This window comes from Lentibacillus salicampi, from assembly GCF_004565465.1.
Taxonomy (GTDB): Bacteria; Bacillota; Bacilli; order Bacillales; family Amphibacillaceae; genus Lentibacillus; species Lentibacillus salicampi.
The window spans coordinates 1-57671 of record NZ_SRHY01000011.1 but is presented as its reverse complement, the minus strand read 5'-3'; the positions used below and the strand labels follow the sequence as shown (position 1 = coordinate 57671).

Sequence of the window (57671 nt, the reverse complement as noted above, 5' to 3'; positions counted from 1 at the left end):
AACTCGAGCGAGAGTGTCGCCAACTCGTGCAGGAAGTGGTCGAACTCGAGCGAGAGTGTCGCCAACTCGTGCAGGAAGGGGTCGAACTCGAGCGAGAAAGCCGTTAACTCGTGCAGGAAGTGGGTCGAACTCGAGCGAGAGTGTCGCTAACTCGTGCGGGAAGTGATCGAACTCGAGCGAGAAAGCCGTTAACTCGTGCAGGAAGTGGGTCGAACTCGAGCGAGAGTGTCGCTAACTCGTGCGGGAAGTGGTCGAACTCGAGCGAGAAAGCCGCTGACTCGTGCAGGAAGTGGTCGAACTCGTGCAGGAGTCACCGCAACTCGTGCAAGGACGCTCTATACTTGTGCGAGCTCATCGCCCACTCATGAGAGCAGTAGCCAAACTTAGTACATCCAACAGACGAACAAAGTCCGAACTGATACAAACGACATAAACCCAAATTAAAAATGAGAGGAGCAATTTCAATGAAGAAAGTTTTAAAATCCGGTGTTTTCGCAATCATGTCAGCTGTCTTATTACTCTTAATAGCGGCTTGCGGACAGGACGCTTCTAATGAGAGTGACGACGGAGAAGCATCATCGGATGGTGAAATAACGATTGGTCTTTCGGTAGCGGATTTAACGTTGGAAAGGTGGCAGCATGACCGTGATATTTTTATGGGTAAGGCGGAGGAATTAGGGGCGGAAGTTCTGGTTCAGTCGGCTGACGGTGAGGATGAAAAGCAGCTGTCTCAGATTCAAAATATGCTCTCGCAAGATATTGATGTACTCGTTATCATTGCGAACAATTCAGATGCCTTAACCCCTGCTGTCAATCAGGCGAAAGAGGAAAATATTCCGGTTGTCGCCTATGATCGTTTGATCAATAATGCAGAAGTTGATGCTTATGTTTCGTTTGATAATGAACGTGTCGGCGAGATGCAGGCTGAGTTTTTAGTTGACCAGGTACCTGAGGGAAAATATTTTCTGTTAGGCGGCGCACCGACTGATAATAACGCCCAAATGTTCAGGGACGGTCAGATGAATGTGCTGGACCCATTAATTGAAAACGGTGACATTGAAGTGGCTGGCGACCAATGGGTGGAAGGCTGGTCTGCTGAAACGGCTATGAGCATTGTCGAAAACGGGTTGACTGCGAATGAAAATGATATTGATGCCATCGTGGCCACAAATGACAGTACAGCCGGCGGGGCAGTGCAAGCACTGGCTGCACAAAATCTGGCAGGTGATGTCGCTATTTCCGGTCAGGATGCTGATTTGGCGGCAGTGCAAAGAATCGCTGAAGGCACGCAATCGATGACCGTTTATAAGCCGATTCAGGATATTGCAGCGAAGAACGCTGAAGTGGCAGTGCAGCTTGCTAAGGGTGAAGACATCGAAGCGGAAGATACCGTCAATAATGGGGCGACCGATGTTCCGTTTATTAAACTTGACCCGATTAAAGTGAGTCAGGACAACTTAGTCGATACGGTGATTGCCGATGATTTTCATTCATTCGAGGAAGTGTATGAAAACATACCCGAAGACGAGCGGCCGGAGAAACCGGAATAATGATGTAATACTTTAGGGGGAGGGAAGGTCTCCCCCTTAAAAGAGGTGATTTTGATGAGCGGCTATGCACTGCAAATGAAGCGTATCACAAAAGCGTTCCCCGGGGTCAAAGCATTGGATGATGTGACTTTATCCGTTAAAAAAGGGGAGATCCATGCACTATGTGGTGAAAATGGCGCTGGCAAATCAACACTTATGAAAATTTTAAGCGGCGTATATCCTGCCGGCAGCTTTGACGGGGAAATTTTGATTGACGGAAAAGAAGTCAGTTTTCGTGATATTAGAGGGTCTCAGGATGCCGGGGTAGCCATCATTTACCAGGAGCTGGCTCTGGTGCCTGAAATGACCGTTGGCGAGAACATTTTTCTCAGCAGCGATTTGATGCGGGAGAAAGTGCTGAATTGGAATAAACTTTATGTGGAAGCAAAGAGATGGCTGGATCAAATCGGATTAGATATAGATCCGCAAAGAAAATTAGGCGAACTGACAGTTGGCAAACAACAACTCATCGAAATTGTTAAGGCGCTGACTAAAAATGCCGAGATTTTAATTTTGGATGAACCGACAGCAGCTTTGACCGAAAGTGAAGTCAAGATATTAATGGGTATTTTAAAAGATCTTCAATCAAAAGGTGTCACATGTATTTACATATCCCACAAGCTTGGTGAGGTGATGGCGCTTGCTGATTCAGTAACGGTCTTAAGAGATGGGCGGACAATCGATACACTTAATGCTTCTGAAATAACAGAGGATACAATTGTTTCCAAAATGGTAGGCAGATCATTAACCGACTATTTCCCTTATGAAGCGCACGAGATCGGTGAAGAGACATTAAACGTCCACAATTATTCTTTCTATCATACATCAGCGGATGAAAAAGTGGCACACAATGTTTCTTTCACATTGCGTAAAGGTGAAATCCTGGGTGTGTCTGGCCTGATGGGTGCCGGCAGATCTGAGCTTTTTATAAGTCTCTTTGGCGGATACCCGGGTAAAAAATCCGGCGAAGTAACAATCGATGGCAAACCAGCCAATATAAAAAAACCATCTGACGCCATCAGGGCAGGCTTGGCCTATGTATCTGAAGATCGCAAAAGGTATGGATTGATATTGGGGATGGAAATTACGAAAAATGCAACACTCGCCGCGTTGCAACATGTGATGCCGAAAGGGCTGATTGATTCCTCTTTAGAGTTGAAAAGCGCCGAAGCCATCACGAGTAAATTAAACTTAAAAGCCCACAGTCTGGAAGCAAAAGTTGATCAATTAAGCGGCGGGAACCAGCAAAAGGTTGTTTTGAGTAAGTGGCTGTTCACTGATCCGAAAATCCTCATTTTGGATGAACCGACACGAGGTATTGATGTCGGCGCCAAAACTGAAATCTATAAAATTATCAATGAATTATCGCAGCAGGGTGTAGGCATTATTATGATCTCTTCCGAACTTCCGGAAGTGCTTGGGATGTCGGACCGCATCCTTGTCATGGCGGATGGCACTATCTCAGGGGAACTTTCAAGGGAGGAAGCAACAGAGGAAAGCGTCATGAAACTGGCGACAAGAAGGAGGGATAATCATGAGCCGGCCTTTAAATGATCAACCACTTCAAAAGAAATTAAAATTTAAATTTAATGCGCAGTCTTACGCCTTGATCATTGCGTTAATTTTGATCGTACTCATCTTTGGAATTTTGACCGGCGGTGAATTCTTATCATCGCGAAACTTATCAAACCTGTTTGCACAAATGACGGTCATCGCTGTGTTGGCAATCGGCATGACCCTCGTCATAGTCGCGGGACATATTGATCTGTCAGTTGGATCATTGGCGGGTTTAACCGGTGGCATTGCGGCGATTTTACAAGTCTGGTTCGGATGGGGGACCATTTGGGTCGTATTGGCTGCAGTCGCTGCAGGGGCGTTGCTTGGTTTATGGCAGGGCTGGTGGGTCGCCTATCGTGCGGTACCTGCTTTTATCGTAACGTTAGGCGGCATGTTAATCTTCAGAGGCATTTTAATCGGAATAAGTCAGGGACAAACTGTAGCGCCGCTCAATGACGGCTTTAAAGCAATTGCGAATAGCCATATGCCGTATAGCATCGGATATATTTTGGCAATTGCAGGTGCCGGTCTGTTATTCTTTTCAGCCTGGAGAAACCAGCATAAACGCCAGCAATTAGGTTTAGTGACAGACAATCCAGTCAAAATTTATGGAAAATTATTGGTATATTCGCTATTAATCCTTCTGTTGACTTATATGCTGAACCGTTACAACGGCATTCCTGTTCCGCTGCTTATCGTGATTTTCTCCGGGGGTTTATTTATTTTCATTTCAAATAAAACCTCTTTTGGCCGCTATATTTATGCGATTGGTGGCAACGAAGAAGCTGCTGCTCTGTCAGGCATCAATATTAAGCGGCATACATTATCGGTTTTTGTATTAATGGGCGCCCTTGCCGGCGTTGCTGGTGTTATTTTAACGAGCCGGCTTAATGCAGCGAGTGTCAGCGCTGGTGAAATGTATGAACTCGATGCCATTGCGGCGTGTGTTATCGGCGGAACCAGCTTGATGGGCGGCCGCGGCAACGTTGTAGGCGCTATTATCGGGGCACTCATTATGGCCAGTATTGACAACGGCATGAGCATGATGAACATCGAGACGTTCTGGCAGTCGATTGTAAAAGGATTAATTTTAATCGTCGCGGTTTGGATTGACATCTCCAGCAAAAAACAGTCATCAGCAGCATAGCTGACAAGGCTTCATGACATAAGGAGATGTGTTCAAATATATTAAAATATAAAGGAGGACTATCGGTGAAGGAAACGTTTCGAAAATCGACTATTGGCGGATTATCGTTGGTGCTGCTGTCAACAGCCGGGACTCATGCCGCTTACGCAGCGCCGGACACGAAATCGATCAGTGCATTGGAGGTACCGGCCATGAAAGATCGGTATGAAGATTCCTTTCCGATTGGTGCCGCTGTTGAACCTTATCAGCTGGAAGGGACGCATGGCGAGATTTTAAAGCGTCACTATAACAGCATCGTTGCCGAGAACGTCATGAAACCGGTCAATATCCAGCCAGAAGAGGGCGAATTCAATTTTGAAGAGGCGGATAAAATTGTCGCATTTGCTGAAGAACATGACATGGACTTGCGCTTTCACACGCTCATTTGGCATAGTCAGGTGCCGAACTGGTTTTTCCTTGATAAGGAAGGCAACGAAATGATTGATGAAACAGATCCGGCCAAACGTGCGGACAATAAGGAATTGCTGCTTAACCGATTGGAGACACATATTAAGACAATCGTTGAACGTTATGCTGACGAAGTGGATGCGTGGGATGTTGTGAATGAAACCATCGACCCCAATGCTTCCAATGATCGGGGTTTGCGCGAATCAAAATGGTACCAGATCACAGGCACAGATTATATTAAAACGGCCTTCGAAACAACAAGGAAATATGCCGGTGAGGATGCCAAATTATTTATCAATGATTTTAATACTGAAGTCGAGCCAAAACGGACGCATCTGTATAACTTGGTGAAAGACCTGCTCGAACAGGGCGTTCCGATCGATGGCGTCGGGCACCAGGCACATATTCAACTGGACTGGCCGACGATTGAAGAAACAAAAGAATCCATCAACATGTTTGCGGGTCTGGGGCTGGAAAATCAAATAACCGAGCTGGACGTCAGTCTGTACGGCTGGCCGCCGACACCGGCATTCGCAAACTATGAGGAGATCGTCGAGAGCGGCCGGCTTTATGACCAGGCAGAACGCTATGATCAGCTGTTCGAACTATACAGGGAACTGGATGATAAAATTACCAACGTGACCTTCTGGGGAATTGCAGATGACCATACCTGGCTCGATGATCGAGCGGAAGATTATAATGATGGCGTTGGAAAAGATGCCCCATTTGTCTTCGATCCGGATTTTAACGTCAAACCCGCCTATTGGGAAATGATGGGGTACGACATAGACGGCATGAAAGGGCTGATTGACGATTTTGAAAAAGACGGCGCATTCGCCAATCATGGCGTCGCGCAATCGATGAAAGCAAAATTAGGAACAGCAGCCCACTTTGAAGAAAAAGGAGAACCGGAAAAAGTCATTAAACATATGGAAAAATTCATAGAAAAGCTGGACCATTGGAAAAACAAAGGATTTATCACAGAAGAAGCCTATGATATGTTGAATAACAACGCAGCGTATTTGATAACCAAGCGAGAATAGCTTAGTTGGACGGCGGTTTTCGGCGCACGCCGAAAACCTCTATGTTTAAAGGGTTGATTTTTGGCGTCTGCCAAAAATCTTCTGTTGTGGGGTGGGGTTGGTACTCGTGCGGGAGCGTCGTTAACTCGTGCGAGAGTGTCGCCAACTCGTGCGGGAATGGCTTGAACTCGAGCGAGAGTGTCGCCAACTCGTGCGGGAAGGGATCGAACTCGAGCGAGAGTGTCGCCAACTCGAGCGAGAAAGCCGCCAACTCGTGCAGGAAGTGGTCGAACTCGTGCGAGCGCCGCCTCAACCCGAGCGAGAACGCCCCAAACCGTGTGATAAACACTCGAACGCGTACCGCAACATCACCAACTAATGCGTGGAAATGTTATGATGGTTTATAAATCCAACAAACTTTCATCAAAAATTGGAGGTGCAATCAATGACTATAGTGAAATGGGGCATTCTTAGCACTGCGAATATCGCACAAACCCAGCTGATCCCAGCGATTGAGCGGTCCCACAATGCTGAAGTGACTGCGATTGCGAGCGGCAGCGGCAAGGCGTCGGAAGTCGCTCGTGAATTAGGGATCCCCAAATCTTATGATGGTTATGAGAAGCTTCTTGATGATCCGGAAATAGAGGCGGTTTATATACCGCTGCCGAATCATTTACATAAAAAGTGGGTGGTATCAGCGGCTCAGAAGGGTAAGCATATTCTTTGTGAAAAACCCGCTGCATTAACTGTTGATGACGTGAATGAGATGAGGCATGCGTGTGAGGAAAACGGCGTACGCTTTATGGAAGGGTTTATGCATTATTTTCACCCGCAGCATAATCGGGTGAAAGAAATGATCGACAGTGGTGAAATCGGCGAGGTCAAGCTTGTCAAATCCGGTTTTTCCTTTCCACTGACAGACAAAGATGACAACATTCGGATGGATGCAGCAAAAGGCGGCGGAACGTTTTATGATATCGGCTGCTACAGCATCCACTCCATCCGGCATATGTTGGGTAGTGAGCCGGATTCGGTACATGTCCACGCAAAGCGAGACGCAACCTGTGATGTGGAAACAGAAGCGGTCACGTATATGACATTTCCTGACGGGAAAATAGCTGTCTTCGATAACAGCTTTGAAGCGGCATTCCGGCAAGAATACGAAGTCATTGGCGCAGAAGGCCGCGTAATGGTCCCACGTGCATACCGCCCTGATATAAATGGCGGTGATGGATTAGTGATCGTTGAAAAAGACGGCGTGCGACGCGAAGAAACGATCAATGCGGATCAATATAAAGTTGAAGTTGAGCATTTCTCGGAGGCCATTCTTCACGGTACAGAGATAGCGCACACGATGGAAAACACCATCAACAATCTTAAAGTGCTTGAAGCATGCCTGCAATCAGCTGAAACAGGTGAAAAAGTAATGATGAAATAGCCCGGGGCGTTGATCCCCCGGGTTATTTCGTTCCATACGTGAAGGACGTTTGTTTTGAATATAATGTATTGGAACTTTATCGTGGTGCAACGACGCAGGGGTGGTCCTTACATTTCAAAGCATCCCCCCAGGTTTTTCCGCGATGGTCCTTCCTTCAGTGCCAAGCCTTCCCCCAGGTTATTGCCGCTGTACATGATGGTTCCTGGCTGGTTTGTTTCAATCTGCATGACGCGGTCGCTGTTTTCTTCCTTTACAGTAATGTTTCCGTTTTCCTGGTCAAAAAGAAAATAATGATCAAACCCATCGCCGGCAAAGGTGTTTTGCTCAATGCCCGACTCTATCCCGACAGCAAGTTTTTTAACTTCCCGAAAATCAAAGGGCGATCCGGACACATCGAGCAGATTGCTTGTAGGAATGAGATTTTTATCCAGCTCAGCAAAGCGGCTGCTGTTCATCGTTACGTTGTGGTGTTTAATTGTCTCTCTCAAATTACCGCTTAAGTTGAAATATGTATGATTCGTCAGAGCTAAAGCAGTCGTTTTGTCACTGATTGCCTCGTAATCTATCATTAATTGGTTCCGGTTATTCAGGGTATAAGTGACAGTCACATCAACAGTCCCGGGAAACCCGCCCTCAGCATCCGGGCTGGTATGTGTCAGCTTAACACCGGCTTGTTCGTCAGTTTGGAAGGGCTCCGCATCCCAAATCACGCTATGGAAAGCAGCTGAACCACTATGCAGACAGTTTTCACCATCGTTCGCTTCAAGATTATAAGTGTTCCCGCCCAGGGTAAACGATGCATCCTGAATCCGGCCGGCAACACGTCCGATAATTGCCCCAAAAAAATTGGGATCATTCTTATAGTCTTCAAAATCCTTATAGCTCAGCACCACATTTTCCCGCCTCCCGCTTTTGTCAGGAACAAGGATTTCAGTAATGATGCCGCCATAATTTAAAACACTCACTTGCATATCATTGTCATTCGAAAATTTGAATTGTTCCCACCCAGTTTGCAATTGTTCCGAGGTAACATTCACATAATCAGCTCCTAATACGAGTTGAGGTTAACTACATTGTACCATACGGCTGTTTCCGTGAGGGAGGTTTTCAGCAACGGCTGAAACTTTCAATAAAATGGATTTGGATTTGGCGAGAGTTGCTTTAACTCGTGCGGGAGCCGCCCCAACTCGTGCAGGAAAGCTCCGAACTCGTGCGAGGACAGCTCTAACTCGTGCGAGAATCGCCCCAACTCGTGCGGGAGCCGCCTCAACTCGTGCAGGAAAGCTCCGAACTCGTGCGAGGACAGCCCCAACTCGTGCAGGAAAGCCTCAAACTCGTGCAGGAGCGTCTCAAACTCGTGCAGGACCGCCCCGAACTCGTGCGAGAACCGCCTCAACTCGTGCAGGAAAGCCCCAAACTCGAGCGACGCCGCCCACCAACCCCACCACACCCCCTCCCCACAACACTATTAAATCGTGTCACCATCTTCCATGACAAATTAGCATTAAGATTCGATTGAATACATTGCCAGAGCAGTTTACGCTAAAGATAGGATTTATACATGATAAAACCGGAAAGGGGTATACAAATTATGGCGGATAAAGGTTTCCGTACAAAGGTGCAGCGCTTTGGCGGATTTTTGAGTGGCATGATTATGCCGAATATCGGTGCATTTATCGCGTGGGGGATTATTACCGCACTATTTATGGCGGATGGCTGGTTGCCGAACGAGCAGCTGGCGACATTGATCGATCCGATGATCAAGTATCTCCTGCCGCTTCTTATTGGTTATACCGGAGGCCAGCTGGTATATGATAAGCGTGGAGGCGTCGTGGGTGCGATTTCCGCGATGGGTGTGATCGTCGGGGCAGATATACCGATGTTCTTAGGTGCCATGGTCATGGGGCCATTGGGCGGCTATTTGATGAAGAAAGTGGACGACTTGTTCCAGGATAAAATTCGTTCCGGATTTGAAATGCTTTATAACAACTTCTCAGCAGGTATCCTGGGTGCAATCATTGCAGGGATTGCGGTCACGTTGGTTGGTCCGCTTGTTGAGGGACTAAACAACACCTTGGCAGCTGGCGTTGAGGTAATCATTAATGCCGGTTTGTTGCCACTGGCCAGTATCATCATTGAACCGGCAAAAATTTTATTCCTGAATAATGCTATTAACCATGGTATTTTAAGTCCGATTGGGGTTGAACAGTCGACAGAGACCGGGAAGTCCATTCTGTTCCTGCTGGAGGCGAACCCTGGACCGGGGTTGGGTGTCCTATTGGCGTTCTCTATTTTTGGCAAAGGTACATCCAAAAGTTCTGCGCCCGGTGCGGCGATCATTCAATTCCTTGGTGGTATTCACGAAATTTACTTCCCGTATGTGCTGATGAAGCCTGCATTACTTCTGGCGGTTATCGGCGGCGGTATAAGTGGTGTATTCACGTTCACCATCTTTAATGCCGGACTTGTAGCAACGGCTTCACCGGGCAGTATTTTCGCCTTATTAGCGTTGACACCACAGGGCGGCTATCTCGGCGTATTGGCAGGTGTGATTGTAGCGGCTATCGTATCATTTGTGGTTGCAGCGTTCATATTAAAGACAAGCAAATCAGATGATGAGGACCTGACCGAAGCAACTGGTAAAATGGAAGAGATGAAAGGCAAGAAGAGTTCGGTAGCGGGTAACTTGAAAGAAGATGAGTCAACAGAAAAATCTGCCGGAAGCGACCAAACAGCGAAAGCTAGCGAGCAGTCTGACGTAAAACCTGCTGAAGACGTTGATAAAATCATTTTCGCCTGTGATGCCGGCATGGGCTCCAGTGCGATGGGCGCATCGTTAATGAAGAACAAACTTAAGAAAGCGGAAATTGAAAACATCGACGTGAGTAATACGGCTATCAAGGCGATTCCGGATGATGCGGACATCGTCATAACGCATAAAGATTTAACCGATCAGGCGCGGGAAAAATTGCCGAGTGCAGAGCACATTTCGGTGGATAACTTCCTGAACAGCCCGAAATACGATGAGCTGACCGAACGTCTTAAAAAATAACAAATCGATACCGCTGCTGGGGAGGTGAACCGTTTGTACCTGTCAGGCCGTGAGCGTAAGATGCTTGAATATTTACTTGAAGCGCAGGGAGCTGTCACGATCAAAACAATCGCTGATAGGCTTGATGTCAGTGAGCGCACCGTTCAGAGGGATTTAAGCAATGTTGAGCAGATGTTGTTCGATTACAACCTGGAACTCAACAAACAGTCAGGGGTCGGGCTACAGATTTCCGGCTTGGCGACTGACAAAAATCACCTGTTGGCAGAAATCACGGAAACATCGTGGTCTGAATTTACACCGGAAGAACGGCAGGCGATCCTGTTATCAACGCTTCTGGAAACGGATGAACCGGTCAAACTGTTCGCCCTTGCAGCAAATTTGCATGTCACAACAGCAACGGTCAGTCATGATTTAGATCAGCTGGAGAACAAACTAACCAATCACAAGCTCCACCTGATCAGAAGAAGGGGCTATGGTATCCGGATTGAAGGCAGAGAGGCGGATAAACGTGCGGCGATCAGCAGTCTGATTGCCGAGCACGTGAACACGTCCGACATGGTGTCATTTTTAAAACAGCGGACTCAAGCGCCGAAAATGAATGCCATATCCGACCGACTGCTGGGGCTGGTTAATCCCGAGAAATTAAGCATCATTGAGCAGCGAGTGTCACAAGCTAGGGATAAGTTGCGCTATGACTTGGCGGACAGTGCTTATATTGGGCTGGTCGTTCACTTGGCTTTGGCTATTGAGCGGCTGCAAAAAGGCGATACGATCGAATTTGATCAAAAATATTTGCATGAAATTAGCCAGACCAGCGAATACACCATCGCCAAAAGGTTGATTCATGATCTCGAAAAAGACCTCGATATGACGATTCCAAACGATGAAATCGGCTATATCACCATGCACTTGATGGGCGCGAAGCTACGAGTCGACCAGCATTATGTGATAGAAGATTCCAGTTTTGATGTGGCTTATCAGGCAAAAGAAATCATTGAGCATGTCAGCAACCGTTTGGGAAAAGATTTAACCTACAATATAACGTTGTTAAATGATTTGGTGGCCCATTTGAAGCCATCGATTTACAGGCTGAAGAAAGGGTTAACCATCAGTAATCCGATGCTGGCTGAGATCACACGCGATTATAATGCCCTTTTTAAAATCGTTCAGGAAGCCGTGGGCGAGGTTTTCCCGGATCTTACGTTTCCGGACGATGAAATTGCCTATCTGGTGCTTCACTTTGCCGCGATCCTGCTGCATGACGAAACGGATGCGAGCATGCGGGCGCTTGTCATTTGCTCAAGTGGCATCGGGACAGCGAAAATGCTGGCAACTAAGCTGAAACAGCAGATACCGGAAATTAAGCAGGTGGAAAACCAATCGTTGTTTGATCTGGAACGAACCGAAACAGATGACTATGATATAGTCGTGTCCACAATCCCGCTCGATGACATGGCAAATGATTACATTCTGACGTCACCTATGCTGACAAAACCAGAAGCAGATAAGGTGAAACGGGCAATCCGAAAGCGCAAGGCAACAGTACCCCAGAAGCCGACAACGCAAACGAAATGGGAAAACGAACAGTCGGACAGCCGGCAAAAGCTGGAGATGATCCAAGCCTATTCTGCAGCCATCCTTGAAGTGCTAAAGTCCCTCGAGGTGAAGCACTTCTCAGGCAACATGTCGCTGGATGCCCTGTTGCAGGAAGCGTGTGAACAACTGGCGGCAAACGGCGTTATACAAAATCCGGAAAACGTCAGACGTAGCTTGATCGACAGACAAGCGAAGAGCGGGCTCGGCATCCCCGGATCATATCTGGCGCTTTATCATACACGAACAGACGATGTTAAGCGGCCGAGTTTCACCGTTTATGCACTGAATCAACCGTTGATTGTCAATAGTATGGCCGGAACTGACATGACGATGAACACACTGCTCGTCATGCTGGCACCAGCAGATGCGGATCAAGAACTGTTGGAGACGCTCAGTTATCTCAGCAGTTTGATCATAGAAGAGGAAAGTATTCAAGCGCTTGAGTCCGGGGATATAAACCGGATTGAACAGCACTTGTCAAAGCATTTTTATAAATGGCTAAACGAAAATTTTACGTAAGGAGTGCATCACGACATGGGAAAAGATATCTTAACGAAAGAAAATATCCGTTTGAATCAATCATTGAATAGCAAAGAAGAAGCAGTCCGATATACAGGTAAAATCTTAGCTGACAATGGCTATGTGCAAGACGCCTATATCGATAAAATGCTGGAGCGTGAAGAGGTAACATCTACATTTATGGGGAATTATGTGGCGATCCCCCATGGTACAGAAGACGCCAGAGAATTAGTCGAGGAGACAGGCCTGTCCGTTGTCACCGTGCCTGATGGCGTTGATTTTGACGGCAACACAGTCAAAGTATTGATCGGCATCGCCGGAAAAGAAAATGAACATTTGGACGTGCTGTCAAAAATAGCCATCGTCTGCTCGGAGGAAGAAAATATCCAAAAAATTGTCGATGCGACATCAGAAGAAGACATCATCAATCTGTTCGACGAGGTGAACTAAATGGAAGCTGTACATTTTGGTGCCGGCAATATCGGCAGAGGCTTCATCGGCGCTTTATTATATGAGGCGGGCTACCATACAACATTTGTCGATGTGAATGATGCGGTCATCAGTGAATTGAATGCTCGCCAGCAATATGACGTCGTGCTCGCTGCAGAAAACAGTGAAACATTAACTGTCAAAAATGTCTCTGGAATTAACAGTGTGAGCAATCCGGATGATGTCATTGACGCCATCACGAAAGCAGACGTTGTCACAACAGCGGTCGGACCGAATATTTTACCGGCGATTTCCGAGCTGATTGCCAAAGGACTGCGTGAACGTCTTGAAACGAGCAAGCAGCCTTTGAACATTATCGCCTGCGAAAACATGGTTGGCGGCAGCACTGTATTGAAAGACAATGTGTTTGAGCATCTATCCGATAGTGAACAGACCGCCAGCACTGACGTGTTCGGGTTCCCGGATGCAGCAGTTGACCGGATTGTGCCCAACCAGTCGAACGCGGATATGCTCCAAGTATCTGTAGAGCCCTATTATGAATGGATCGTACAGCAAACCGCTATTAAAGGCGAGAAACCAACCATCGATGGCATCACCTATGTCGATGACTTGAAACCATACATTGAACGCAAACTGTTCACCGTCAATACCGGCCATGCGGTCCCTGCCTACATCGGTCATGAGATGGGATACGCCACCATCTATGAAGCCATGCAAGATCAGCGTGTGCAGGAAATAATCGAAGGCGCATTGCACGAATCAGGCGAGGCACTCATCCAAACATATGGATTTGAGCGAAAAGCACATCAGGACTACATCGCAAAAATCATCAAGCGATTTATGAACCCGCATATTTCGGATAACGTCACCCGTGTCGCACGTGGCCCAATTCGCAAACTCGGCGCACATGACCGCCTGATCCGCCCGGCGAGCCTTTACCTTGAATTGACCGAAAAAGCACCACAGCATTTAGTGAAAACCATAGCAGCCGCCCTGCAATATGGCGATGATAATGATAAAGAAGCTGTTAAACTTCAGGAAATGATTGCCGACCAGGGCTATGAAAAGACCCTTCAGTCCGTGTCCGAGCTTAAAACAGATGACCCATTGGTTGAAGCGGTTATGAAAGAAGTGAATGGATGATGAGGATTTTCGGCTGTTGCCGAAAATCTTTTTTTGATGGATGGCGACTAGGAGGCGCCGCAACTCGAGCGGGAGCGCGATGAACTCGAGCGAGGGAGTCGTCAACTCGAGCGGGAGTGCGATGAACTCGAGCGAGGGCCGCGTCAACACGAGCGGGGCTGCTTTGAACTCGAGCGAGGGAGTCGTCAACACGAGCGGGAGTGCTTTGAACTCGAGCGAGGGCCGCGTCAACTCGAGCGGGAGCGCGATGAACTCGAGCGAGGGAGTCGTCAACTCGGGCGGGAGCGCCATGAACTCGAGCGAGGAGATCGCCAACTCGAGCGGGAGCGCCAAGAACTCGAGCGAGGGCCGCGTCAACACGAGCGGGAGTGCTTTGAACTCGAGCGAGGGGGTCGTCAACACGAGCGGGAGTGCTTTGAACTCGAGCGAGGGAGTCGTCAACTCGAGCGGGAGTGCGATGAACTCGAGCGAGGGCCGCGTCAACACGAGCGGGAGCGCCATGAACTCGAGCGAGGGAGTCGTCAACACGAGCGGGGGCGCCATGAACTCGAGCGAGGGAGTCGTCAATTCGAGCGGGAGTGCTTTGAACTCGAGCGAGGGAGTCGTCAACTCGAGCGGGAGTGCTTTGAACTCGAGCGAGGGCCGCGTCAACACGAGCGGGGGCGCCATGAACTCGAGCGAGGGAGTCGTCAACACGAGCAGACCCGTCCCTACTCCTATACAAGGATCCCTCTCTTGCACTTAATCCTACCTTAAACGAAAGCATTACTCCATTTATAAAGTTGATTTTCGGCAGTGGCCGAAAATCTATTCACTTCCACCTACCAATGTGCTATATTAATAGCAACCACAAAAATTAAATAAAGGAGCGAACCCGATGATACTCAAGAACCGTGCAAAACCCCTTCCGTTAAGAAAGCTTGATGCGGCTACCCCGAGACTCTCGCCACAGTTTCCAGGCTTACCCAAGATGAAAGAAGACGCCAAGATGCAGCAGCAAGGCTATAACGGCGAAATTAAGGTCGATTACTTTCTCGATAACCTCGTCCCAATGTACACGATCCTTCAAGATGTTTACCTCCGCGTCAACGGTAAAAACTTCCAAATTGATTCCCTCATCATTGCGAACTACTCTATTATTATTGTTGATTCCAAAAACTATAAAGGCACCATTACGTTTAACACCATTCTCAACCAGCTCACCCGCTCTGACGGCAAGATTGAGTCAGGATACGAATACCCGATCACTCAAGTGAAAAATCAAAAATTCCATCTGCAAAATTGGCTTAAACAGCACAATTTGGGACACATTCCGATTAAATGTTTCGTCGCAATCGCTGACCCGTCAACGGTGGTCCAAGTAGAAGGCGATCAGGAGGAAATTGGAAAATATGTCGTTCACGCCGCTGAAGTTCCCGAGCGAATTATGAATACGGACCGACAATTTGGCAATAAGGGCGCAAAAAAACACTCTGACTATCAAATTGGCAAGGTGATTCTAAAAGAGTGCGGCGAATTTGATATTAATCTATTTAAGAGGTATGGACTACGGACGACGGACATATTGCCTGGTGTAATCTGTCCAGATTGCGGAGTGCGAGGGATGAAGCGTGTCTACAACGGATGGCAATGCGGGAATTGCAAGTGTTTTTCGAGGAACGAACATATGAAGGCTATAGATGATTATTTATTGTTGGTGAAAGATTCAATCACAAATAAAGCGTGTGCATGGTTCCTCGGTAACATCACTAGAGGAACGGCTACCAGAATACTGAAAAAAAGCGGATTAGCATATCATCAAAAGCATCGATGTTGGCGGAGAGAATGATCGTTTTCGGCTGCTGCCGAAAACTACCCTTATGTTCGTACGGAAGGGAGATTTTTGGCTTTTGCTAAAAATATTCAATCTAAATGGTTTGGATAGGCGAAAGTTCCATCAACACATGAAAGCAGTCTGAACTCGAGCGAACCCCGCCGCAACTCGAGCAGGAAGCGCCTGAACTCGAGCGATCCCCACCGCAACTCGAGCGAGCGCCTCGCCAACTCGAGCGTGAGCGCCTTGAACTCGAGCGAGCCCCGCCCGAACTCGAGCAGGAAGCGCCTGAACTCGAGCGAACCCCGCCGCAACTCGAGCAGGAAGCGCCTTAAACTCGAGCGAGGCCCGCCGCAACTCGAGCGAGCGCCTCGCCAACTCGAGCGTGAGCGCCTTGAACTCGAGCGAGCCCCGCCCGAACTCGAGCAGGAATCACCCGAACTCGAGCGAGCACTCCGCCAACTCGAGCAGGAAGCGCCTGAACTCGAGCAGGAAGCGCCTGAACTCGAGCGAGCGCCTCGCCAACTCGAGCGTGAGCGCCTTGAACTCGAGCGAGCCCCGCCCGAACTCGAGCAGGAATCACCCGAACTCGAGCGAACCCCGCCGCAACTCGAGCAGGAAGCGCCTGAACTCGAGCGAGCGCCTCGTCAACTTGAGCAGGAAGCGCCTGAACTCGAGCGAGCGCCCCGCCAACTCGAGCAGGAAGCGCCTGAACTCGAGCGAACCCCGCCGCAACTCGAGCAGGAAGCGCCTTGAACTCGAGCGAGCGCCCCGCCAACTCGAGCAGGAAGCGCCCGAACTCGAGCGAACCCCGCCACAACTCGAGCGAACCCCGTCGCAACTCGAGCAGGAATCACCCGAACTCGAGCGAGCCTCGCCAACTCGAGCGGGAGCGCCTTGAACTCGAGCGAGCCCCACCCCAACACGAGCAGGACAGCCCCAAACTTTTAAGAGCACAGCCCTTCCCCCTTCAATTTTCTCGAATACTAAGGGGACAGGAAATTCCGGACGATATTCCGGAAATTTTTCGAAATCAGTTTTACATACATAAATATCCGTGTTAATATGAACGTGTTCATAAAAAGAACGTGTTCATGTAAACGTGTCACATTAAACAAAAGCACCGATGAAAAGAAGGTTCTATAAAAGAGGGTAAGGAAGTGGGGTTATGTCAGTAAATAGAAAAGAAATCCAGCGTGCACGGATGTTGCGATATTTTTTAGATGCGGCAATTGATGTGATGGAAGAAGACGGTATTGATCATTTTACGATTCGAAAAATAGCGGATAAAGCGGGATTTACGAGCTCGACAGCTTATAATTACTTTAAGGATTTGTCGCATTTAAAGTATTTCGCGGCGATGCGCTTTACAACGGACTATGTGAATGAACTTCCGGAGTACTTGAAGAAAGGGAATAACACAGTTGAAAGTTGGTTATACAGCTGGGAGTGTTTTTGTAAACATTCATTTGAACATCCGAAGATTTATTCAGTTATTTTCATGGATAGTTTGGGATCGGTGCCGGAGGATTTAATGAAATATTATTATCAAATTTACCAAAATGATATTCTCGATCTTCCGGAACAAATTCAGGATATTATGATGGAGCAAAGTTTCTCCAAGCGTAGTGCATTGTATATTCAAAGCGCTGTTGATGAGGGATTCATCGAACAGGATAATGTTGCGTTTATTGCTGATATTACCTTGCTGATTTGGAAGGGGATGATGAATACGGTCATGAACCACAGAAGGAAGAGTACGAAAGAAGAAGCCATTCAAACAACGCTTCATTATGTGTATCGCAATGTTATGGGTATTGTGGTTCCAGAAAAGCGGCGTGAGATCAACGTTTCGTTTTAGGACAAATTAACACTATAAGGTAGCTGACAATATGTGGAGCTACATTCTTATAACAATTTTTATGAACATGTTCATAAAATGAGCCCATTCACACAACGCATGAACGCACTTGCCTTGATGCAAACAATAACATCCAAGGGGGAACGCTTATGATAGAGCTAAAAGGAATAAATAAAATTTACGATGACGGATTTCAGGCTTTAAAAGATATTGACTTAACATTTGAAGAAGGAAAAATTAATGTATTAATTGGTCCCAGTGGCTGTGGTAAAACAACGACTATGAAACTATTAAACCGGTTAACCGATTATACGGATGGCGATATCTTAATTGACGACCAAAATATGAAGCAAATTAATCCATTTGAATTACGCAGACAAATGGGATATGTCATCCAGAACATTGGTTTATTTCCGCATATGTCGATCTTTGACAATGTCGCGACCGTTCCGAAATTACTGAAATGGAACAAACATAAAATCAGAGAACGGGTCGATGAGTTATTAAACATGGTGAACCTTGACCCGGAAACTTACAGAAATCGTTACCCTGCTGAATTAAGCGGCGGGCAGCAGCAACGAATCGGTGTTATACGAGCGCTGGCAGCAGAGCCTTCCACCATATTAATGGATGAGCCCTTTAGTGCGCTGGATCCCATCAGCAGGGAACAATTGCAGGATGAGCTAACCAAACTTCAACAAGAAATCAATAAAACGATTATTTTTGTTACCCACGACATGGACGAGGCGATAAAAATTGCGGATCAGATTATTTTAATGAAGGATGGCGAAATCGTTCAAAAAGGAGCGCCACAGGAAATATTGGCTAACCCGGCCAATGAATTTGTAACAGAATTTATCGGCGAAGACCGTCTGGAAAATGTATTACCCTCCATTCAAGACATGATCCAAAGCGATTATCCTTCGATTTCGCTCAATACTACGGTAGAGCAAAGCATTCAACTATTATCCCGTTACCAGATTTCAGACATTCCGGTCGTGGATGAGAATGGAGCGTTTAATGGTATCGTCAATCTGTTTGATCTATTAAATAACAAGCGGACAGACCTTAAAACGTTCATCCATGATACCCTTCCAACCATTACGGAAAATATGGATAGTCACCGTTTAATGCAAATCTTTCATGAGCATAAATCGACGGTCTATCCCATTCAAACAAAAGAAGGCAATTTAGCCGGGGTTGTCGAACGCAAACAATTAGTCCATTTGCTGCATCAATTCTACATGAATAAGAGTGGTGATTCAGAATGGAGTTCATAACTGATTACGTGATGTTTTGGCAGGATGAGTATCAATCGATTATGACCTACACATCCGAACATTTGCTGATCTCGTTCGTGGTGATTGTTCTATCCATTCTGGTGACTGTTCCGCTGGCAGTTTATATGACCAAGATGAAAAATGATAAAATCAAAAGCCTTATATTTAATATCGCGAACATTTTTCAAACCATCCCGACGATAGCCCTCTTGGCCATTATGATACCGTTGTTGGGCATCGGATTTGCACCGGCCGTGACAGCATTGTTCCTATATGCATTACTGCCGCTGTTAAGAAATACATATACCGGAATCAAGTCAATTGATCCAAGTATTGTTGAAGCAGCCAAAGGAATGGGCTTCACTACGATGGGACGCCTGTTCAAAATCGAACTGCCTGCAGCTCTTCCTTATGTGATGTCCGGTATCCGAGTAACGACTGTCTATATTATCAGTTGGACAACACTGGCAGCCTTAATTGGTGCCGGCGGGCTGGGTGATTTAATCTTAGCAGGCATTGGCTATAACGATCAGTACATGATTTTTACCGGAACCCTTCTGGCGATTGTCATTGCCTTGTTACTTGATTTGGCTTTTGGAAAGCTGGAAAAGAAATACACAAACGCATAATACAAATAAGAAAGGGATTTTGATAAATATGAAACGATTTATAAACAGCAGTGTGTTTGCATTACTGATAATTTTATTGGCAGCATGCGGTACGTCCGCTTCCTCAGAAGGCGGCGAAGTATTCGAATACGGAGCACAAAAAAATACCGACCCTAAAATTATGGGGCAAATCCTAAAGCTGTTAGTAGAGGACCAGACCGATCATGAAGTGAATATTACGGAAGACATGCCGGCAAGCCCGCAAGTTATGGGAGGAATTGACCGGGGAGATTTTGATTTTGCAACTCTATATTCCGGGGAGGTTTACAATAACCACTTTGATGAAGATCAAGTGGAGTATTCCACTGATCCGGAAGCGACATTAGAACAGGCACAGGAATTATTCGGCGAGAGATATGATATGAAATGGTACGACTCAATTGGGTTCATTAATCAATACAGCATTGCTGTCAAAGAAGACTTTGCCGCGGACAATAATATAACAACAATGACCGATCTTGGTGAGTATGCGAATAATATGATATTGGGAACCGACAATTCATGGATTGAACGTGACAATGATGGCTATGAAGGCTATCAGGAGGCATACGGTTATTCATTTGAAGAAGCAAGAGGAATGGATGTTGCTCTAATGTATGAAGGCATTGCCAACGATGAATTGGATGTTGTCACCGCCTATACAGTGGACCCGCAAATCATCGAGTATGACTTAAAAATATTGGAAGATGACCAGAAATTCTTCCCACCGTATGAGGCTTCACTGGTTGCGCGTAATGAGGTGATTGACGAGTACCCGGAAGTAGCTGACATTCTAGATTCTTTAGTCGGTTCGATCAGTACAGAGGAAATGACACAAATGATGCATGAAGTGGATATTAATAAGCGTGATGCAGCTGAAGTCGCAAAAGAATTTGCCACCGAAAAAGGGTGGATTGAATAAAGGGGGAGGGTGATTGAGTTGGATTTTATCACAGGGCTAACCCAATATATGATCGAAAACAGAAGCGAATTACTGGCTTTAACCATTGAACATATCGTCATGGTAGCCTATGGGATGGCACTTGCACTTCTCGTTGGCATTCCACTGGGCATCATAGCAGCCAGATATCAAAAACTGGCACCCATTATCATTTCTGCAACCAATATTCTGCAACTGATACCCAGTTTAGCGATGCTCGCCATTTTGACGCTCTATATGGGCTTAGGTTTTCAGACAATGGTGATCGGTCTTTTCTTCTATTCGCTTATGCCAATTGTACGCAACACGTATGTCGGCATTAAAGAGGTGGATGATAGTGTGATAGAAGCCGGCAGAGGTTCTGGTATGACACCCTTGCAACTGCTGGGGAAAATACAATTTCCATTATCGATCCCATTCTTGATGGCCGGACTGCGTGTCGCATCGGTTATTGCAGTGGCAGTAGCCTGTCTCGGTCCATATATTGGGGCTGAAGCGTTAGGAAAAGAAATTATCTCCGGTATTAGTCTGCAGTCTGATGTGAAAATATATGCCGGTGCTATTCCGGCAACACTCCTGGCTCTTATTGCGGACTTTATGCTTGGAAAATTGGAAACCAGGTCAAAACAGCGTATGGCTTAATGAAATAAACAGACAGAAAGGTTGACGACATTGGTATTTAATATTCACGATTCTGAAGAACGCAAAACTGTTACCGAATTTCCACGAAACATAAAAAAATGGGATGATATCCGTATCCCGATGACTGATGGTGCGGAGTTGGCTGCCACCATTTGGCTGCCTGAAGATGCCGGAAAAAACCCTGTACCGGCGATTTTGGAGTATATTCCATATCGAAAAAATGACTTCACCGCCATTCGGGATTCGGCGCGTCATCCTTATTTTGCCGGACACGGGTATGCCAGTATCCGCGTCGACATTCGCGGGTCCGGTGATTCGGATGGCATTATGAAGGATGAATATACAATACAGGAACACGATGATGCACTGGACATATTGGATTGGATTACAGAGCAGGAGTGGTCAACAGGATCGGTCGGGATGATCGGCAAATCATGGGGCGGCTTTAATAGCCTGCAAGTTGCTGCCAGAAAGCATCCGGCATTAAAAACGATTATTACGCTCTGCTCAACAGATGACCGCTTTGCTGATGATGTTCATTATCGCGGCGGCAGTATCCTAGCCTCCGACATGCTATGGTGGGCATCGACCATGTTTGTCTACAATGCAAGACCACAGGATCCGGAAGTTGTCGGCGAAAGCTGGCGGGACAACTGGCTGGACCGCTTAGAAAACACACCGCCATTTGTGGAGGAATGGATGCGTCATCAGCGCCGTGATGACTACTGGAAGTATGGATCGATCTGTGAGGATTATTCCGATATTGAAATCCCTGTTTTTGCTGTCAGTGGCTGGCAGGATGGTTACACCAATGCTGTCTTTCGTTTATTGGAAAATCTGCCCAAGGAAAGCAAAGGCTTGATTGGACCGTGGGCACACGAATATCCAGAGGTAGCCATACCAGAGCCGAATATCGGGTTCTTACAGGAATGTCTGCGCTGGTGGGACCAATGGCTAAAAGGGGAAGACACGGGGATTATGGACGAGCCCAAATTGATAACATGGATTCAAAACAGTGAACTTCCACAGGTGACATATGAAAAACGACCAGGAAAATGGGTCGCCGATAACGCGTGGCCATCGAACAATGTGAACAAAAAAAACGTTTGGCTGAACGATGAAAAATTATCATTTGAAGCACCAGGCGATCATAAAACTGCTACGATTCCAAGTGTTCAGGAACACGGTTTTTATTCCGGTGTATTCTGTCCATTCGGCGAACCGGGTGACCTACCCGCTGATCAACGTCTGGAAAATGGAAAATCTGTTGTGTTCACGTCAGAACCACTGAGAGAATCCATCGATTTGCTTGGTCAGCCGGTCTTTCATGCAGAAGTGTCCTCAGATCAGGAAAATGCGCTCTTGGCAGTACGATTAAATGATAAAGCACCAACAGGGGAATCCACATTAATCAGCTGGGGTATGCTCAACTTGAATCATCTCGAATCCCATGAGCATCCCAAGCCACTCGTCCCCGGGGAAAAATATCAAATTCGTGTCCCAATGGATGTACTGGGACAAAATATTCCAGCGGGACACCAGCTTGAAGTTGCTTTATCACCAACGTACTGGCCCCAAGCCTGGCCATCGCCAAAACCGGTGACCTTAACGGTTGAGACCGGTGAAGAAACCTATATGGAACTGCCGGTACGGACACCACAACCGAAAGATGAAACATGTGCCGATCACTTTTTGACACCGGAAATCGCCCAAGTGATAGAAAAAGAAGAGTTGCGCCAAGAACAACGGACACGCGAAGTTCGTCATGACACCGTAAGTGGCATCTGGAAATTGGAAGACTACTCCGATGAGGGTGAGCGCAAACTGCTCATAAACGGCATTGAACACGGTAGTAAAAATAAAAATACTTTTATGGTGAGAGAAAACGATCCACTATCCGCAACGATTACATGCGAATGGGAACTAAAAGTCGGACGAGGTTCATGGCAAACAAAATTAGAAAGCTTCAGTGAAATGACAAGTGATGAAACAACATTCTATCTTGTTAACACACTGATAGCCTATGAAAGCGGAGAAAAAATGTTTGAAAAAACATGGAAAGAAAACATACCAAGAGACTTTAATTAAAAAGCTTTTTTAGGGGTCTGCCCCACACCACGCTAGTACGCTAGAGTGATGAGGGAGCAGACCCCGTTTTAAATGTATTAAAGCAGCCAGAAGATGAGCAAGAACAGTGCTGACTCGAGCAGGAATCACCCGAACTCGAGCGAACCCCGCCTCAACTCGAGCAGGAATCACCCGAACTCGAGCGAACCCCGCCTCAACTCGAGCAGGAATCACCCGAACTCGAGCGAACCCCGCCCCAACTCGAGCAGGAATCACCCGAACTCGAGCGAACCCCGCCCCAACTCGAGCAGGAATCACCCAAACTCGAGCGAGCGCCACTCGAACTCGAGCGAGCGCCCCACCAACTCGAGCGAAAGCACTCCCACTCATGCGAGTTCTCCCCCTATAACAGTAATGTATTAAAGCAGCAGGGACAGCCCCTGATGCTTTTTTCCTGTGCAGTGGCAAAATAGGCAATTGTTATTAGGGCTTTTGTAGGATATATTCAATAGTTGAGTCATCTTTGATTGGCAAGGTTACAATTCGTTTTGGCGGTGACGCTGACGAGTTAAACTAACGGAGGAATACATTTAATGAAGGGGAGGAGAGAGGATTGCAGCGAAAATTATCCATACTTTTAATCGGTATGTTACTGTTTCAAATCATCAGTGGTAACATATTGACGATGGCTCAGGTTAACGCAGAATCGGAAGGATCTGATTTATTCCAATCAGTTAAACTCGTTGATGGAGCAGGCGAGGAAATTTCCGGGGATCAGGACGTTAATCAGGCTTTTTTAGAAATTGAATGGGGGACGGAGGGCATTGACCCTGAAGTAAACCACCCCTATACTCTGCCAGTTCCGAATGATTTTAAAATCGCTGATAAGCAGCAAGGGAAACTGACATTTGAAGGCCAAGAATTGGGGACATATACAGCGACACAGGAAAATCGGATAGCCGCTACATTTAACGAGGCAATCAAGAATGTTGCTGATGCCATAGGTGTTTTCAACGTATCTGTTGTTGTCAAAGCACAAGACTCAGCAAAAGATTCAGAGGAAAATTCAGCAGACACGCCAGCTAACCAGGCGGATGAAGACACAGAGAACTCCACCAAGCAAAGTCAAAGCACGACAGCCAACGAACAGGATGACGAAAAAGAACAAGATGACCAACAAAAAGCACAGGAACCAGCAGAAGATTCTTCAAACAGCACAAAAGATGAAGAAGCGGAACCCAAACAGGACGGAAACACAACACAGCAAACAGATGACGTATCAGTCACCAGCACTCAGGAAGCTGATTCACCAAGCCCGGCAGCCGCTGTTGAGGAGAATATCATCGACACTTTTGTTCTTGAACAATCCGACGGCACACCGGTCGATCCTGATGACCAAATTAATCTGGAGGAAGGCCTGGACTTAAAATTGGAGTGGTCTTTACCAAATGGTCATGGGTACACGGAAGGTGATACGTTTAAATTACAATTGCCCGACCAATTTGCGGAACTAAATTTGCCGGACGGTGATTTAGATGGATATGGAACCTATTCCGTTGATAATAGCGGGTTCGTCACATTCACCTTCTCTGAAAGTATTGAGCAGGAATCGAATATTACGGGCTATTTTGCCATTGAAGTCGAATTAGACCAGGAAGAAATAACAACGACAGAAGACAAATTAGAATTTAAAGTGAATGAGGAAGTTGTCGAAACCATTCCTGTCAATTATCAGCCAACAGGCGGCCAGGCCATTAACAAAACTGGTCAACATGGTGATGACAGGCAGTTCAATACGGAAACGATTGACTGGACCGTTGATATTAATACGACATTGGAATCATTGGAAAATGCGGCCATCACAGATGATATGCAGGCGAACCTGGCCTTGGATCCGGATTCCATTGAATTATATGAAGCAGAAGTCAATATTAACGGTGAGGTTCTTAGCGTAGCAGATGAACCGGTTGATATTAGTGCGATGAATGACTCGACCGAGGAACAGCTGTTATTGAACCTGGGTGATACGAATCAAGCGTATCAGCTGAAATATACAACCAATATTACCGATGATAAAGGCGAGGAATATTCTAATACGGCAACATTGTCATCTGACAACAAAAACGATGCTTCTTCCGGTGCGACCATATCCGTTGACCGCCAAGACCACCTGAAGAAGACATCAAGTGCCTTTAATCAGGAGGATCACAGCGTTGATTGGCAAGTGGAATACAACTTTGATGAAAAACAACTTGTAGAAGGAAATGAACTTACGGACGAATTCACATTGACAGTAGGAGGAGAAGATCAAAGCAGCAAATTTGAAGTAACGGACATCAACATTTTGCAGGTTGAATCATTTAATGAGGATGGTTCGGTCAATGAAACCACACCGGCAAATGATACTTTTGATATAAATATCAATGGCAATCACGTTACGTACACACTGAACGAAGATACAAACAAGCCTTTCATCATTGACTATACGACACAATTAAAAGATGATGAATACATTACACATGATGGCGAAATCTCCAATACAGTCACGGTTGACGGTGTGTCAGAGGAGAGTGGCCAGGGTATTGGTCAGCAAGTGGGCGAAAAGACACACAGCTCCATTGATTACGAGAACAAAACAATTGACTGGACGATAGAGATCAACCAAGATAACCGAAGCTTTGACTCCTTTGTATTAACAGATGACTTCAGTGGCTCAGGTCAAAAGCTGGATGAAGATTCAATTGAAATTTCACCAGGAAGTAACGCAACACCAGTCATTGACAGTAACAAAGAAGGCTTTAAAATTGACTTCGGTGACATCTCAGAAGCTTACACGATTACGTATACAACCGAATTCACGTATGATTTCCCGGAAGATAATCCGAATTTTGATAACCATTTGAGACTTGACTATGAAACGAGCAACGGAAACTCATACACAAACGAAATAACCGATACCGTAGAACCAAACACGAAAACAACGAGTAACGGAGCCAAAAATGGCAGAGTTGATCAAGAAACAAAGGAAATAACGTGGACGACCGATATTAACTACAATCAACTAGATTTAGATAACGCCACGTTTGCAGACGAGATTCAATCGAACCAATCGCTAATCGGCTCTGTGGAAATCTATGAAACAACTGTAAACCAAGACGGGTCGATAACACAAGGTGACAAGGTAACCGATGACTTTACGGTCAATACAAATGATGGTGAAAAAATCGACATCACCTTTGGGGAAATCGACCAAAGCTACCGTATCGTTTTCAAAACAAAAGATAAAGATGATATCTATAACAGTGATGAAACATACGAAAATACGGCGAAATTCACGCCGAGAGAAGGCGAATCACATGCGTTAGATGCCCATGTCACACTGCCTCATCAGGGTGAATTCGTCGGCAAAGATGGAACCCACAACACAGACAATTGGACCATCGACTGGAAAATCGATATCAATCAATCGGAGTCGACATTAAGTGACGTTACGGTTACCGATAACTTAGGCGACGAAGATTTACAATTACTATTGGAAGAATCATTTGCGTTAACACAAGGTGATGAGACGCTAGAAGAAGGCCAGGACTATGAACTGAATATAACCGATAACGCCTTTACCTTAGACATATCAGACGAGATAACCGATCACTATGTCCTGACCTATTCTTCCTACATTTTGACTGAAGAAACAGCCGATTTAGATAATCAAGCTGACATAACATCCAATGAGGAAGTTGTCGGCACAACGGAAAAAACAGACACCGTTGAAGTGAAAATAGGGCAAGCAGGCGGTGGCGCACAAGGCGAAACAGCCAACCTCACGCTGGAGAAAAAGAACAATCTGGATACTGACGAACCACTGGAAGGCGTGCCGTTTCAGCTTAAAACAACCGTTGGCAATGAAGAAATCGTTGTGCGTGAAGGAACGACCAATGAAGACGGTGAGATTCAATGGTCAGGGTTGAAATACGGAACATACACGCTTATTGAAGACACACCTGAAGGCTACGAGGATGCATCACCTAAAGAAGTTGTCCTTGATAGCGCGGAAATGACCGATAACACGAAAACCCTCACCATCAGAAATGAACGTGAGACGGGTCATCTTATGCTGTTCAAGAATGATGTGGATACATTAGCACCATTGGCAGGTGCAACGTTTGCCATCACGAATGCCGACACAGGCCAAAGTTATCAATTAACAACAAATCAAAATGGCTCTGCAACGAGAGAAGTCCCATTTGGCACTTACACCATTGACGAAATTCAAGCACCAGCAGGCTATGAAGCTGTTACAACTATTTCGGACCTGGAAATACAACCAAACGACGTAGTATCCCAAACAGTTTATAACAATGCGCTTACGGAGGTAGCCGGGCAGAAAATATGGAAAGATGACAATTCACCGGAACGTCCGGAATCGATCACAGTCAACCTAAAGAAAAATGGCGAACAAATTGATTCCCAAGATGTGACAGCGGAGGATAACTGGCAGTATAGCTTTACCGGCTTGGATAAGTACCATTCTGAGGGTCATGAACATGATTACACGGTAGAGGAAGACTCCGTTGACGGTTACGATACAACCTATGACGGCTATGACATCACCAACACCCGCACCGAAAAAATGGACATCGAGGTCACGAAGAACTGGTTGGACACGGCCGAAACAGCCGATCGTCCTGACAGCATTACGGTTTGGCTTCTCAAATCAGGTGAAGGTGACACGCCGCAGTTAGTCGGCACAAAGGATATCGAACCTGACTCGGAAGGCAACTGGGAGCACACGTTTACAAACATCGATAAGTATGACGATGAAGGAAACGTGATCAATTATACAGTTGAGGAAGAACACGTTTCGGGTTATCAAACGGTTGTCGAGTCAGGCGATGACGCGAACCATTTTGAAATCACCAACGTCCGAACCGGAACGACTGCCATTACCGGAACGAAAACGTGGCTCGACGACAATGCCGAAGATCGTCCGAATTCAGTAACGGTGGAGTTAACACGTTCCGCCAATGGTGAGAACGATGCTAACTTTGACATGACAAAAGAAGTAAGGGAAGCAGATAACTGGGAATACAGCTTTGGCGGTTTGCCGAGGTTTAACGAGGATGGAGAAGCCTACGAGTATCATATTGATGAGTTAAATGTCGATGAAGACTATGAGAAATCAATCAACGGCTATGACATTACCAATACTAGAATAGGCACCATGTCTGTTAAAGGCACAAAAACATGGCAGGATGAAGAAAAGACAGCCAATCGCCCGGAAAGTATTACGGTAAATCTGACACGCCAAGACGATGAGGATTTCAAACAAACAGAGGAAGTCACGGCTGAAGATGACTGGGCATACAGCTTTGACCATTTAGATCAGTACGATGATCAAGGTATTGAATACGTCTACGAAATTGATGAGGCGCCTGTTGAGGGCTATGATAAAAACATCAATGGATACGACGTGACCAACACGCGTTCAGGGCAAAAGTCGATTACCGTTACGAAAGACTGGAAAGACGATAACGATGCAACCAACCACCGTCCGGATCATATTACCGTTGAGCTGTACAGAAGCGACAACAGTGAACAGGCATATGACACAAAAGTAATCCGCTCGAGTGACGACTGGCAGCATACGTTTGAGAACTTGGAGATGTTCGATGAAGAAGGGCAGCCATACACGTATGAGGTGAACGAACTGCCTGTCGATCACTATGAAACAACAAAAGAACAAACAGAAAACGGTGTTCAGTTCACGAACGTCCGTGAAGGCACAACGTCCATTGATGTGACGAAACAATGGAATGATAACGACAATGCAGACAACCGTCCGGAAGAAGTGGAAGTTGACCTGTATCGGAGCGATGATGCTGAGGAGCCATTTAAAACAGCAACACTTACTGCTGATGACGACTGGCAGCATACGTTTAAAGAATTGGATGCTTTTGATTCAGAAGGTGTCGCATATGAATTCACAGTCAACGAAAAGCCTGTTGACGACTATAAGCAGGAAAGCATAACAGGTGATATGCAAACCGGCTTTGTCATTACAAATGTTGCAACAACCGCCATTGATGTCACGAAAGATTGGCTGGATGCCGGCGATGATACCGATCGTCCGGATGAGGCTACTGTTGAATTGCAGCGAAATGGCGAACCGGTGCAAGAGACAACATTAGAAGCTTCCGAGGATTGGCAACACACATTTGACAACCTTGAAATGTACGATCCATCCGGCGAACTTTATACGTATAGCGTTAAGGAAAAAGATCTTGATGAAAACTATCAATTATCAAGCATCACAGGAAGTGCTGAAGATGGTTTCGTTATTAGCAACGTCCGTGTCGGAACAACATCTGTCGAAGGGACGAAAACATGGCAGGACGACAATGAAGATGACCGTCCGGATTCCATTCAAGTGAATCTCCTGCAAAACAATGTTGTCATCGCTACAGAAGACGTGACGACAGAAGATAATTGGGCGTACAGCTTTACAGACTTAGATAAGTATGATGAAGAGGGAGCGCTTTATGATTACACTGTCACAGAAAAGGATGTACCGGGTTACGACTCAGAAGTGAACGGCCACGACATCACGAATACGCGCTCGGAACAAAAATCGATTGAGATCACAAAAGGCTGGTTGGACGATTATTCCGAAGACCGCCCGGATGCCGTGACAGTCACGTTGCTGCAAAATGGCGACCCGTTTGAAACAGTCGACATTAAAGCAGAAGACGGCTGGACGTACGAATTTGAAAATCTTGAAGCCTTCGACGGGAATGGTCACGCCTATACCTACACCGTTGAGGAAGAAGCGGTAGAAGGCTATGAAACAACCATCGACGGTTTTAACATCACAAATCTGCGTGTCGGCGAAACATCTGTTGAAGGTGAGAAAACATGGCTCGACGATGACAATCCGGAACGGCCAACTGAGATTACGGTCCAGCTAAAGCAAAACGGGGAAGTCATTCAAGAGCAGGACGTCACCGCAGAAACTAATTGGCAGTACGAATTTACAGACTTGGATAAGTACGATAAACAAGGTGTGGCCTATGACTACACCATTGATGAAGAAGATATTGATGGCTACAAGAAAACGATTGATCAGCATGACATCACCAATATTCGTTCTGAAAAAACGTCTGTAACTGGAACCAAAACATGGCAGGACGATAATCAAGAAGACCACCCTGACACCATTACAGTTCATTTGCTGCAGAATGGTGAAAAGGTCGCTTCAACAGACGTGACGGCAGAAGATAATTGGACGTACGGCTTTACAGACTTAGAAAGATACGATGAAAATGGCGTGGCCTATCATTATACTGTCGCAGAGCAACAGGTTCCGGGGTATGATTCGGGAGTTGACGGCTACGACATCACCAATACGCGATCTGATCAAAGAACGATCGTCATCACAAAAGACTGGAAAGACGGCAGTCCTGCTGATCGTCCAGATGCTATCACTGTAACCTTGCTGCAAAACGGTGAAACATTTGAAACAGTGGAAGTAACAGCAGAAGACAACTGGACGTACGAATTTGAAAACCTTGAAGCCTATGATGAAAACGGTAATGCCTACAACTACACAGTCGAAGAAGAACCGTTAGAAGGCTATAAAACAACAATCGACGGTTTTGACATCACCAACACGCGTGTAGGCACGACGACGATTGACGTATCGAAACAGTGGAAAAATGATACGCCAACAGATCGACCGGATTCCATCATCGTTGAATTACGTCAAAACGGAAACGTAGTTGATACAGCAGAATTGACCGCTGACATGGATTGGGCATACCGTTTTACCAACTTGGAAAAATACGACGAAAATGGTGTGGCGTATGACTATACCGTGCACGAACAGAACGTGGAAGGTTATCAATCAACCGTGGAGGAAACAGATAACAGTTTTGAGATTACCAATAACCTTGAAGAATCTGCAGTCAGCACGGACGATCCTGGCAGCGGAACAGACAATCAAGAGAAGCAAACAGCGAACGAATCAATCAACACGTTGCCGCAAACCGGCGAAGAATGGCTGCGATATCTGATGCTGCTTGGATTCTTGTCATTAGGTGCCGGCGGAATTTTGCTCATCACGACGCGCAAACGAAAGCTGGACTAAGCTAGCGAAAGGATGGATTCAATGCGGAAGACAAAACGTACCATCGGCTTTTCCCTTCTCGCCATTGGACTCATCCTGTTGGCGATCCCACTGTATTATGAATGGGATAAACAGCAAGAAGCGGCTGCATTGGAAGAGGCGATGACGCTCATATCGGAGTCAGACGATGGGGAAGCAGACGTCTCGTCGGTTAACAATTTGACGGTTCCTGAGGCACAATTAACAGACGTTATGGAACTGGAAATCCCGGCGATTGACCTGAAGCAAAAAATTCTTCCCGAGACGACGGAAGAAAACTTGAGCGTCGCGTTAACCCAGATTAAAGGCAATCAGACGCCCGGAGAAGGAAACTTCACGATAGCCGGGCATAGAGGCTACCGGGGCGACCGTCACTTTCGCCAGCTGCCGGATGTGCCTGTCGGGTCTGAAGTGATCGTGCATCAGGGGGATCAATCATTTCATTACACGATTACAAGTTCGGACGTTATCGCGCCAACAGACACAGCTGTTCTAAACGACGAGAAAAATCAAGACGAAATTACGTTAATTACCTGTACAGTGGACGGGAAAGAGCGAATCGCTGTTCAAGGCACATTGAAAAGTAACGGAAAAAATCCAGAGGGCTGAGTGCCTTCTGGATTTTTTATACACTGTCAAGGATTGAGCCAAATAGGGGCTTCCGATAAAAACGTGTCTTTTTTGCTTTGTTTAATGCGCTCAATGGTCTGTGCGATGGCTGCTATGTCTTTATCCGTCATAACATCGGTAATCAATATGGTTTCAATATCAGGGGTCTCCGGCAAAACCAGCGAATCAGTTATGATGATGTCTGTCCCCGGCGGGATGTCTTCCTCATTGCTGACTTGTGATGCATTCATGTTTTTGAAAGTCGCGACGCCTTCAAAGTGTGTTTTTAATCTTCCATCAAAGTCTGTTAAAAAGAATGAACGCGACGTTAATAGCAATATGTTGGCTTTTAACGCGTCCGACTGATTGATGTGACGGTTTAAATGTACGACCAATGAGATAATATTGCTTTGATGAAAGTTGAAACCCGTCTTTTTCGACCATTCATGGCACAAACTTTCCAGTCGGCTGTGAGTCTGCGGTGCGTTATCTTTTACTGAGCGCAAAACGGAGGCTTTCGGCAGATATTGCAGTTTAGGGGCGACACGCCGCAATTGCGAGACCTGATACAAGTTAAAAATGTTGAATAACAGATCATCATCATGTTCGATAGAGATGCGTAAATTCGTTTCCAAATAACGAATGAACGCCATGAATTGATCGTAATCTTTGTGTGCCTGGAGCAACGCGTGCCGGTCTTCCTGGTGGATAATGGTGAATTGAAATTCTGTATAAATAAGGCAGAGGTAAAAGTAGACGCGCTCATGCAACGGTAATTGAATGACCAGCAACGTCTCCAAGTAATCAAAAAAGTCCTGCATACCGATGAATAGCGGTTCCTGCTGCACGTTACGGCTGACACCATAAGGAAGTTCATCGGCAAGAAATCCCTTCTCAGCACGACGGATGCATAGACGGTAAAAATAAGATAAGACATTGAACCCGTAGTCTGTTAAACGGATGCCGTAGTCGTGTTCTAACATATCCCTTGCTTTTTCCATTTGTTTATATTTCGGATGCTTCACATAATGATTCAGAATCCCGTTGCGGGAAAGGTTGATTTCAAATAATAATAACCGTTTAGCCCCTTCACTTCCTGCAATTTGATAAGGCCTTCGCTGCATCTGAAGGAAAAGCGGCTGGATAAACGCTTCCACTGAGGAAATAAGTTTTAGAGTGGCTTTTCGGCTTAAATAAAGCTGCTCGCATAATTCTTCTAGTGAATAAGCTTTATCCAAAAGCAACTGTTCAATCAAGTCAAAAAACACGCTGTGGTCATCATGTGAAAACGCACTTTCGACAGTTTCGTTGGACGGCTGGATTAAGCTTGCACCAATTCCCTTTGTCGTTCGTATGGACCAGCCTTTCGGTAAAATTTGCCGAAGTTTCGTAATTTCGTTCTGGACCGTTTTATAAGAACAGCCCACGGCCTCCCCGATTTGTCTCAACGCCATGCTGTCAGAAGACCCTTCCAGGCACTCGATGATTTTATATTGCCTATCCGAGATATTCACCTTAATTCCCCCCTAAACAATAAAACGAAGCTCCCGGCCCAAGCCGGGAGCTTCCCAATCCTAGTAAAACCGCTTATACCCTTCAAAATACTTTTGCCAGTAAGAGCTGTTTACGTTTGAAACCTGCACGCCATCCGATCCGGCATGGATGAAGTCGCCGCCGCCAAGGTAGATGCCCATATGCGAGATGCCGTTCGCGCCGGCGTAGGTATTTTCAAAGAATACGAGGTCGCCCACTTGCGGGTTGTTCACGTATTGAGCGCGGTTGTAATAGCTAGCGCTCGACAGGCGATTGATGTCCTTGCCGGCTTTATTGAATGAATAATAGATAAAGCCGCTGCAATCGAATCCGCTTGGTGTATTGCCGCCCCATTGATAACGAACGCCTTGCTGGGCTTTGGCGGTGCTGATCAACTCATCAACATCATAGTCCACATCAGTTGATGCACTGCTTCCGGAACCTGAGCCTGAATCAGATGAGCTGCCTGATCCTGATGATGCCTTTGAGCCGATGTTCAGCTTCTGACCAATCAGAATTAAACTTGACGATAAGTTATTCCAGTTCTTCACCTGGCTGACGGATACGCCTTTTTGGCTGGCGATGCCTGATAACGTATCACCGGATTGAACGGTGTAAACCTCTGAGGAACCGGTATTCGATCCACTGCCGCTCGAGCTTGAGCCGCTATTCCCGGAATTTGAGCTGCTCGACCCACTGTCGTTCGAGCCACCTTTGGATACGGCAAATTTGTCTCCCGGGTGAATCAATGACGAATTGAGATCGTTCCAGCTCATTAAATCGGAAACGGAAATGTTATGCCTGGCAGCGATTCCGCTTAGTGTATCGCCGCTTTTCACGGTGTATGTAGAAGCTTGTCCGCTGGAACTGTCCGAGCTGTCTGAGCCGCCGGAACTGGAGTTTCCACTATTCGACGAACTGGATGAGCTGCTTGATCCCGTTTCGATCACCTGATTCGGGAAAATAATGCTACCGGATAAATTGTTCAGTGATTGTAACTGTCCAACACTTGTGTCATACTGCTGCGCAATTTTCCATAGGGAATCACCGCTCTTTACTTTATATGATGCGGCTTCTGCATCATCTGCAGCGACTAACGCCGAAGCGATCACAGCACTTGCGGTTACCGACATGAAAATTTTCTTATTGGCCAATGCAAGACCCCCTCCATAGTCGTGATGTAATATTTTCCATTGTACACGAAATATGACGAGATTAATAGACTATTGGCGGGTTTGTAATCTATTTGTAATATTGTGTGGGACAAAGGGTCTGACCCCCTGTCCCGCTCCAACCGGGGGACAAAGGGTCTGACCCCCTGTCCCGCTCCAACCGGGGGACAAAGGGTCTGACCCTCTGTCCCCCTTCAGCCCGAGGAAGGGGCACGCCCCCTCCCCAACCCCCTTACAAAACCTTCTCAACCAAAAATTTATCACGATTGTTAAGAATATATGTTATAATTTCGTCTATAATGTCGAAATAATAAATAGATTATTAGATGACAATACGCTCGATTGTCGAAACAGGAGGTAAACAACACATGGAAGAAACGATTTCGCTCAAAGAGATCTTTGAGGTCATCAAGAAGCGAATCCTGCTAATCATCAGTTTCATAGTGGGTGCGGCCGTCATTGCAGCGGTGCTCAGTTACTTCTTTCTAACGCCGACCTATGAATCCAGTTCAATGTTTGTGGTAAATCAGAAGGAGCAGGACACATCATCGCAATACACCACAAACGAAATCCAGACAAACGTGGAATTGATCAATACGTATAACGTGATTATTAAAAGCCCGGCGATCCTGGAAAACGTGATAGAGGAACTGGATCTGGGTTATTCTGTTGGCCAATTGGAAAGTAATCTAAATGTCTCAAGTGCCGAGAATTCCCAGGTCGTGACCGTGACCGCGACAGACCCGGACCCCGGCCGTGCGACGAATATTGCCAATGCAACGGTCCAGATTTTTCAACAGGAAATCCCGGATATTTTGAATGTCAATAATGTCTCAATTTTGTCCGAGGCGGAAGTAGGTAGTAACCCCACACCTGTGAGCCCAAAACCGCTGCTGAATATTGCCATCGCCATTGTTCTTGGCGGTATGGTTGGCGTTGGTCTCGCGTTCTTGCTTGAGTATCTGGATAATACAATCAAAACGGAAAAAGACATTGAAGACAAGCTGGGAGTGCCGGTGCTTGGTGTGATCTCACATGTGTCAGACAGTGATATCCAGGTAGATCAATTCCAGTTAGCCCAATCAAGAAGGAGGGGTGAATTCAATGGCGCGCAGAAAGAAGTCAACTAGAAATACAAAAATGAGGCACTTAATTGCCAATTTAAACCCGCGTTCACCAGTTTCAGAACAATATCGGACGGTTCGTACCAATATCCAATTCTCCTCCGTGGATGAGGAACTGCAGGTCATGCTCATGACGTCTGCCGGACCGGGTGATGGCAAGTCCATGACAACAGCGAACCTAGCTGTGGTCTATGCCCAGCAAGGCAAGCGAGTGCTGCTGATTGATGCAGACATGCGCAAACCGACGATGCATTACACCTTTCGTCTTGATAACTTAAAGGGGTTGAGCAATGCGTTGGTAGGTGAATCCCCACTCAAGGACGTGATTATGCCAACGGAGGTTGATCATCTTGATGCGATCTCCTGTGGACCGATCCCACCAAACCCGTCTGAATTGCTGGGTTCGAAAAAAATGGAACAAATCATTCAAGAAGCCCGCGACATATACGACATTATATTGTTTGATACACCACCGGTTTTGGCTGTTACCGATGCTCAAATTTTGGCTAACCTATGTGATGGATCGATTCTCGTCGTCCGCAGCAAGCAAACCGAAAATGAAGCAGCAGAAAATGCAATCGAATCCCTCCAAGCCAGCAACACAAAAATTTTAGGGACCATCTTAAACGACCGTACGAAAAAAGAATCCAATTATTATTACTATTACGGAAATAATTAGCTTGATCAGGACTCTCCTCACAAGGAGAGTCGCTTTTTGTCGAAGTTTGTCAAAAAAATCCAAATACATGACTTTTTATCAGATTCTATGACTAAATGGTGACTCACAGACGGTTTCGTAGGGTGATTTTTCCTGCTAAAATAGATATGGGTAATTAGTCCTGCCCGCTAAAAAGGGGGTACGAGAATGATTGATTTACATTGTCATATTTTACCTGGGTTGGATGATGGTTCCAAAACTGTGGTGGAAAGTTTGTCGATGGCTGAAGAAGCTTCCAAACAAGGAATCACCAAAATTGTGGCCACGCCCCATCATAATAACGGGCAATATGAAAACGATGGACATGATATTATCGAAGCTGTTCATCAGCTGAATGTGCAGCTAAAAGAAGAGAATATTCCGGTTGAAATTCTTGCGGGACAAGAACCAAGAGTCAATGGGAACATGATTGCTGATTTGGACAATGGGAAGGTGCTGACGCTAAACCAGACAAGCGGTTATGTACTGGTTGAATTTCCAACGTCTCAGGTACCGAAATACACGACTCAGCTGTTATTCGATATGCAGATTACTGGGTACACGCCCATCATTGTCCATCCAGAACGCAATCAGGAATTACGAGAAAATCCTGATAAGCTATACCGATTAGTTAAAAATGGTGCACTCACGCAGATAACAGCAGGGAGTCTGATCGGCAATGCTGGTAAAAAAATACAACGGTTTGCTGAACAGATGATTGAGACCAATCTGACGCACTTCATCGCTTCGGACGCCCATAATGTCAGAAAACGTGGTTTCTACATGCGGGATGCTTTACGTTATCTTAAAAAGAACTATGGGAATCCCGCGGCCTATCAGTTTACCGAAAACAGCGAATTGCTGCTATTAGGTCAAATGGTCAACCGTGAGCCGCCCGAACGCATCAAAAGAAAGAAAAAATGGTTCTCACGCCGTTAAGTTTGAATAACGTCACTCCCGTTTGCTACTATAAAGATAAGTTTTTGAATGATTCGTAAAAATAATTTAACAGCTGGGAAGTGACTGAAATGATTGATATTCATTGTCATATTCTGCCTGGGATTGATGATGGTGCCAAAACAATTGCTGTTACGTTAGACATGGCTAAAACGGCCGTTGATCAGGGGATTCATCACATTGTTGCCACACCTCATCACTGTAATGGCAAATATAATAATGTTAAAAAGGACATACTAAAATATACAAGCGTTTTAAATGAAAAACTTACGGAAGAAGCGATTCCGCTGACGATCCTTCCGGGTCAGGAAACCCGCATAAACGGTGATATGGTCGAGGGGTTGGAACAGGGTGAAATTCTCCCCATTAACGAACATACAAAATACGTTTTTGTTGAATTTCCGTCGGGACATATACCCGAGTATAGTAAACAGTTATTATTTGATATCCAGTTGAAGGGGTATAAACCGGTGATTGTCCACCCGGAACGGAATCGGGAATTGATGGAGCATCCGGATAAACTATACCATATGGTTGAAAAAGGCGCACTTTCACAAGTGACAGCTTCCAGCCTATGCGGTAAATTCGGCAAGAAAATCCAGAAGTTCTCACACCAATTAATCGAGACAAGCCTTACACACTTTATTGCATCAGATGCCCACAACACTTCTACGCGAGGTTTTTATCTGAAGGATGCGTATGATGAATTGCATAAGCAGCACGGGAATGAGGGGTTTTACCTTTTTCGGGAAAACCCTCATTTAATGATTGAAGGCAAAATGGTCAACTCTCTTCCACCCGAGCGGATCAAAAAGAAATCATTCTTCGGGTTTCTTTAAGGTGTGCATTTATTTGTATAGGCTATCACCTATTATGAAAGAGTGAGTAATTTGAAACACTGTCCAGTAGGGGGTGATGCTTTGATAAAAGTTATGCTCGTTGATGACCAACAATTATTCCGCGAAGGAGTGGAATCTTTAATCAACCATACAAATGACATCGAAGTGATTTCGATGGCGGATAGTGGCGAGCAAGCTATTACACTACTGGAGACGGAAAAGCCGGATGTCGTTCTGATGGATATTCATATGCCTCAAATGGACGGGATAAAGACAACCGCCTATATAAAAGAAGCTCACCCGACTATGAAGGTCGTAATGTTAACATCCACGAACGATGAGGAATTGGTCATCCGGGCCATTAAAGTAGGGGCGGATGGATTCCTGCTGAAAGATCTGTATCCTGAAAAACTGACGGAGTCGATCAGGGATGTCATGAAAGGGCAAAATGTTTTATCAGGTGAAGTGGCCGGACTATTGGTCAATCGGATCAGGGAATTGACACTTGATAAAAAGCAAATCCTGGGAAGACGTCTCGATAACCAGGGCATTCGCTTAACCAACAGGGAGCTTGATATAGCCTATTTCATCTTAAACGGTCATTCCAATCAAGCCATTGCCAAGTATTTGTATCTTGGACAGGGGACCGTCAAAAATTACATCAGCGAAATCTACAGCAAACTGGATATCCACAACCGTAAGCAGGCGGTGACCTACTTTAATGATTTGCTTAAATAACATATACATGACTTATTAAAGCAAAAGTAACTTAAAAATATGACTTCTGATTTAGTATGATGAATACTGTTTAGTTTTTTTTAAGCAAAATGGGTATTAACGAAGCGTTACACCATTCGATAACCTCTGAGACGGACATGGAATTGTTATGTGATATGTATTACACAGATAATGCCCTATTCTTGTTATCATTCGTGAAATCCGATATTCACCTGTTTGATGTCGATGGGCTGAATCGATGGGATGTCTTGTATACAATTGAAAAGCTGAAGGAAATAAACCCTGTTGCGAAGCTGGTTGTTCTGATTCCGCGGCAAACTGAGCTGGATTTGCTGCCATTAATGTCGACCGAGATTGATAGTATGATTGAGAAAAACCGTACGTTGCACGTCTGGATAAGCCAATTTATTCGTGATATGCTAAATCGTAATCATTATCTAAATCCGAAGGGGATGACAGGGAAGTTCATCTCAGATTTTTTTGATTTGAAGATGCGAAATTTGGACATATTTGCCGAACGGCTGTCGAACGCCGGTCTGAATCTTATCAAACGTGAGATAGAAATCGCTTATTTAATGGGAGTAGGACTCAAGAACCGGGAAATAGCGACTAATCTCCGCTTGAGTGAAGGAACAGTTAAAGCATATGTCAGCCGTATTTATAAAAAACTTGGTTGCCATAAACGAGGAGCCGCGGCTGATATGATGAACCGGATTTATTTGAACGACAAACCATAACAAAATTTAACCTGAGCTTAACAATTTGTTAATTATCTTTTGTTACCCTTGAACAAATAACTCTATTAATTGAAAGGAGGAATCACGTTGACCTACCGAACACGACTTACATTACTCATCCTCCTCGATTCCATCATTGTCAGCACAGCGATCTTTATTGCAGCCTGGGTTGTGTACCCCTATACGGAAGTACTGCAGCTTGACGCCATTATTATTAGCGCAATTGCCCTATTAATCTTTCATCATATATTTGCTTCCGTTTACAAGCTGTACAACAAAGTCTGGGCCTATGCGAGTGTCGGTGAGCTCCTGGCGATTGTTCAAGCGATTACGCTATCCATTATATCGGCAGGTATCGTGCAATTTTTAACAAATGATTTTTCAATTTATAGTCGCGCGTTACTCGTCACGTGGTTATTACATATCATCTTAATCGGCGGGTCACGCTTTGCCTGGCGCATTTACCGTGATCACTTTATTGTTAATTCAACGAACCAAAAGCGCACTCTGATTGTAGGCGCAGGGGCAGCCGGTGCGATGATTGCCCGCCAGCTGAAAAATGAACAGGAAAATGCCGAGCTGAACCCGATTGCGTTTGTCGATGACGATTTAACCAAACAGAAAATGCAAATCTATGATATTCCGGTTATAGGCAAGGTAAGAGACATTCCGGACATTGCCGAACAAGAAACGATTGAGCATATCGTGATTGCTGTTCCATCACTGGCAAATGGTGAACTGCAAAAGATTGTCGATTATTGCAACCAGACAAATGCCAAAGTCCAGATGATCCCGAAAATCGAGGATCTCATGACTGGAAAAGTATCGGTCAGCCATTTAAAAAATGTCGAGGTTGAAGACCTGCTCGGACGTGAACCGGTTAAATTGGATATCGATTCCATATCGGAATACGTCACCGGTAGTACGGTGATGGTTACCGGTGCCGGCGGGTCAATAGGTTCAGAGCTATGCCGCCAGCTGATAAAATTTAACCCCGGCCGAATCTTGCTTGTTGGCCATGGTGAATTCAGTATTTATCAAATTAACATGGAATTGAAGCAGAAATATGGCGACAACGCTATCGAGGTCATTCCGGTGATTGGTGATGTGCAGGACCGCCACCGCATGTTTGAGATTGTCGAAACGTACAAACCGGCGATCATCTATCATGCAGCTGCACACAAACACGTGCCACTCATGGAATACAACCCGCATGAAGCGGTTAAGAACAACGTCATCGGCACGAAAAACGTCGCTGAAGCAGCCGATACTTACGGTGCCGGAAAATTTGTGCTCGTCTCATCTGACAAAGCCGTCAGACCGACGAACGTAATGGGCGCCACCAAGCGACTTGCTGAAATGGTCGTCCAGGACTTGGCCAAACGCAGCAAAACGAAATTCGTCGCTGTCCGATTCGGAAATGTCCTTGGCAGCCGTGGGAGTGTCATCCCGCTGTTCAAAAAACAAATTGAGCGCGGCGGCCCGGTAACGGTCACCGATCCGGAAATGACCCGCTACTTCATGACGATACCGGAAGCATCCCGACTCGTCATCCAGGCCGGCACGCTGGCTAAAGGCGGCGAAATCTTTGTCCTCGACATGGGCGAACCGGTGAAAATAGTTGATCTCGCCTGTAACCTGATTAAACTATCAGGCCACTCAGAGGGTGACATCGGCATTAACTTCACTGGCATCCGGCCGGGCGAGAAGATGTATGAGGAATTGCTCAGTGACGATGAAGTCCATCCCGGTGAAGTGTATGAGAAGATTTATGTGGGTCGGACGGTTGAAGTGGACGTATCACTCATCATGAATTTAATCGATGAGCTTAATAAAACGAACCAAGACCAATTGAAAGATGATATTATGAAGATTGTTTATGCAGAACAAACTCTTTTGACAGCACAGGGTTCATAAAGATAGAAAACTAGAGGGGGCATACGATGAGTACAGTCAAAAAAGCAATCATTCCAGCAGCCGGCCTGGGAACACGCTTCCTGCCGGCAACCAAAGCGATGCCGAAAGAAATGCTGCCGATTGTCGATAAGCCGACGATTCAATACATCGTGGAAGAAGCGATTGAATCGGGCATTGAAGATATTATCATTGTAACGGGAAAACATAAGCGCGCGATTGAAGACCATTTCGATAACAACTTCGAACTGGAAAACAACCTGATGCAAAAAGAAAAGTACGAACTTCTGGAAAAAGTCAATCAAACATCCAATGTCGATATTCATTATATCCGGCAAAAAGAGCAGCTGGGACTGGGCCACGCCGTCTGGTGTGCACGCAAATTCATCGGTAATGATCCGTTCGCTGTTCTCCTTGGTGATGATATTGTTGAATCCGAAACACCAGGTTTAAAACAATTGATCCAGCAATTTGAACAAACGGAGCGCTCCGTTGTCGGTGTCCAGCAAGTGCCGCATGAAGAAACCCATCGCTACGGCATAGTTGATCCAAGCACGATTGAAGGCCGCCGCTACAAAGTCGATCACTTTGTTGAGAAACCCGAACAGGGAACAGCACCATCGAATCTGGCTATTATGGGCCGCTATATTTTGACACCAGAGATCTTCACTTACCTGGACAAACACGAAATCGGTGCGGGTGGTGAGATCCAGCTGACTGATGCCATTCAAATGTTAAACCAGAAACAGGACGTCTATGCGTATGACTTTGAAGGGAAACGCTATGACGTTGGGGAGAAGTTAGGCTTTATCCGAACAACATTGGAGTTTGCCCTGAAAGATGAGGTTATTGGTGAGGATGTGGCAGCATTGGTTGATGAGTTGGCTGCTAAGCAGAGTGTGAAGAACTGAGACTGAACGAGCAAGTCATTTGAGTATATGGCATGTGTCAGGCTTTCTGGACTTGGCACGTCGCCATGCATTCTATCTATTTGTTTAGTGGTTTAGCAGTTGATTGGATGACATTTAACAATCCGGTTAAGTAACCCGGCCGAGCACTTCCATGGTAAGGAAGGGGAGCAACAATCCAATGAACTCCTAATCTACTAAATATCAGGGAGCGTGATGATATGTATTTAAAACTAAAGCGAATGATAGATATTGTTCTCTCATTAGTCGGACTGATTTTATTATCACCCGTATTCCTGATACTTGTGATTGGTATTAAACTCGATTCCAGGGGTCCGGTCTTATTCAGGCAAAAACGGGTTGGGATCAATAAGACACATTTCAACCTTCTGAAATTCCGGACGATGCGGATTGATACACCAAAGGATACACCGACCCATTTGTTGAGAGATCCCGACATGTACATAACCAGGATGGGCAAATTCTTAAGAAAAACATCACTTGATGAACTGCCACAGATCCTGAATATTATTGGCGGCAGCATGAGTATCATTGGCCCGAGACCAGCATTATGGAATCAATATGATTTAATCGCTGAACGAGATAAGTACGACGCCAATGATGTTCTCCCTGGTCTGACCGGATGGGCGCAAATCAAAGGACGTGATGAGCTCCCGATTGATGTGAAAGCCCAGCTTGACGGTGAGTATGTGCGGAACATTGGTTTTAAGTTCGATATGAAATGTTTCTTTGGAACATTCGTCAGCGTCATGAAAAGTGATGGGGTTGTGGAAGGCGGAACTGGCGCGCATGCCAAAGAAGAGGCAGCAAGAGAGAAGGAGACTGTATCAAAGTGAAAAGGATATTGATTACAGGTAAAAACAGTTATGTTGGGAACAGTCTTGAAACGTGGCTGGCCAAAGATTCTGGTAACTATTCAGTTGATAAAATCAGCCTGAGGGATGATGGTTGGAGGGAAAAAGATTTCTCTGTTTATGATACAGTTGTCCATGTTGCTGGGATTGCGCATAGAAAAGAGACGAAGGAAAATCAGCAGTTATATTATAAAGTGAATAGGGATTTAGCCTATGAAGTAGCACAAAAAGCACAAAAAGAAAATGTCAAACAGTTTATCTTCTTTAGTTCAATGAGTGTCTATGGGCTAGAAGAGGGCATTATTGACGAAAGTACGCCATTAAATCCAACTACTCATTATGGAAAATCCAAGCTTCAAGCAGAAGAAAAAATTAACGAATTAAACAATAATAACTTTAAAGTAGCAATTGTCCGTCCACCTATGATTTATGGAAAAGGGTGCAAAGGTAATTACCAAAGGTTAGCAAGTCTAGCGATAAAAACACCTATATTTCCAAACATAGATAACAAACGTAGTATGATTTATATAGATAATCTGAGCGAGTTTATAAGAGTTTTAATAGATAAGTCAAATAGTGGTATGTTTTACCCTCAAAATAAGGATTATGTCAATACAAGTGAGCTAGTTAGACTAATTGCACAAGAACATGGTAAAGACGTTAAGTTGACAAATTTATTTAATCCTATGATTCATGCGGTTCATAGTGGTACGGTAAAAAAAGTTTTTGGTAATTTAGTGTATGCAAAAAAGTTGGGTGTATATCAAGATAGTTATATTGTCTATGATTTAAAGAAATCTGTTCACTTAACTGAAAAGTAATTAATTGCCTATTTACAGGAGATATTGGAATGAAAAATCAAAAAGATAACTTGAAGAAATATGTTTCTCTCTCTTTTGATATAGAAGATTGGTTTCAGGTGGAAAGTTTCAAGTCACTATTTCCTATTGAAACATGGGATGATCAGAAACTTAGAGTAGATAAGGGTACTGATAAGATATTAAATTTATTGGCCAAGTATGATATTAAAGCTACCTTTTTTATTTTAGGATGGATTGCAGATAGAAAACCAGAATTAGTAAAAAAAATATATGATTATGGCCATGAGGTTTCATCCCACGGTTATAACCATCAATTAAACTATAACATGACCAACAAGGAACTTTACAATGACTTTAGAAAATCCAAAATTTTGTTAGAAGATATTATAAAGGATGAAGTATTAGGATATAGGGCACCAACATTTTCAATCAGTGACGATGTTATAAAGTTACTTGGAGACTTAGACTATAAGTATGATAGCAGCTTTAATCAATTTTCTAAACATGATAGGTACGGGGCTTTAACTCTAAAAAATAACAACATAAAATTCGAGGCCAGTGAACATATCACCGAAGTATCACTACCTTCTACAAAGTTTTTAAACTTCGAATTTCCGATTGCTGGTGGAGGTTTTTTTAGATTATACCCTTTATGGCTGACAAAAATGTTAATCAAAGAGCATTTTAAAACTAATGATTACTATGTTTTCTATGCACACCCTTGGGAATTCGATCCAGAAATGCCAAAGGTAAAAAATGCTGGGGCTATAAATAAATTTAGGCATTATGTAAATGTGAAATCAAATTATACGAAGCTGGAAGACTTTATTAATTATCTACAATCACTAAATTGTAGTTTTATATCTATAAGTGATTATTTAAAGTTAAAGAAATAGAATTAAGGGCGGCTATTCTATGGAGAAGGATTTAATTATAAGAGAGTATAAAGAAGAGGATAAACATCAGATACTCGATTTATTAAATAGAAATTTTAAGGGGCAGCAACATTTAAATATCCAAAGGGACCTAACATGGTGGAATTGGAAATATAAAAACAATATTTTTGGAAACCCAGTTATAAATGTAGCTGAATATAGGAATAGAATTATTGCATGTAGACCTTTTTGGCCCTGGAAATTGATTAATAGAGATAAGGAATTAAAATGTTATCAGCCAGTTGATGCAGTAGTTGATAAGGAGTTTAGAGGGAAAGGCATATTCAGTAAACTAACAAGCAAAACTCTTTTTGACAACGAGAAAAATACAGATCTTATATTTAACTTTTCTAATGACCAAAGTATAAGAGCTAATGTTAGGTTGGGCTGGACTTTTATTGGAAAACTTCAATGGTATGTAAAGGTTAATAAACCAGTGATTGCATTAAAAATGATTAGAAATAATATAAGTTTTGTTTCACTAAAGTTGGAAGACGAAGATCGCGTTAATCATACAAAAATTAATCAAGTTAAGAGTGTTGCTGGTTTAAGTGGGAGGTTTGAAACAACTAAAGAAGAGGATTTCTTAAGTTGGAGATATATGGAGCACCCACAAATATATTATGGAATGGATCTGATTGAGACAAGAGATAAGCAATTAGTTTATATTTATGAAATTAACGAAAACAACTTTGGTAGAGAGCTAATCTTAGTAGACTATTTTGGTGATATGAATTTATTTAAAAATATGCTTAATGAACTTGATAAGTTGTCGACTAAATATAATGTTGCATTCATTTCATTAGTTTATAAATATAATGCTCCCAAAAATAGATTATATAAAAAGCTTTATATTAAACAAAAAAGAAAGAATCTTTTGGTCTTACCTTTAAATAAAGAATTAGAGCAGAGTTCGCTTAAATACGATAACTGGGATATATTTTTAGGTATGCATGATTCCGTATAATAATGGGGGGGCAATAAGGTGAAAAGTGATAGTTTAGTTTCAATCATAATGCCTTTATATAATTGCGAAGACTTTGTGAAAGAAAGTATTGATACAGTAATTGCCCAAACTTATCAAAATTGGGAATTGATTATTGTTGATGACGGTTCTACGGATAATAGCGTTAATATAGTTAATGACATAAAGCAAAAAGAACAAAGAGTTAAATTAATTAGATTTGATAATAATGAAGGTCCAGCTAGAGCAAGGAATAAAGGAATAAAGGATTCAAATGGAAGGTATCTTGCATTTTTGGATAGTGATGATTACTGGGATAGAAATAAACTAAAGCAACAAATAAATTTCATGAAGAAAAGAAATGCTGCCTTTACGTTTACGTCGTTTAAAAGAATATACTCTAGTGAGAAAACTAGATTATTTCAAGTACCTGAAAAAGTAACATACTATTCTATATTAATGAGAAATATAATATGTAACTCCTCTGTGATGATAGACACAAATTTTATAGATAAAATATCTTATCCTGATATTAGAAAAAGACAGGATTACGGATTGTGGTTAGAAATTCTAAAAAATAAGACGAAATATGGATATGGTCTAAACAGTGTATTAACTTATAGAAATGTTAGGGAAGTGTCAGTATCATCCAATAAAATCGAGTTAATAAAATACAATTGGAGTTTATACCGAGAAGTACAAAGACTACCTTTACTGTTTTCCGGTTCTTTAATAGTGAAAGATATTTTTATTAAATTACTTAGAATAAAATGATATGTTATCGATTCACTTTGAAAAATAGGTTCTAATGGGGGCACGATAATGATTATATTACTATTAGCTTCAGGACATGATGTGCATAGTATTCGATGGGCGAATCAGTTAAGTGAAAACGGGAACGAGGTACACCTATGCTATATGCCCCATAAAAAATCACCCGCTGAACATTTTAATAATGATGTAATATTACATGAGTTAAAAATACCTGCAGCATATGGTGGATATTATTTTAATGTTTTTCAATTAAGAAGAATCATCAAGTCTGTTAACCCAGATATTTTAAATGCACATTATGCAAGTGGATATGGAACACTTGGTAGATTAGCAGATTTTTCCCCATACTTACTTTCTGTTTATGGAAGTGATGTATATGATTTTCCTTATAGGCGGGAAATGAATATGAAAATAATCAGAAAAAACCTAAAAGCACCAGATGCTTTAGCTTCAACCAGCCATACTATGGCTGTACAAACATCTAATCTAATAAATTGTTCTATATCAAATATCCATATTACTCCATTTGGAGTAGATATAAAAAAATTTTATAAAAAAAATATAAAGAATGCGGAAAATACTATTGTTATTGGAAGTATTAAAAAACTATTACCTATATATGGTATTCGGTATGGAATATTAGCAATTGATCATTTGATTAATAATTTTATTCCACAGAATCTAAATGTTAAGTATTTAATATATGGTGAAGGGGAAGAAAAAGCAGAACTGAAGAAACTCGTCGCGCAATGTAAGTTGGAAAATATAGTTGAATTTAAAGGAAAAATACCCAATGAGTCAGTGCCCGATGCACTAAACGAATTTGATGTTTTCTTAGGAACCAGTGACAGTGAAAGTTTCGGAGTAGCTATTGTGGAAGCAATGGCGTGTGAAGTGCCAGTGGTAGTTACAGACGCTGATGGGTTTAAAGAAGTTGTAGATAATGGGAATTTTGGGGCTATGGTACCAAGAAGAGATTATAAATGTATGGCAGAAGAGATCAATAAATTAATTATAGAGCCTGTAAAAAGCAGAGAAATTGGGTCAATTCAAAGAAAAAGGGTCATAGAAAAATATAATTGGATAGAAAACGTTAATAAAATGGAACGAATTTATAAATCTTTAGTGGAGAATTTCTAGTGCGAATAATAAGCAATTTGTTGAGGGTGTATAAACATGGGAAAAGTTGCAATGTATTCAACAAGTCGGTTATTTGGTGAAAGGATAACAGGTGGACTAAAAAGATTCTTAGAGTTATATAAAGGTTTAAAAATAAGAGGAACGGATGTGGATTTGTATTCCGCTGATTCTTCACGCAGTTTAGAGGAAAATGGTGTTGTGTCAGGTTACTCTCTAATGTTTAAGGGGAAAAGTAAAAATACTTTTGTACCAACTGTATTTAATATTATAATTAGAAATTTAGGTACACTCTGGAAAATAAAAAAGGCTAAATATGACTCAATAATAGTTTTTGATGTTCCTGCTGCAATCGGTTTATGTTTACTAGGTATAAAAAACATTCAATTGTTCATTCGTCAAGATTTAGTTGGCTATAAAAATATTGCGATAAGTAGTAGAACTAATAGTAAATTATTTAAAAATATCTACCTTCAATTCATGAAAATATGTGAAGCTATATGTCTTTTAGTAGCAGAGAGGGTAGTTATACAGTGTGAATATGATTATAATGTGATAATTAATAGACACAGATTTATTAAAAATAAAATAAGTAAAAAATCTATAATTCAAATCAATAATGTCAATCCTTCTTGGATTGTTGATAACTCTATAACAGATAAATCTTTTATTGAAAATGATCAGAATAAAAAATTTACAATTGGTTTTATAGGCGATTTTAGCAATGATAGAAAAGGACACAGAATATTGGTGGATGCTGCAAAACGACTGATTGACCGGGGTGTGGACATAGATATTATTTTAATTGGTGAAGGAAAGCAATTATCTGCTTATAAAGAGGGATGCGCCAATTACCCAAATATAAAATTTACGGGAAGGCTAGATAACCCTATAGAAGTGGTTAAACAATGTAATTTAATGGTGGTCCCGTCTTTAGCTGATTCATGCCCAAATACGGTGATGGAAGGACTTTACAATGAGGTGCCAGTAATAGGCGCTCGGTCAGGAGGAATACCCGAAGTACTTAATAACGAAGATTTTTTATTTGACCCAAACCCATCATCATTAGAAAGTAAAATAGAATATTTTCTTAATAGAGATAATCTAACAAAATTAAGAAAAAAACAATATACTAGGAAAAGGGAGCTAGAATTTGATTGGAATGCTATTATTATAGGGCATTTGCAGTTAGAGAGTAAGTAAAGAGAAAAACAACGATATTATTAGAATGCCAAAATTATAGGCTCTCGGCGTCCGGCCATATTTGGCAGTTGAACAAGGCGTTTCACACGTATTTGTTGTTCCGCAGAGGACATCTTCATTTTTGCCGGTGTCGCGTGCGGTCGTAGCCATTCGAATCATTTTCTTGCCAATCGGGAAGATTGGAACACCCTCAGGTGATATTTGAATATCGCTGACTGTTTCCAAGTTCTTTTTTGCCCGTTTGTTCAAATCGATGATGGGCTCCATTTGCTGATGATCGATCAGTTCATAAATGGAATAGGCATCATGTGCAGCGTCCAAAAGGATCTTGTCGGTCGCACCCAAGTTGACCCGTTGCGAAAATTCAGCCCAATTTACGATAAAACCGACTGAATCGTGGCATGATGCCGCGTTCAGACGTGGACATAAGGGCAAGTCATACGGGCTATCGCAAGCATTGATCATGTAAAGATGATATCCGTGAAAATACTTTACACGTGAACTGTCCCAACCGCCATCGCAGTCAGGCTGGGAGTAAATACGTGGATGCTTGCAGTTCGCTATACCTTGGGTGCGACAATCACAAGTAGGCTTGCTTCGGGCCGTCACAACAGGTGTGCCATCGCCTGCAACATTCAGTTGTTCTACACCCCCGAGGATGCCCAGTTTTCCTGACACCGTCAGGATTTGAGATTGAAAGAAATCGAAAAGCCGGTCAGCCGGAAGTTCCTTTTTATGATTGAGTCTTGGAATGATGCATTCGACCAGCCGTTTGACGCGCCCGGTTGTGGTTGTTTGTGCTTTTCCACCTTTCTTGCCTTTTTTGGGTTTTCGTTTACGGCTTCTTTTACTTTTTATTTTATGGGTTCGATTCTTTTTCTCACTCCCCCATAAACGCGCAAAGAAATCGTAAAACGTGTCAATCCCGGGAATATTGCCCGGTTCGAAACCGCTCAGGATGGCATGAAGGGGAACACGTTTAAGTTCATCAACCCATTTCGTGACGCTCATCGTTGGATTCGTCAGAATCAGAAGGAGATAGGAACGCATCATGGAAGCCGGATCCTGGGAAACCGGGCCCCGTTTTCCATAAGTGTCACCGATCATCTTCGTTATTTCGGAAAGATCAGTCATCCAAAGCTTTGTGATAATGGGCCAGTCGCTATTCAGCAGTGTCAGGATACCACCGGAGTAGTGTTTCTGAAGTTGATTCATAACGAAATCCTGATAAGTTACGTGTGATACAAAAACTGGTTTCAATATAAACACCCCAATCATGGTTAGTAAGAAAAAAATCCCTTCTACCGCGATTGTTGGGGCGGTTCTAAAAGTCAAGAGCATTTGAGTCTATTTTCAGAAAATAATTTGAACGTCAATTTCCAGTTCGTATTATTTTGAAAATAAAATCTCCTGTGACATGTGGGAGGAATCATAAAGAAGACGACTCAAGAAAATCTTGAGCCGTCTGACTCGGTAAATACCGAGAGTCTATAAATTTATTGAGGGAGGTGATTAATAATTAAAGACTTATCATTTCTTTTATAGGCTTCTAAGAATGAATTTAATTGGGTTTCAGATAACAATATTTGAAGCTTTTATATTTTTCACAAAGGACGTAAAATAGTTTGTGTAAATGGCTATGATATGATGGTCATGGAAAAAGGAGTTCCTTTCCTGTAGAATAGATTTAGAAATAACATCGCTAACAAAGTTTATGTTAAGGACTGTTAAACCATAATGGACGATTTCGAGGCCGTTTTAAGGACGAAGATAAGAAAAAAATCCCTGAAGGCTTTGGATGACGGGTTGGCTGCTGGAAAACCATAGAACGTTAATAAACAATATTGTTTATCACTGCATCGGCGACACGCAGTTAGTTACTGTTTCATTTCCTTTGAAGTTGAAGCATTACCTCACCGAGGGTTTAACAAGGAAATCAAACGACACGTCTCAAAAGGAAAGAACATCTCCCTAACGAAGAGCTCTGGAATGTTCTCTGGTATCCCAGTTTTTCGCATACCCCAACATAAAAAAAGAAAGATTTGGAGAATATTATGAGTGTATTGCAATCATCTTTACTATATTACTTTATTATCATATTTACTACTACACTTGTGTTAATTTCAGAAAAAATAAGAAGAACTGAAGTAACACATTTACATAGGCTTATTTTTTGGAGTGCCCTGATCCTCCCTGTTCTTATTTCGGGATTACGTTATGGGATTGGAACCGACTATTTCAGTTATGGGAATACATACTTCATGTTAAATAATTATGATATAATTGATGGTATACTAAATACTAGATATGAACCTGGATGGATAGTGTTAAATCATGTAGTTAAATTTATTTTTGATGATGTTAGATTTTTATTTATCATCTCTGCTTTATTGACATGGTTTTTTTTCTTTAAAGCAATTTATACTCATCGAGACAAAATAAATGTTACTGTAGCTATTTTAATATTATTGTGTACTTTATATAATTTAAGCTTTAATAATGTAAGGCAGCCTTTAGCTATATCTATATTGATGCTTTCGATTAAACCGTTATTAGATAGGAAAATGATTAAATTCCTATTAATTACAATATTTGCTACATGTTTTCACTATACAGCTTTAATATTTCTTCCCAGTTATTGGATCGTGAATAGTAAGTTTAAGCAAATTAATTTTGTTAAAAAAACAATTGTGATTATTTCTTCTTTAATATTTATTATTATGTTTAAACCATTTATGGATTTTTTGACTAATAATATTGATATGTTTTCAAGTTACAGTACGTATGAATTGGATTTTAAAGGCATAGGTTTTGGAAATCTCATTATTAAATCTCCAATTATAATTATCATTTTATTAAATATAACTAAAATGAGAACATCCAACAATATAATGTATCGCGTATTTTTTCTATATTTTATGGGGTTAATATTCGATTATTTAGGTTATTACGCAGCATTTGTTGGTAGAATATCATTGTATTTTGAAGCAACTCAAATATTTATATTACCTGCTATAATAAAGATTCAAAATAATAAGTATGCAAGGTTACTATATATCTTTATAGTAGCATTATATTTCATAGGATTATTCACTTATGACATTATAATACTTAATCATAATCAAACCATCCCGTATATTTGGAATTTTAATTAAAGATGCTAACTTAAAATGCATCTAAAAGAAAGATGGGTATTACTTTAATTATTTCGATTTACGAACGAAGGTAATAAAGTATGAGGAAAAGTAATTCTCATTGAAGAGAAATAGAAATTTAACTGTAGAACTAGTAAATTTTATTCGGTAGCAGTAAAAGTATAATTGAAGGTAAATTAATTATTTAAAAACGGTTTTTCGGTAGGTCAAGCCTCAGAAATAAACAAAAAAATTATTTTAAAAAGGAACGTAGTCAACATGGAAAGAAATAGTGAAAATAAAGAATGTAACAATTTAGTTAGTGTTATTGTTCCTGTATATAATGCTGAAAAATATATAAGTTATTGTATAGATAGTATATTAGCTCAGACATATAATAATATTGAATTAATCTTAGTCAATGACGGATCAAAAGATAATAGTGGACTAATCTGTGATATATATGCGTCTCAAGATCGAAGAGTTAAAGCCATTCATCAGAAAAACTCTGGGCCATCAGTAGCTCGGAATAAAGGGATTAAAAATTCAAATGGGGACTTTTTACAATTTGTAGATGCTGATGACAAAATAGATCATTTTATGATTGACCGGTTACTTTCCGTTTATAAAAACGATATAGACTTGGTTTTATGTGGGTATCAGTCATTAATAAAATTTAATCAAAAGAATTCAAAAAAAACCATTGTTCCATCTTATGAAGGATGTTATTCTTTTTCAATTTTCATGGAACTATTTCCTAGTTTATTTAAGAATAATCTCATAAATTCCCCTGGGAATAAATTATACGATTCAACTATTATTAAAGGTAATGATATTGGATTTCCTATAGGTGTTCATAATGGCGAAGATCTTTTATTTAATATTGAATATCTTAGGCATTGTAAAAATATTTATATAAAAAAAGAACCTCTTTATTACTATATAGATAATAATCCTTTTTCTCTTACTAAAAATTATAAGTCTGGTTTCTTTGAAAATAGAAAAGTAGTTTACAATGAACTAAATAAGTTTATTATGCATTCATCAAAAAGTTATAAAATGATTGAAGAAGTTTATACTAATTATCTGTTGCAAAGTTTAGCAAATATATTTCACGAGAAGAATGAGTTAACTTTAAAGTCAAAGAGGAATGAAATAAATAAGGTTATAAGAGATGAATGGGTCAGAGACAATCTTGAAAGATTCAAACAAAGAACGTATCAAGAAAAGGTTGTGAAGTTTTTATTAAGATGTCAATCTACTCTTGGAATCATCCTGTATTTTGGTACTAAAAAATTTTTAAGAAAACATTTTAAAGGGTTTTATAATTTTATCAAAAGATTAAATTTGAGCACTCATTTAAGGTGAGCGTATGAAGATAATACTAAACAAACTTATTAATTCCCCATTTGTAAAAAACGTAGCTATTATGGCAACAGGCACAGCCGGTGCCCAGGTTATAACCATGGCTTTATCACCAATTATTACAAGGTTGTATGGGCCAGAGGCTTTTGGCATGATGGGGACATTTACTGCCTTGACAAGAATTATTATTCCTGTTGCAGCATTGACTTACCCTATAGCAATGGTTTTACCTAAGAGTGATAAAAATGCTAAAGGATTAATGAAATTATCCTTGTATATTACTTTGGCAATCGCATTTATAACAACTTTAATCTTATTATTCTTTAATAATAACATTGTCAATGTTTTTCAGATAGAAGAGATTGCTCCTTTCTTATACTTAATACCACTGGTTATTATATTTGCTGGGGTAATGCAAGTAGCCCAACAATGGCTTATTCGGACAAATCAATTTTCAATCAATGCCAAAGCAACCTTTCTACAATCGGTTGTTACAAATGGAAGTAAAGCTGCGATTGGTTTCATTTATCCTGCAGCAACAGTTTTAGTTGTTTTACAGGCAGCTGGTAATGGGATCAGGGCATTTATGATGGTAATGTTTGCCAGAAATTCTGGATATAAGAGTGAAACACAATCATACGAGGAAAGTTATTCCATTAGGAATCTTGCTAAAAAATATAGAGACTTCCCTATGTATAGATCACCTCAGGTTTTTTTGGGTGAATTTTCGGAAAATCTACCCATTCTCCTTCTAACGACTTTTTTTGGCCCAGCGTCAGCTGGTTTTTATAACATAGGAAGGACAGTGTTAGGCTTACCTTCAAGATTTATAGGCCAGTCAATAGGAGATGTGTTTTATCCTCGTATATCTGAAGCTGCAAACAATGGAGAAAATATGAGTCGTTTGATAGCCAAAGCTACTATATCACTTGGTGCAATAGGAATCATCCCTTTTGGTATTGTTATTATCTTTGGTCCTTGGTTGTTTGAATTTGTATTTGGATCTGGTTGGGATGTAGCAGGTGAGTATGCAAGGTGGATTTCGCTTACATCTTTTGCCGTTTTTATGAATAAACCTAGTGTTAGGTCTATGCCTGTTTTGAACGCTCAACGGTTTCATTTGATATATACCATTGTTTTGGTTGCAACTCGCTGTTTAGCTCTTATCATAGGTTTTTATATCTTTAATAGTGATATCATAGCTATTGCACTATTTGGTATATCAAGCTTATTATTAAATATTTTCTTATTTATAATCACTTTAAGTTTAAGCAAAAAGCTTGAAAAAAGTAATGCATTAGAAGCAAAATGAATTCTTAATTTAAACAATATGTAACTTTAATAAAGGTGATTCAATGCAGAAGAGAGTAATGATATATGCTTATACAAATTTTAACTTAGGTGATGACCTATTCATCAAGATTTTATGTGAAAGATACCCTGATACGCAATTTGCTCTTTATGCCCCTAGAGAATATAAATACAGTTTTAGAACGTACGAAAACATTTCCATTTATTCTAGTGACAACTTTTTTGTGAGATTGCTCAACTATGGAATAAGAAAAGTGGGGATAGAGCATTCTACTAGTTCAATAATTGCCAAAAATTGTGATGCCGTTGTGCGTATCGGTGGTTCGGTTTTTATGCAAAAAAGTAACTGGGCTGGAATGCCTAAGTATAAACAAAATATAAAAGAAAAACCCTTTTATGTCTTAGGAGCAAATTTTGGTCCTTTTAGTGATGATCAATATTATAAAGATCACTACGAACTGTTTAAGAAGTATACAGATATTTGTTTTAGGGACACTTACTCCTATAAGCTATTTGAGGATTTGCCCAATGTACGGAAAGCAGATGACATTGTATTTCAATTAAATAATCAACAACCAGATTTATCAAATGATCACATTTTGATTTCGGTAATAAAACCTTCATTTAGAAAAAATCTTATGGGCTATGATGATGTGTATTACGAAAGGATAAAGGATATTACGGTACAATTTGCAAAGAAAGGGTATAAAGTAACATTGATGTCATTTTGCGAGAAGGAAGGGGATCAAGAGGCGGTAGAAGCAATTCTGCACAAAGTACCTATAGAGATTCAAGAAAGTGTGAATAAATACTATTATAAATTTAATATAGAGGAAGCACTTGATATCGTCGCGTCCTCAGCGTGTGTTGTTGCTACAAGGTTTCACGCCATGATACTCGGATGGGTTTTCAATAAGCCAGTCTTCCCGATTGCGTATAGTGAAAAAATGAATAATGTGATGAATGATATTGATTTTCAAGGATCATATATAAATTTAAAAGAAATAGGTAATTTAAATCCTGTGGAAGTTTACGAAAGTATGGAAACTAATTTTGTGGATATATCTGTCCAGGCTAAAAATGCAGAAAACCATTTCAAAAAGCTTGATGGATATCTGCTGGGTTATAGCCCATAATGGCAATAAATAAGAACTGTTATTTTATTTGAAACTGTAAATTTCTTGACGGAATAAGGAGAGTTCATAAGTGGGTTTTAATTTAATAGACAATACCAAAGCTTTTCTAATTACTGGTCCCGTAGGCTTCATAGGATCCTACCTATCCAAAAAACTATTAGACCAAGGATGCAAAGTAATTGGTATTGACAATCTCAACGATTACTACGACGTCAATTTAAAACAAACACGATTAGACCAGCTACAGCCGTATGAGTCTTTCACATTTATAAATGGTGATATATCCGATAAAAAGACAATTAATGACCTGTTTGCCGAGTATAAGCCAGATATTGTCGTAAATATGGCGGCACAGGCTGGGGTTCGATATTCCATTGAAAACCCAGATGTCTATATCCAGAGCAATCTCATCGGTTTCTACAATATCCTGGAAGCCTGCCGTCACTATCCGGTTGAACATTTAATCTACGCGTCGTCCAGTTCAGTATATGGCGCGAATAAAAAAGTGCCGTTTGAGGAGACGGATTTTGTCGACAATCCCGTATCCCTGTATGCATCAACCAAGAAATCGAATGAACTGATGGCGCACACCTACAGTCATTTGTACAACATCCCCGCAACCGGCCTACGCTTCTTTACCGTTTACGGGCCAATGGGACGTCCGGATATGGCCTATTTCGGTTTCACGGATAAATATTTCGCCGGTGAACCGATTAAGATCTTTAACAACGGCGATTTCGAGAATGATTTGTATCGTGATTTCACCTACATTGACGATATAGTCGTCGGCATGGAACGGCTCCTGGGCAATCCGCCTGAGAAGGAAGACAGCGCACCACATCGTGTCTTTAACATCGGCAACAACAGCCCGGAGAAACTCATGACGTTCATCGGTGCACTGGAAAAAGCATTGAGCAATGCATTAGGTCGTAACGTCGAATTCAATAAGGTCTATGAACCAATCAAGCCAGGCGATGTACCAGCCACATATGCATCAACTGATTTACTCTATCAGGCAGTCGGCTTTAAACCAGAAACATCCATCCAAGACGGCCTGCAGAAATTCGCCGATTGGTATGTCGATTATTATCAAAAGAAATAAGGTAAGGATTTAATACTGGACCATATCCCCATGGCTTTAAATAGGACTATTGTCGCAATAAGAGACTAAGCCATTTGACGGGTTAGGGGTCTCAGTGAACAGCCCACCGAAACTTGAAGAAAATATATGTTATCATACAGGGGAAGTAGGAGGAATACACAAATGAAAATTGCAGTCGCAGGAACAGGTGTGTTTGGCAAGTGAAAAGTACATAAGTTGGCAATACTTTTTTACATAACCTTGCCAGCCAGTTTATCCCTGCGATTGCGAATGAATTTCTTATTAATTTTTCAAGGTACAAACGGAATTCGTCAT

The 57671-nt window shown here is 42.7% G+C and carries 43 protein-coding genes; 38 read left to right on the top strand and 5 right to left on the bottom strand.

What is annotated here, in order from left to right:
- Positions 1 to 464 precede the first annotated feature (464 nt).
- The 4 genes from xylF (at position 465) to E4U82_RS09025 (ending at position 5783) form a co-directional block, all read left to right on the top strand.
- Entirely contained in the window at positions 465 to 1550 is a 1086-nt protein-coding gene (gene xylF, locus E4U82_RS09040; RefSeq protein ID WP_135109877.1) for a D-xylose ABC transporter substrate-binding protein, read from the top strand.
- Between the two features lie 54 nt (positions 1551 to 1604).
- The gene (locus E4U82_RS09035; protein WP_135109876.1) at positions 1605 to 3143 is read left to right on the top strand and encodes a xylose ABC transporter ATP-binding protein; all 1539 of its coding nucleotides are present in this window, start codon (positions 1605 to 1607) and stop codon (positions 3141 to 3143) included.
- Positions 3124 to 4293, top strand: a complete 1170-nt coding sequence (locus E4U82_RS09030) for a sugar ABC transporter permease (RefSeq protein WP_135109875.1) — start codon at positions 3124 to 3126, stop codon at positions 4291 to 4293. The genes E4U82_RS09035 and E4U82_RS09030 overlap by 20 nt, the downstream gene beginning before the upstream one ends.
- Positions 4294 to 4358: 65 nt before the next feature.
- Entirely contained in the window at positions 4359 to 5783 is a 1425-nt protein-coding gene (locus E4U82_RS09025; protein ID WP_245183548.1) for an endo-1,4-beta-xylanase, read from the top strand.
- A 1-nt stretch (position 5784) separates the two neighbouring features.
- Here the strand turns inward: E4U82_RS09025 and E4U82_RS09020 are convergent, their stop codons facing one another.
- Positions 5785 to 6111, bottom strand: a complete 327-nt coding sequence (locus tag E4U82_RS09020; RefSeq protein ID WP_135109873.1) for a hypothetical protein — start codon at positions 6109 to 6111, stop codon at positions 5785 to 5787.
- 96 nt (positions 6112 to 6207) lie between these two features.
- Between E4U82_RS09020 and E4U82_RS09015 the strand changes: the two genes are divergently transcribed.
- A complete protein-coding gene (locus E4U82_RS09015) occupies positions 6208 to 7200 on the top strand; it encodes a Gfo/Idh/MocA family protein (RefSeq protein WP_135109872.1) in 993 nt (330 codons plus the stop codon).
- A gap of 107 nt (positions 7201 to 7307) precedes the next feature.
- Here E4U82_RS09015 and E4U82_RS09010 read toward each other — a convergent pair whose 3' ends face one another.
- Positions 7308 to 8237, bottom strand: a complete 930-nt coding sequence (locus E4U82_RS09010; protein ID WP_135109871.1) for an aldose epimerase family protein — start codon at positions 8235 to 8237, stop codon at positions 7308 to 7310.
- Between the two features lie 554 nt (positions 8238 to 8791).
- Between E4U82_RS09010 and E4U82_RS09005 the strand changes: the two genes are divergently transcribed.
- The 13 genes from E4U82_RS09005 (at position 8792) to E4U82_RS08945 (ending at position 31980) form a co-directional block, all read left to right on the top strand.
- Positions 8792 to 10252 carry a PTS mannitol transporter subunit IIBC gene (locus E4U82_RS09005; protein WP_135109870.1) on the top strand — a complete coding sequence of 487 codons (1461 nt, stop codon included), beginning with the start codon at positions 8792 to 8794 and terminating at the stop codon, positions 10250 to 10252.
- A gap of 24 nt (positions 10253 to 10276) precedes the next feature.
- Positions 10277 to 12367 carry a BglG family transcription antiterminator gene (locus E4U82_RS09000; RefSeq protein WP_245183547.1) on the top strand — a complete coding sequence of 697 codons (2091 nt, stop codon included), beginning with the start codon at positions 10277 to 10279 and terminating at the stop codon, positions 12365 to 12367.
- Between the two features lie 15 nt (positions 12368 to 12382).
- The gene (locus E4U82_RS08995) at positions 12383 to 12817 is read left to right on the top strand and encodes a PTS mannitol transporter subunit IIA (RefSeq protein ID WP_135109868.1); all 435 of its coding nucleotides are present in this window, start codon (positions 12383 to 12385) and stop codon (positions 12815 to 12817) included.
- Positions 12818 to 13960 (top strand): mannitol-1-phosphate 5-dehydrogenase, encoded by a 1143-nt coding sequence (locus E4U82_RS08990; RefSeq protein ID WP_135109867.1) that lies wholly within the window; start codon positions 12818 to 12820, stop codon positions 13958 to 13960.
- Between the two features lie 877 nt (positions 13961 to 14837).
- The gene (locus E4U82_RS08985) at positions 14838 to 15788 is read left to right on the top strand and encodes a nuclease-related domain-containing protein (protein ID WP_135109866.1); all 951 of its coding nucleotides are present in this window, start codon (positions 14838 to 14840) and stop codon (positions 15786 to 15788) included.
- A gap of 1153 nt (positions 15789 to 16941) precedes the next feature.
- Positions 16942 to 17634, top strand: coding sequence for a TetR family transcriptional regulator (locus tag E4U82_RS08980; protein ID WP_135109865.1), 693 nt, complete (start codon positions 16942 to 16944; stop codon positions 17632 to 17634).
- A gap of 149 nt (positions 17635 to 17783) precedes the next feature.
- Positions 17784 to 18914: a betaine/proline/choline family ABC transporter ATP-binding protein gene (locus tag E4U82_RS08975; RefSeq protein ID WP_135109864.1), complete on the top strand. Its 1131-nt coding sequence runs from the start codon at positions 17784 to 17786 to the stop codon at positions 18912 to 18914.
- On the top strand, positions 18902 to 19543 hold the full coding sequence (locus E4U82_RS08970; protein ID WP_135109863.1) for an ABC transporter permease: 642 nt from the start codon (positions 18902 to 18904) through the stop codon (positions 19541 to 19543). The genes E4U82_RS08975 and E4U82_RS08970 overlap by 13 nt, the downstream gene beginning before the upstream one ends.
- A gap of 28 nt (positions 19544 to 19571) precedes the next feature.
- On the top strand, positions 19572 to 20483 hold the full coding sequence (locus tag E4U82_RS08965) for an ABC transporter substrate-binding protein (RefSeq protein ID WP_135109862.1): 912 nt from the start codon (positions 19572 to 19574) through the stop codon (positions 20481 to 20483).
- Positions 20484 to 20492: 9 nt separating this feature from the next.
- Complete coding sequence (locus tag E4U82_RS08960) at positions 20493 to 21143, top strand: ABC transporter permease (protein ID WP_342447728.1); 651 nt, start codon at positions 20493 to 20495, stop codon at positions 21141 to 21143.
- A 30-nt stretch (positions 21144 to 21173) separates the two neighbouring features.
- The gene (locus E4U82_RS08955; RefSeq protein ID WP_135109861.1) at positions 21174 to 23231 is read left to right on the top strand and encodes a CocE/NonD family hydrolase; all 2058 of its coding nucleotides are present in this window, start codon (positions 21174 to 21176) and stop codon (positions 23229 to 23231) included.
- Positions 23232 to 23823: 592 nt separating this feature from the next.
- A complete protein-coding gene (locus E4U82_RS08950) occupies positions 23824 to 31353 on the top strand; it encodes a Cna B-type domain-containing protein (RefSeq protein WP_135109860.1) in 7530 nt (2509 codons plus the stop codon).
- 21 nt (positions 31354 to 31374) lie between these two features.
- On the top strand, positions 31375 to 31980 hold the full coding sequence (locus E4U82_RS08945) for a class D sortase (RefSeq protein ID WP_135109859.1): 606 nt from the start codon (positions 31375 to 31377) through the stop codon (positions 31978 to 31980).
- Positions 31981 to 32006: 26 nt separating this feature from the next.
- Here the strand turns inward: E4U82_RS08945 and E4U82_RS08940 are convergent, their stop codons facing one another.
- Complete coding sequence (locus tag E4U82_RS08940) at positions 32007 to 33494, bottom strand: AcpB/EbpR/MafR family transcriptional regulator (protein ID WP_135109858.1); 1488 nt, start codon at positions 33492 to 33494, stop codon at positions 32007 to 32009.
- Between the two features lie 60 nt (positions 33495 to 33554).
- Complete coding sequence (locus tag E4U82_RS08935; protein WP_135109857.1) at positions 33555 to 34667, bottom strand: LysM peptidoglycan-binding domain-containing protein; 1113 nt, start codon at positions 34665 to 34667, stop codon at positions 33555 to 33557.
- A gap of 386 nt (positions 34668 to 35053) precedes the next feature.
- Here E4U82_RS08935 and E4U82_RS08930 point away from each other — a divergent pair, with 386 nt between their 5' ends.
- The 15 genes from E4U82_RS08930 (at position 35054) to E4U82_RS08860 (ending at position 49308) form a co-directional block, all read left to right on the top strand.
- Positions 35054 to 35815 (top strand): YveK family protein, encoded by a 762-nt coding sequence (locus tag E4U82_RS08930; RefSeq protein ID WP_135109856.1) that lies wholly within the window; start codon positions 35054 to 35056, stop codon positions 35813 to 35815.
- A complete protein-coding gene (locus E4U82_RS08925) occupies positions 35790 to 36488 on the top strand; it encodes a CpsD/CapB family tyrosine-protein kinase (RefSeq protein ID WP_135109855.1) in 699 nt (232 codons plus the stop codon). Before E4U82_RS08930 ends, E4U82_RS08925 begins: the two co-directional genes overlap by 26 nt.
- Before the next feature lie 186 nt (positions 36489 to 36674).
- Positions 36675 to 37445: a tyrosine-protein phosphatase gene (locus E4U82_RS08920; RefSeq protein WP_135109854.1), complete on the top strand. Its 771-nt coding sequence runs from the start codon at positions 36675 to 36677 to the stop codon at positions 37443 to 37445.
- Positions 37446 to 37534: 89 nt separating this feature from the next.
- Complete coding sequence (locus E4U82_RS08915; RefSeq protein WP_209300553.1) at positions 37535 to 38302, top strand: tyrosine-protein phosphatase; 768 nt, start codon at positions 37535 to 37537, stop codon at positions 38300 to 38302.
- A gap of 81 nt (positions 38303 to 38383) precedes the next feature.
- Complete coding sequence (locus tag E4U82_RS08910; protein WP_135109852.1) at positions 38384 to 39040, top strand: response regulator; 657 nt, start codon at positions 38384 to 38386, stop codon at positions 39038 to 39040.
- Between the two features lie 137 nt (positions 39041 to 39177).
- Positions 39178 to 39777: a response regulator transcription factor gene (locus E4U82_RS08905; RefSeq protein WP_167751366.1), complete on the top strand. Its 600-nt coding sequence runs from the start codon at positions 39178 to 39180 to the stop codon at positions 39775 to 39777.
- 87 nt (positions 39778 to 39864) lie between these two features.
- The gene (locus E4U82_RS08900; RefSeq protein WP_135109850.1) at positions 39865 to 41694 is read left to right on the top strand and encodes a polysaccharide biosynthesis protein; all 1830 of its coding nucleotides are present in this window, start codon (positions 39865 to 39867) and stop codon (positions 41692 to 41694) included.
- 26 nt (positions 41695 to 41720) lie between these two features.
- Complete coding sequence (gene galU, locus E4U82_RS08895) at positions 41721 to 42602, top strand: UTP--glucose-1-phosphate uridylyltransferase GalU (RefSeq protein WP_135109849.1); 882 nt, start codon at positions 41721 to 41723, stop codon at positions 42600 to 42602.
- A gap of 218 nt (positions 42603 to 42820) precedes the next feature.
- The gene (locus E4U82_RS08890; protein WP_135109848.1) at positions 42821 to 43456 is read left to right on the top strand and encodes a sugar transferase; all 636 of its coding nucleotides are present in this window, start codon (positions 42821 to 42823) and stop codon (positions 43454 to 43456) included.
- Complete coding sequence (locus E4U82_RS08885) at positions 43453 to 44295, top strand: NAD-dependent epimerase/dehydratase family protein (RefSeq protein ID WP_135109847.1); 843 nt, start codon at positions 43453 to 43455, stop codon at positions 44293 to 44295. Before E4U82_RS08890 ends, E4U82_RS08885 begins: the two co-directional genes overlap by 4 nt.
- Before the next feature lie 29 nt (positions 44296 to 44324).
- Entirely contained in the window at positions 44325 to 45191 is an 867-nt protein-coding gene (locus E4U82_RS08880) for a polysaccharide deacetylase family protein (protein WP_135109846.1), read from the top strand.
- A 19-nt stretch (positions 45192 to 45210) separates the two neighbouring features.
- The gene (locus tag E4U82_RS08875; protein ID WP_135109845.1) at positions 45211 to 46197 is read left to right on the top strand and encodes a GNAT family N-acetyltransferase; all 987 of its coding nucleotides are present in this window, start codon (positions 45211 to 45213) and stop codon (positions 46195 to 46197) included.
- An 18-nt stretch (positions 46198 to 46215) separates the two neighbouring features.
- Positions 46216 to 46968, top strand: coding sequence for a glycosyltransferase family 2 protein (locus tag E4U82_RS08870; RefSeq protein ID WP_135109844.1), 753 nt, complete (start codon positions 46216 to 46218; stop codon positions 46966 to 46968).
- A gap of 48 nt (positions 46969 to 47016) precedes the next feature.
- Positions 47017 to 48108 (top strand): glycosyltransferase, encoded by a 1092-nt coding sequence (locus E4U82_RS08865; protein WP_135109843.1) that lies wholly within the window; start codon positions 47017 to 47019, stop codon positions 48106 to 48108.
- Between the two features lie 36 nt (positions 48109 to 48144).
- Positions 48145 to 49308: a glycosyltransferase family 4 protein gene (locus E4U82_RS08860; protein WP_135109842.1), complete on the top strand. Its 1164-nt coding sequence runs from the start codon at positions 48145 to 48147 to the stop codon at positions 49306 to 49308.
- Here the strand turns inward: E4U82_RS08860 and E4U82_RS08855 are convergent.
- Positions 49294 to 50523, bottom strand: a complete 1230-nt coding sequence (locus E4U82_RS08855) for a transposase (RefSeq protein ID WP_135109841.1) — start codon at positions 50521 to 50523, stop codon at positions 49294 to 49296. The two genes, E4U82_RS08860 and E4U82_RS08855, sit on opposite strands and share 15 nt — an antisense overlap.
- A gap of 839 nt (positions 50524 to 51362) precedes the next feature.
- Here E4U82_RS08855 and E4U82_RS08850 point away from each other — a divergent pair.
- The 5 genes from E4U82_RS08850 to E4U82_RS08830 all read left to right on the top strand — a co-directional run bounded on the left by E4U82_RS08850 (position 51363) and on the right by E4U82_RS08830 (position 57356).
- A complete protein-coding gene (locus tag E4U82_RS08850) occupies positions 51363 to 52463 on the top strand; it encodes an EpsG family protein (RefSeq protein ID WP_135109840.1) in 1101 nt (366 codons plus the stop codon).
- A 258-nt stretch (positions 52464 to 52721) separates the two neighbouring features.
- On the top strand, positions 52722 to 53810 hold the full coding sequence (locus tag E4U82_RS08845) for a glycosyltransferase family 2 protein (protein WP_135109839.1): 1089 nt from the start codon (positions 52722 to 52724) through the stop codon (positions 53808 to 53810).
- A gap of 4 nt (positions 53811 to 53814) precedes the next feature.
- Positions 53815 to 55119, top strand: coding sequence for a lipopolysaccharide biosynthesis protein (locus E4U82_RS08840; protein WP_135109838.1), 1305 nt, complete (start codon positions 53815 to 53817; stop codon positions 55117 to 55119).
- A 43-nt stretch (positions 55120 to 55162) separates the two neighbouring features.
- On the top strand, positions 55163 to 56254 hold the full coding sequence (locus E4U82_RS08835) for a polysaccharide pyruvyl transferase family protein (protein WP_135109837.1): 1092 nt from the start codon (positions 55163 to 55165) through the stop codon (positions 56252 to 56254).
- A gap of 70 nt (positions 56255 to 56324) precedes the next feature.
- Complete coding sequence (locus E4U82_RS08830) at positions 56325 to 57356, top strand: GDP-mannose 4,6-dehydratase (protein WP_135109836.1); 1032 nt, start codon at positions 56325 to 56327, stop codon at positions 57354 to 57356.
- Positions 57357 to 57671: the final 315 nt, after the last annotated feature.

What these genes read in the sequence shown, in the direction of transcription:
- xylF (WP_135109877.1), top strand. Translation starts at nt 465, where the DNA reads ATGAAGAAAGTTTTAAAATCCGGTGTTTTCGCAATCATGTCAGCTGTC.
- E4U82_RS09035 (WP_135109876.1), top strand. Translation starts at nt 1,605, where the DNA reads ATGAGCGGCTATGCACTGCAAATGAAGCGTATCACAAAAGCGTTCCCC.
- E4U82_RS09030 (WP_135109875.1), top strand. Translation starts at nt 3,124, where the DNA reads ATGAGCCGGCCTTTAAATGATCAACCACTTCAAAAGAAATTAAAATTT.
- E4U82_RS09015 (WP_135109872.1), top strand. Translation starts at nt 6,208, where the DNA reads ATGACTATAGTGAAATGGGGCATTCTTAGCACTGCGAATATCGCACAA.
- E4U82_RS09005 (WP_135109870.1), top strand. Translation starts at nt 8,792, where the DNA reads ATGGCGGATAAAGGTTTCCGTACAAAGGTGCAGCGCTTTGGCGGATTT.
- E4U82_RS08995 (WP_135109868.1), top strand. Translation starts at nt 12,383, where the DNA reads ATGGGAAAAGATATCTTAACGAAAGAAAATATCCGTTTGAATCAATCA.
- E4U82_RS08990 (WP_135109867.1), top strand. Translation starts at nt 12,818, where the DNA reads ATGGAAGCTGTACATTTTGGTGCCGGCAATATCGGCAGAGGCTTCATC.
- E4U82_RS08985 (WP_135109866.1), top strand. Translation starts at nt 14,838, where the DNA reads ATGATACTCAAGAACCGTGCAAAACCCCTTCCGTTAAGAAAGCTTGAT.
- E4U82_RS08980 (WP_135109865.1), top strand. Translation starts at nt 16,942, where the DNA reads ATGTCAGTAAATAGAAAAGAAATCCAGCGTGCACGGATGTTGCGATAT.
- E4U82_RS08975 (WP_135109864.1), top strand. Translation starts at nt 17,784, where the DNA reads ATGATAGAGCTAAAAGGAATAAATAAAATTTACGATGACGGATTTCAG.
- E4U82_RS08970 (WP_135109863.1), top strand. Translation starts at nt 18,902, where the DNA reads ATGGAGTTCATAACTGATTACGTGATGTTTTGGCAGGATGAGTATCAA.
- E4U82_RS08965 (WP_135109862.1), top strand. Translation starts at nt 19,572, where the DNA reads ATGAAACGATTTATAAACAGCAGTGTGTTTGCATTACTGATAATTTTA.
- E4U82_RS08945 (WP_135109859.1), top strand. Translation starts at nt 31,375, where the DNA reads ATGCGGAAGACAAAACGTACCATCGGCTTTTCCCTTCTCGCCATTGGA.
- E4U82_RS08930 (WP_135109856.1), top strand. Translation starts at nt 35,054, where the DNA reads ATGGAAGAAACGATTTCGCTCAAAGAGATCTTTGAGGTCATCAAGAAG.
- E4U82_RS08925 (WP_135109855.1), top strand. Translation starts at nt 35,790, where the DNA reads ATGGCGCGCAGAAAGAAGTCAACTAGAAATACAAAAATGAGGCACTTA.
- E4U82_RS08920 (WP_135109854.1), top strand. Translation starts at nt 36,675, where the DNA reads ATGATTGATTTACATTGTCATATTTTACCTGGGTTGGATGATGGTTCC.
- E4U82_RS08915 (WP_209300553.1), top strand. Translation starts at nt 37,535, where the DNA reads ATGATTGATATTCATTGTCATATTCTGCCTGGGATTGATGATGGTGCC.
- E4U82_RS08905 (WP_167751366.1), top strand. Translation starts at nt 39,178, where the DNA reads ATGGAATTGTTATGTGATATGTATTACACAGATAATGCCCTATTCTTG.
- galU (WP_135109849.1), top strand. Translation starts at nt 41,721, where the DNA reads ATGAGTACAGTCAAAAAAGCAATCATTCCAGCAGCCGGCCTGGGAACA.
- E4U82_RS08890 (WP_135109848.1), top strand. Translation starts at nt 42,821, where the DNA reads ATGTATTTAAAACTAAAGCGAATGATAGATATTGTTCTCTCATTAGTC.
- E4U82_RS08880 (WP_135109846.1), top strand. Translation starts at nt 44,325, where the DNA reads ATGAAAAATCAAAAAGATAACTTGAAGAAATATGTTTCTCTCTCTTTT.
- E4U82_RS08875 (WP_135109845.1), top strand. Translation starts at nt 45,211, where the DNA reads ATGGAGAAGGATTTAATTATAAGAGAGTATAAAGAAGAGGATAAACAT.
- E4U82_RS08865 (WP_135109843.1), top strand. Translation starts at nt 47,017, where the DNA reads ATGATTATATTACTATTAGCTTCAGGACATGATGTGCATAGTATTCGA.
- E4U82_RS08860 (WP_135109842.1), top strand. Translation starts at nt 48,145, where the DNA reads ATGGGAAAAGTTGCAATGTATTCAACAAGTCGGTTATTTGGTGAAAGG.
- E4U82_RS08855 (WP_135109841.1), bottom strand. Translation starts at nt 50,523, where the DNA reads ATGAATCAACTTCAGAAACACTACTCCGGTGGTATCCTGACACTGCTG.
- E4U82_RS08850 (WP_135109840.1), top strand. Translation starts at nt 51,363, where the DNA reads ATGAGTGTATTGCAATCATCTTTACTATATTACTTTATTATCATATTT.
- E4U82_RS08845 (WP_135109839.1), top strand. Translation starts at nt 52,722, where the DNA reads ATGGAAAGAAATAGTGAAAATAAAGAATGTAACAATTTAGTTAGTGTT.
- E4U82_RS08840 (WP_135109838.1), top strand. Translation starts at nt 53,815, where the DNA reads ATGAAGATAATACTAAACAAACTTATTAATTCCCCATTTGTAAAAAAC.
- E4U82_RS08835 (WP_135109837.1), top strand. Translation starts at nt 55,163, where the DNA reads ATGCAGAAGAGAGTAATGATATATGCTTATACAAATTTTAACTTAGGT.